This is a genomic window from Christiangramia marina, assembly GCF_048285865.1.
Classification (GTDB): domain Bacteria; phylum Bacteroidota; class Bacteroidia; order Flavobacteriales; family Flavobacteriaceae; genus Christiangramia; species Christiangramia marina.
The window spans coordinates 103-57,773 of sequence record NZ_JBLVTK010000003.1 but is presented as its reverse complement, the minus strand read 5'-3'; the positions used below and the strand labels follow the sequence as shown (position 1 = coordinate 57,773).

Here is a 57,671-nt window from a genome sequence, read left to right as displayed (position 1 = left end):
TTCTATAATCCTGATTTTCGAAGAGGAAATGCAGTAAGAATTTCTACACCTAACGTAAATATTAGCTATAATTCTGGTTACAACTACGAACCATTTATTCAATATGATGATTATGGCGCTGTAATCCAGATCGAAGATGTTCCGGTCTACTACGATTATTATGGTAGAATCATCCAGGCTGGAAATATTGTAATGGATTACAATCGTTATGGAATGCTTGCTAATGTTGGTTCCTTAAGATTACATTATAACAATTTTGGTAGAGTGATTCAACGAACAGGTTATATAAACAGTTATAACCGGCATTATGTTCGCAGACCATGGCATTCTTATTATCGTCGTCCATCCGTTAATGTTAGTATCGTATTTAATCAGCCATACCGGGCTTATTATCAGCCACATCGTGTAAGCTACAACCAGTATACAACGGTTTATAATAACTATTATAGTACACATAAGCACAAAAGAAATTTCTACAGACCTTCTCAGCGTGTTGCTCAATATCACTACGGAAAGCAAGTAAAACAAAAGCGTGATCTTGCACAATATCGTGCTCGTACCAGTAAAAGCGATCAATTAGTTCGTAACAGGCAACAAGCGGCAAGATCTAAAACCTATGCGAATCGATCTAATAGCTCAAAAAGCAGTAGAATAAGCACTGCTGAACGTTCTCCTATTATGAATAACAAATCTAAGAATTACGGAGCGAGATCTGAAAGAAGTACAAATTCTAAAGGGCGTGTATCGCCAGATAGTAGAAAAACCAGTTCCAGAACGATAGATAGAAATTCTCGATTGGACACCAGGTCTACTGAAAACAGAGTTCAAAAAGCCAGTCGTTCTACATCAGTGAGAAATACTGAAAGGACTCCAAAAGTTCAAAATAAAACTCGTTCTGTTGAAAGGAATACAAGAGCTCAACGTCCAACCAGACAGAAGGCTGAGTCGACCAGAACAAGATCTTCGAACAGGTCTAAGTCTTCAGTGAACGAAAGAAAAAATAATTCTTCAAGAACTAGAAGTTCGGCACGAAATATGAATAATATATAGTAGATGACAAGTTCATAATTTAATTTTTTGGTTGGTTAGTTAGAAAACCCCTGATGCTGCCTTGCGGATGGGGTTTTCTCGTTTATGACAAGTTCAGAACCTTGTCGATCATCGTATTTATTTCCGAAGAAACCTTAGAAAAATAGATGATTAGTCCGTAGATAATCCCGGAAATTAAAACCTTCAAAAGTATATTTAGAACTGGTAGCGCCGAGATGTCGATATAATAAAAGCCAGCCGTTAGGACGAACGTTAATACTAACATCAACCACGTAGACTTCGAAAATGGCTGAATCCTGAACTTGAGGTAGACCAGATATATTTTGGAAGTATTGTAAACAAAGAAGGCCAGAAAACTAGCGGTCGCAGCACCCTCGAGTCCGAATTTTGGAATAAGTAAATAATTCAGGATAAATGCAAGCAATACGAGGATGACACCAATACCGAGGACAATTCTATAATAATCTGAATTGAATAGAATACTATTGTTATTCCCCAGTAGGTTATCGTAAAGTTTAACGATTGAAATCAGGAATACTACAAATACCGAAATTTGATATTGCTGCGGAATAAGTTCATATAAAGATTCTACATTCGTGATTATCCAGATGAAGATCAAGGCGCTAATAATAAGAAGGTTAAGCGAACTTTTCTGATATAGGTTCTTCAATCCTGCCTTATCTTTGGTATTCAGCATTTCAGCGGTCATTGGATGCGTGATCTGATGCATTGCTTTTTGTGGGACAGAGATCACGGTCGCGATATAGACTGCAATACCGTAGATCGCAACATTTTCGATAGGCATGTAATATTCAATCATCACTTTATCAAGATCCAGCAACACCGTAGCTACTGAGGCCGCGATTAGTATTAATGCTGAATATTTAAGCAATCTGGATAGGTTTTCAGGAGCTTGCAGGCTAATTCTTGGTGGATGTAAGGAAAAAGCATACAATGCCATTACAATCATCCTAAATACGAAAACACCAGAGATAGCATAGATGAAAGCAGAAACGCTGATCCAGTCCTTATAGACCATAAGCAGAAGAACGCTTATGCAAAATCTATGAAAGACCTCTTTCATAAAATTACCAAAGGAACTTTTATAGTATATCTTGGACCAGGCAAAAAATACTTCAAAATAAGCGGTAGCAAAAGCGATTAGGAAAATCAACCAGATATAGGGCTGGACGAGCTCATTTTCACCCTGAAAATATTCCAGCAATTCCGAGTAAAATAATAAACCGATTAAACCCAAAAGTAAAGCCGCCAGTGCCGGTAGAATTAACATCAGTGTAAGTAAGCGATCCTGTTCTTTTCGTGTTTTGTAAGAAGTAAAGAATTTAATTAGCGTGCTGTGTACCCCAAAAACCAGAAACGGCCAGATAAGATTTGCGGCAGAAAGGAGAAAACTTACCAATCCGTAATATTCTTTAGTAAGAAAATAGGTGAATAGAAACAATGTATTTACAGCTCCAATGGCAAAACCCAGATAGGTAGTTACCATATTTTTGATGGACTGATTAATAATTATTCCCATTAGATCTTTTTGATTAAATCTGCCAGCTCAGCTGTAAGCTCTCTACGATGATATTTTGAAATATCACTATTTATTTGCTTAACTCCCTGTGTCTTTTTTCGATAAAACTGATCCATAATCCAGGATTTGACCTTTTCCTTATCACTAAATAACAAGTAAGTTCCGCTTTGCGTATCCAGAACCATTTTACCTGCTTCCCAGTTTTCGGGACCTATCGCCAGAATTGGTTTTTTCGCAGCAAAATATTCAAAGATCTTTCCTGGTACGATTCCCCTGGTTTCTTCGCTGTCAATTTCCAAAAGTAATAGAATCGAAGCTCGATTTTGCATTTCCAGAGCTTCTTTATGGCTAACATATCCATCCATTTGAAGATATTCCTGAAGTCCCAGTTCTTCAATACTTTCCTTTACTTCGGAACTTATTTTTCCCGCCAATCTAATTTTTAGTTTATTTCTGAAGTCAGAAACATTTTCTACGATCTCTGCGATAGCCTTCCACAAAATTTCAGGACTTCTACCTGAAAGTAAAGAACCAATATGAGAAATCTCAAAATGATCTGAAGTGATCGGCTCCTTCTGGAGATTATCGAAGCCATTCGTAATTACTCGAATAGGTCTTGTAGTTTTAGATTCAAATTCAGCTTTGGTAGTATAGCTGGTAGTGACAATTTGATCAGCTTTTTTGAGGACTTTATACTCAAGGTCCAGGTGCTTTTGTTTACTAGACTGAGTGAGTTTAAGTTTTTTGTGATATCCAATTTCTGTCCAGGGATCTCTAAAATCGGCTATCCACTTTATGCCTAAACTTTTCTGAAGCTCCAGACCAATCAAATGAAGACTATGCGGAGGTCCGGTGGTAATAAGAACATCAAAATCCTCCTTTTCCAGCACAGACTTTAAATACTTAACCGATGGTTTAACCCAGAATTTTCTGGCATCCGGGATAAAAAAGTTTCCGCGAACAAATAACATCAACTTCTGAATGGTACCCTGCTCCTGCTCCTTGGCGATGATTCCTGAACTTATAGTCCTGGAATCACCCTTAGAAAAAATTTCTGCAAATCGGTATGGTTCAAATATTGGTTGTTTTATAATTCGAATTCCTGTTGGTATTTCAGCAACTAAACTTTCATCTAGAAGTGGGTAACCTGGATTTTCCGGAATATAAACAACAGGTTCAATATTAAATTCTCTTAAGTAAGTTACGAATTTCAACCAGCGTTGAACTCCCGGTCCTCCGGCAGGTGGCCAATAATAAGTAACGATAAGAGCTTTCTTCATTCAGAGATTTAAATTTGGTCACGATTTTTCAGCTCGTACCCCAGTCCTCCCAATAATATCAAGCCAAATAAAATAGAACTTATTAGAACTATCGTGCTTCCGGTCTCAACAACCTGAGGTTCAAATTTGAAAGTAATTTCATGATTCCCTGCAGGCACATTCATAGCTCTTAGTGTATAATTCGCCTGAATATGATCTACTTCCTTTCCATCGATATAAGCCTGCCAACCGGGTTGATAATAATTTTCAGAAAAAACAATGAACTGAGCGGTATCTGCTTCATATTTGTATTTGAGTTCATTCGGTTTCTGTGACACCAGATCTATTTTAGTGCTGGAACTATATACAAATTCATTGCTTACCACGTCCTTAAATTCAGAATTTACAACTGCGGTGTTCATCAGGTTGACGTCCTTCAGAATTTGAATTTCCTCGTTCTGGGTATCCACCCATTTGATCGTTTCAACCGCCCAGGCATTTCCAAATGCTTGCGGATTCTGTTGCGCCTGTACTCCATTTTCCGTAGGAACAATAAAGTACTTCACATTGAGCATGCTCAGAATTTCCATATCATTCTTAGCGATATAGAAATCAAACAGATCCTGTATCCTGCCCGGTTTGGCCGCGTGATAACCACCTAAGGCATTGTGATAATAAGAAGTTCTTCCAGTATTAAACGGACTTCCGGAAACATCGAAAACGCGATAGTGCGTTTTATCTTCCAAGATTTGATCATCTGCAGTATATCGGTCAAATGGCTGGTTGATCTTTCTGGATTGCACAAAGTCATCACTATTTACGTAACGCCTGTCCACTCCAATTAAATCGACAAGTATAAGCACTGTAAAACCTGCGATTAGTAGATTGATCTGTAGCTTATTCTTAAGAAATGCCCAGATCAAACCAACTCCAATACCGGTAAAAAGTAAAGATCTCATCACATCACTGAAGAAGATATCCTTTCTATCTTGCTTCAAAGCATTGATAAAATCCATACCGAACTGCTCCCTGTATAACGAGTCGTTAGCTCCGGCAAAATCGAATACTGAACTCAGCAGCAAAAAGAAGATAAGCAGACCTCCCGAGATAAAACCTGAATATTTCAAGGCATTCAATTTATCTTCTGAGGATATTTTATTTGATAGTAATCTATGTAGACCTACAATCGCTAATAGGGGCAAACATAATTCCAGCAGCACCTGTATCGATGACACGGCACGAAATTTATCATATAATGGTACGAATTCTATAAAAAGATTCGTGACAGGATTGGAACCGGCAAACCAGTTCTTTCCCCAACTCAGGATTAATGCAAGTATACTGCCACCAACTACCCACCATTTTAACCTTCCTTTTATAAGAAATAAAGCGAAAATGAATAAGAAGATGACACTTGCTCCTATATATGCTGGGGCGCCAACAAATGGTTGATCTCCCCAATAGGTTGGAGCCGATTCTGCAAAATCTTTGGCCTGAGCCGGTGCAGCTCCAAGTTTTAATATAGCATCATATAAATTGGAATCGCTACCAATATTTTCTGAACTACCTCCACCAAGTAATCGAGGAACCATTAAATTGAAACTCTCTAGAATTCCATAACTGTACTCCGTGATATAATCGTAGCTAAGACCTGATTCAGTTTTAGGAGCGCCGTCTGGACCTATGCTTAGGTCTGACTCTCCCCTCGTACTGTAATTGGCATATTCGCTAGTAGCAAGCAAGCTGGTTGCATTCATAGCCAAAGCCAGAATTACCGCAAGTACCATAACTCCAAGTGATTTAAAATAATTACCTATCCATGCTTTTTTAAACGCATCTATAAAATAAACGATGCCAAGAACTACGACCAGAAGCAACAGGTAATAGGTCATCTGGAAATGGTTTGCCTGGATCTCTAGAGCCATCCCAACACTTAAGAGCAGGAAACCCCAAACATTTCGGTTTCTGAATATTGTTATGATACCGGCAAGCACAACGGGCATATACGCAATGGCATGAGCCTTGGCATTATGACCAATTCCAAGAATAATAATGAGATAAGTGGAAAAACCAAAAGCAAGAGAACCCACAAAGGCAACCCGGTAATCTATCTTTAAACAAAGGAGTAAAATATAAAAGCCTATAAAATAAAGAAACAGGTAGTCTGCAGGCCTGGGTAAAAACCTCAAGGCAGAATCGAGCTTCTTGATATAATTATGTGGATAGTATGCTCCTAACTGGAAAGTTGGCATTCCTCCAAAAGCAGAGTCGGTCCAGTAAGGCTCTTCTCCCGTTTGTTCCCTGAAGTCATTCTGTTCCTTGGCCATCCCGATATACTGAATGATATCGCTTTGATAAATTTCCTTGCCCTGTAGGATAGGATGAAAGTAGAATAGGGATAAAACAACAAATCCTGCCAGGACTAGCAGGTGTGGTATGAATTTCTTAATATCAGGCATTCACGAGTCTTTTGAAACTGAAAATTTTAAAGCAGGATCTAAAACCTGCTAAGTTTCGAAATTAATCAATTTCTTCGTAATCGATATATTCCCCTACTTTTTTATCCCTATTGGTTTTGGCTTTAGGTTCCTTACCAATATTTGTAGGATTCGACTTTGACTTTTTGGAAGCCGCACCTCCAAACTGGTTACCAAATTGCTGACCGAACTGCTGTTCGAACTTTTTACCCATTTTTCGCATGAAATACTTGAGAATAAGAGGGCCAAAAAATCGAATTATAATTTTGAATCCGAAATATACAAGTAATACTACAAGTACAAATTTTAATACTCCAGATAAGGATGCTTCTAACATTCTAATGCTTTTGGCAAAAATAAAAATAAGCGTTCAGATTGGAAGTAGCTTCAGCAATAAAATTATAATAAAACTTATATCTTTGATTGAATTAACTCCGCAAGTTATGCGCAATACATGCATCTACAGCCTGATTCTGCTAATGGCAGGCTTCACCGTTCAGGCACAATATACTGAAACCATAAATTCCAACCGGCCAGGACAATCACAAGGCGCTTTCGCTGTAGGAACCAATGTGATTCAGATGGAATCGGGATTCTACCTTGGAAACGATATGCATGAAGGTCTGGGCGCCGATATCGACATTTGGGGAGTGGACTACCAACTGCGATACGGACTGTTGATGGAAAACCTTGAGATCAATCTTACTGGTGCTTTTGAAAATCAGGATATCGTTCGGAATTTTCTTGGGAATACAGTGGAAACTTCGGGAAGAAATTTCAAATCCAATACACTTGGTCTTAAATATCTATTCTATGATCCATATAAGAATATGGAAGAGGAAAAACCAAACATTCGAAGCTGGTATGCGAACAGAAAGTTTAAGTGGAAAACCCTGATTCCTGCAGTTTCGATCTACGCGGGGGCAAACTTCGCCTTTGGTGATAATCCCTACCTGGTCGAAGGAGAGAATAAATTTAGTCCGAAGGTAGCTCTTATCACACAAAACAATTGGGGTCGATGGGTGTTGGTAATGAATATTGTTGCCGATAAACTAACTGAAGAATATAGAACCTACACAGGGATTGCAACGGTAACTCATACAGTCACCCCTAACCTTGCGATCTTTGGAGAATATCAGGGGATCAAAAGTAACCTGTATGCTGATGATCTGCTTCGTGGAGGTGCTGCTTATCTGGTGGGTGAAAACCTTCAGTTTGATATCAGCGGACTTGTAAACTTCAAAGACACCCCTTCCCGCTGGCAGGTTGCCCTCGGTGTTTCATATCGATTGGATCTGCATAAAGTGGATGAATTCCTGGAAGAGTCCAATGAAGGAAACAAGAGACGTGCAAGAAGCAGAAGACTCAGCCGTGAAGCTGAAGAAGATTCTGAAGATAATGATCAATAAAAAAGGCCGGAATTTCCGGCCTTTTTTATTCTTATAATTGATAATCTTTATTTATTAGACATTGCAGCTTCTACTGAAGCTGAAAGTCTTTTGTAAGTACCATTTTCCAGTCTTTCTCTAATTGCTGAAAAGGCAGTTAAGGTCTCTTCAACGTCCTGTAAAGTATGTGTTGCTGTAGGAATCATTCTGAGCAAAATAAGCCCCTTAGGAATCACGGGGTAAACTACAATCGAACAGAAAACACCGTGATTTTCACGAAGATCTTTTACCAGAGCCATCGCTTCCGGAATACTTCCTTTCAGGTATACTGGAGTTACACAACTTTGTGTAGTTCCAATATCGAAACCATTATCTTTTAATCCGTTTTGCAAGGCATTTACGTTCTCCCAAAGTTTTTCTTTAAGTTCTGGCATAGTTCTTAGCATGTCCAGACGCTTTAAAGCTCCAACTACCAATTGCATTTGTAGCGATTTAGCGAACATTTGAGATCTTAGGTTATACTTTAAATAATCCATGATCTCTTTATCTCCAGCGATGAATGCACCGGTACTTGCCAGGGATTTCGCAAAAGTTGCAAAGTATACATCAATATCATCCTGAACGCCTTGCTCTTCACCTGCTCCGGCTCCTGTCTTTCCAAGAGTTCCAAAACCATGGGCATCATCAACGAAAAGTCTGAAATTATATTTTTTCTTTAATTCAACGATCTCCTTCAGTCTTCCCTGCTCTCCTCGCATACCGAAAACTCCTTCAGAAATAAGCAAAATACCGCCACCTGTTTGTTCTGCGATTTTGGTTGCACGCTGCAGGTTTTTCTCGATACTTTCCAAGTCGTTGTGCTTGTAAGTGAATCGCTGTCCAAGGTGAAGACGAACTCCATCAATGATACATGCGTGAGCATCTACATCATAAACGATAACGTCTTGTTTCGAAACTAAAGCATCAATAGTAGATACCATTCCCTGGTATCCAAAATTCAACAGGTATGCTGCCTGTTTATTTACGAATGAAGCCAGTTCATCCTGTAACTTTTCATGAAGATCTGTATGACCACTCATCATTCTAGCTCCCATTGGGTAAGCCGATCCATAATCTGCAGCTGCCTGAGCATCTACCTTACGAACTTCAGGATGATTGGCAAGACCAAGGTAATCGTTTATACTCCAGGTAATTACATTCTTACCTCGAAACTTCATTCTATTGGAAATAGGTCCTTCAAGTTTAGGAAATACAAAATATCCTTCTGCCTGTTCCGCCCACTTTCCTAACGGTCCTTTGTCTTTGTAAATCTTATCAAATAAATCCTTCATCGGTCATTTTTTAGACGAGCCGCAAAAATACTGAAAATTGGCCCAATTTTACAAGGTAAATTATAAACATCGAAATCTAACAAAAACAAAAGCATCCTGCAAAGAACAGGATGCTTTTGTTAATAATTGTTAATATTTTATTTGATGATCTCTATAGATTGAGATTTTGAATCTTTTTGAGTATCGAGAAAACACTGTTCGTTCATCCAGTCATCACTATATATTTTGCTCATATACCTGGAACCATGATCTGGAAAGATTAATACCACATTAGAATTTTCATCAAATTCACCGTCTTCCTGGTATTGTTTCAATCCCTGCATTGCTGCTCCACTGGTATAACCTAAGAATAGACCTTCGGTACGTGCAAGTTCCCTCGCAGTATGTGCAGCATCCTCATCACTAACTTTCATGAACTTATCGATCATTTCAAAATCTGTAGCTGACGGGATCAGGTTCTTACCAAGCCCCTCGATCCTGTAAGGATAGATCTCATCCTTATCGAACTCTTTGGTTTCGTGATATTTTTTTAAAACTGAACCAAATGCATCGATCCCAAGGATCTTTACTTCAGGATTTTTAGACTTCAAAAATCTTGCAGTTCCAGAAATTGTTCCACCAGTACCACTGCAGGCGACAAGGTGTGTAATAGATCCTTCAGTTTGCTTCCAGATTTCTGGTCCTGTGGAATTAAAGTGAGCATCGATATTAAGCTCATTGAAATACTGATTAATGTATACCGATCCTTTGATTTCAGAATGAAGTCTTTTTGCAACTTCGTAATAAGACCTTGGATCATCTGCTGGAACGTTCGCAGGGCACACATGTACCTTCGCTCCCATTGTCTTCAGCATATCGATCTTATCCTTGGACGACTTTGAACTTACGGCAAGAATACAATTGTAACCCTTGATGCAACTTACCATCGCTATACTAAAACCTGTATTACCTGAAGTTGTTTCAATTATAGTATCTCCGGGCTTCAGAATTCCTTTTCTTTCAGCTTCTTCAATAATATACAATGCGATCCTGTCCTTCGAGGAATGACCTGGATTGAAAGCTTCGATCTTTGCGGAGTACTTTCCGGGGAAATCTTTAATGATTTTATTTAAGTTGATCAACGGGGTGTTTCCAACTAATTGCAATACGTTATCGTAAACATGCAAATCTTCTCTCATAAAATGATCTTTAAATAAAATGCATTTTCACACATTTTACTAATCGACAAATTTAAGTCAAATTTTTTAATTACTCCTTAATACCCTCCAGATCCAGCAAAAACGCGTATTCTTCAGCCACTTCCTTAAGCGCTTCAAACCTTCCTGAAGCACCACCATGGCCAGCATCCATATTGGTATGTAATAATAAAACGTTTTGATCTGTCTTATATTCTCTAAGTTTCGCAATCCATTTAGCAGGTTCCCAGTATTGCACCTGGCTATCGTGTAGACCAGTAGTGACCAGCATGTTTGGATAATCCTGTTTTACAACATTATCATAAGGAGAATAGGATTTCATATAATCATAATATGACTTTTCATTAGGATTACCCCATTCGTCATATTCACCAGTGGTAAGAGGAATACTATCATCCAACATTGTAGTGATGACATCTACAAACGGTACGGCCGCAATTACCCCATTATATAAATTGGGAGCCATATTTACAACTGCACCCATCAATAAACCTCCTGCTGAACCTCCCATGGCATATAAATGATTGGAAGACGTATAATTCTCCTGAATTAGAAATTCAGATACATCTATAAAATCTGTGAATGTGTTTTTCTTCTGAAAAAGTTTACCATTCTCATACCATTCCCTGCCCAGATATTCACCACCTCGAATATGTGCAATAGCATAAATGAATCCGCGATCCAGCAAACTCAGTCTCACAGTTGAAAAGTAAGGATCTATTGTAGAACCATAAGAACCGTAGGCATATTGCAGAAGGGGATTTCTTTGATCTTTCTGAAGTCCTTTTTTATAAACTAAAGAAACAGGAATGCTAGTACCATCTTTCGCGGTGGCCCAGATACGTTCTGATGTATAATTATTTTTATCAAAATTTCCACCCAGGACTTCCTGCTCTTTCAAAATTGTCTTGTCTCCGGTCTTCATGTTATACTCCACGACTGAAGTTGGAGTAGTAAGACTGTTGTAAGTATACCTCAACAAGTTTGTGTCAAAATCAGGATTTATGGAAGTATAAGCAGTATAGGTTTCGTTATCGAACGGAATGTAGTATTCCTTATTACCTTCCCATTCGATGATCCTTATTTTGTTAAGTCCGTTTGTTCTTTCACTTACCACCAGATATTTCTGGAAGATATCGATATCCTCCAATAAAAAATCCTTTCGATGAGGAATTACGTCTTCCCAGTGCTCCTTTTCAGTTTGTGAAAGAGGAGTCTTCATCAATTTAAAATTAGTGGCATCATCCTTATTGGTGACTATATAAAAATCGTCCTTATAATGTGCGATGCTATATTCTAGTCCGCGCTCACGAGGCTGGAAAATTTTAAATTCTTTGTCTGGCGTATTAGCGTCCAGAATACGGTACTCGGTAGTTAACGTACTATGAGAACCTATTATGATGTATTCCCTGGATTTAGATTTGTAAACATAAGAGTTGAATGTTTCATCCTCCTCTTCATATACAAGTTCATCGGTTTCGGGATCTGTTCCCAGAATGTGCTTATAGATTCTGAAGGATCTTAAAGTTTGAGGATCCTTTTTAGTATAATAAAGCGTTTTATTGTCATTCGCCCAGGTGGAACCACCTGTAGTATTTTCAATATTTTCATCATAGATCTCACCTGTTTCCAGGTTTTTGATCCTAATGGTATACTGTCTTCGGCTTACCGTATCTGTTCCAAAAGCCACCATCGTGTTATCTGGGGATACATTGAGACCTCCAAGACTATAATAATCAAAGTCTTTCGCCATCTCGTTCACATTGAACATGATCTCTTCATCTGCCTCAAGAGTTTCCTTCTTACGACTATATATCGGGTAATCAAATCCTTTCTCGAACCGGGTAATATACCAGTAACCATTTAACTTATAAGGAACAGACTCGTCATCTTCTTTGATACGGCCCTTCATCTCCAGGAATAATTTCTCCTGAAAATCCTTTGTATGGGAAGTCATTTTATCGTTGTATGCATTTTCAGCAATCAAGTAATCCAGTACTTCCTGATCTTCCCGCTGATTCATCCAGAAATAATTATCGATACGCACATCACCGTGCTTCTCTAATTTTTTCTCGATCTTTTTGGCGACCGGAGCCTGCAAATTCTTTTCCAAATCATTGTTATTTTGAGCGCTTGCAAATGTAATGCATCCTAACAGAATAACGAATAGTCTTTTCATAATGGCATATTTCAAACCTGAATTTAGTAAATTTGAGCTTACCAATTTTTAAAACGAAATAGATATGTTTGGAGATATGATGGGCATGATGAATAAGCTGAAAGAAGCCCAGGAAAAAGTAGAGCAAACCAAAAAGAGACTTGATACTGTATTAATAGACGAACAATCTGCAGATGGATTGCTAAAAGTTACCATCACCGCAAATCGCGAAGTCAAAAATATTAGTGTAGACGAGCAATTACTGGATGATAAAGAACAATTGGAAGATTACCTGGTTTTTACCATGAACAAAGCGATCAAAAAAGCGACAGATATCAACGAAGCTGAAATTGGATCTGCAGCTAAGGATGGAATGCCAGACATTCCCGGAATGGATATGTTCAAATAAAAAAAAGCGGGCATTGCCCGCTTTTTTTTTGTTTGTTCTAAAATTCCTATGCCTCTCCTCTGGCAGGGTAATCTTCTTTATTCACAAAAGAGATGGACTTAATGAGATCTACAAACTGTGGTCTTGCGAAAGGCATCGACTGTATGCTCGCTGAATATAAAGTGCTGTCAGGTCTTATCAGAAACAAAGCTGGCTCTACGAATTCAGCAGGTTCAGAATCTTTAATCCCTTCAGAAACATACAAATCCCATTTTCTTCCATCTTCCACATCAAAACTATGACCTATAGTTAAGTTATCGACATCCCATTCTTCCACCGTTTTCTCAGCCAAATCCTTCGTATTGGAACTTACACAGATAATATTGACTCCTTTATCTTTGAAATCACCCACCATGGTGTTCAATTCTTCCAGGTAGCTTTTACAAACCGGGCAGTGTATCCCTCGGTAAAAAATAAGCATGGTAAAATTCTCAGGTTGATTATCTCTCAGGTTCCAGTCCATACCATTAGTAGTTTTCACTATAAGTTCTGGAACTGCCTGTCTTGGTCTTAAATTTTTCATTGCTTTAAGTTTTTTCGAAAATTACAGGAAAGTCTATTTCTTCTGTGATAAGGCCCTGCTAATATTTAGTTAAGAAACTCTAGAAACGTATTTCCTGCAAGGTTTCCATAAAGAATTGGTGCATCTCCTCAGTATAATCATGATGTGTTACAATTCTAAGTTTTCCCTGTCCCATATTACTAATTCGTATGTTCTTCTCATCGAGCTTTTGCATAAACTCCAATTCTTTTACATCATCCTTCAGATAGAAAATAATAATGTTAGTTTCGGTTGGTTCAAGACTTTTGACATAAGGTTGTTGCGCTAATAATTCTGAAAGTTCTGCTGCGCGATCATTATCTTTCTTCAGCTGCTCAAGATGATTATCCAGAGCATAGATTCCCGCAGCAGCCATAAAACCTACCTGTCGCATTCCTCCTCCAAGAACTTTTCGCACTCTAATGGCATTTTTCATCAGAGATTTTTTACCTATAAGAACTGAACCCATCGGAGTTCCCAAACCTTTGGAAAGACAAACTGAAATGGTATCGAATACTTTTCCGAAGTCTTTAGGAGTATAATCTTTTTCAGCAAAAGCATTGAAAAGTCTCGCTCCATCAAGATGCAAACCAAGTTCATGGCGATCGCACACTTTGCGAATCTCCTGAATGGTTTCAAGCTCATAACATGCTCCTCCACCTTTGTTCGTAGTGTTTTCAAGACAAACAAGAGTGGTCAACGGACTATGATAAAAATCTGGTGCGTTTATATTTTCTTCTACCTGAGAAGCAGTGATCATCCCACGATCTCCATCTACAAGTTTACAGGAAACACCACTATTAAAAGACACACCACCACCCTCATAATTGAAAACATGCGCCCATTTATCGCAAATGAGCTGTTCCCCGGGTTGTGTATGTAATTTAATCGCTGCCTGGTTCGCCATACTTCCGGTAGGAAAAAATAAGGCTTCATCCATCCCAAACATATCAGCTAGCTTTTTCTCGAGAGCATTGATAGTTGGATCTTCTTTATATACATCATCACCAACTTCCGCAGTCATCATCGCCTGCATCATTCCTTTCGTTGGCCTGGTTACCGTATCACTTCTTAAATCTATTTCATTCATTGCATCATTTTTACTGCTCGCTAAGTTAAAAACTTAAAATCTCCTGCCAATCCTAATTCAGCCTGGATAAAACATTTAGTTACCAATCGGCGATCCATCAGGTATCTTCGGAATATTCAGCTTCAACTGAAATTGCTCTGGATGTTCCCTGAATTCTTTAATATTTCTCAGCATTTCTCTGTTTACTGCGGAATTGTTCTTCCGAAGCCATTGTTGCAGCTCATCAATTTCAGCGTTCACAATTAATTTAACCATGCTCGTAGAGTTATCACCGGCTGCAAGATTTAGAAGGTGTTTAAAAACCACGAAATTGATCGTTTGCTGGACTTTATTAAGATACTCATCATTATAATCTGACTTAATAGTATTACGAACAGTTTCCTGCAGCAAAAACTCCAGACCTGGATTACTATTATCTACTGCTTTCTGCTGAATTAACCTTTCAGCTCTTGCAGGGTGAAAAAGGAATTGCATAGTCATTCCTGCTGCAGTAGCTGGAGCTCCGAAAATATCGAAGGCAACATCGGTATTACTTTTAAAACTTTCGCGGTCACGACTATATCCAAAAGCACGAGGCGGAAACAGCTCCAGCTTCTCCTTAGGAATTGCAATTTCTTCAGCTTTGAGAGTTTTCAATATCTCTTTAGTCGCCTTCTTCTGAATATTGCCATCCAGAATTTTTACATTTAAATTATCCGCTCCTTTGACGGCATATTCATATTCGAGTCCGCCCACAAGTTTTACTGCGGCTTCAGTTTGGTACCTATGGAAAAAATATAACGGTACAAACACATCTTCCAGGACTGAAAATGGCTCACCATTTCTAATATTATCAGCTGAAAAGTTTTGTATTGCCTGTTTACGGATATCCAGAACATCTCGAAGTTCGTCAACCGCGTTATTACCATTATCCCATAAGTGAGCGAATGCATTTGCTCCTCCTGCAGCCCGCGCATCAGCATCAGAGATAAAAATGAGCCCTTTTTTTTGGGCGTCTTCAAGAGTCTCATTCAAATATTCAACATCTTTTTTACCCTTCGGTATATCCCCATAACTATATTGAACAGTAACCTTGTCCCATTCTCCTATTCCCGTAACATAGGCATCTTCCGCAGAAATTTCTCCATTTTCCAAACTAAATTGTGGATGAGGATAGTCCATTACAGATGCACGGTCATTCGTACTTGCCGCAAAATTATGTGCAAATCCTATAGTGTGCCCCACCTCATGGGCAGACAGCTGTCTAATTCTGGCCAGCGCAAGTTTCATCATAGGTTCAATATTCTCATCAGATTTTGCAAATGGTTTACTTAAAAGCGCCTGTGCTATCATAAAATCTTGGCGAATCCTCAAACTACCCAAACTTACGTGCCCCTTAATGATCTCACCAGTTCTTGGATCTACAACGCTCGCTCCGTAGCTCCAGCCCCTGGTAGATCTATGAACCCACTGGATCACATTATATCTAACATCCAAAGGATCAGCGTATTCAGGCAGCATTCTCACCTGAAAGGCATCTTTATACCCAATGGCTTCGTAAGCTTCGTTCCACCAGGCTGCACCTTCCAGTAACGCAGAGCGTACAGGTTCGGGAGTCCCGGGGTCCAGGTAATAAACAATAGGCTCAACAGCTTCGCTTACTAAGGAATCTGGATTCTTTTTTTCCAGCCTGTGCCGTATCGCATAACGTTTTGTGATTGGTTCATAAACCAGACTTGCATAATCCTGGTAAGAAATGAAAATTGTACCGCTTCTGGGATCGAATACACGTTTCTTATAATTATCGTCTGGTAACTTCACAAAAGAATGATGCTGCTTAACCGTAAGATTACGGGCGTCTGGCACTACAGAATTTACTGTCCTTCCCGTGGGTTTTCCCGAAAATGTAAGAAGTGCTTCGAATTCCACGTTCTCTGGAAAGGCTTTAGTTCGATCCAGGCTCAGAGCACTCTTTGACTTGTCGAGGCTATAAGAACCAAATTTACCTTTCTTCAGCTTCTCACTAACGCCATGTGCATCTTGCATTAGAAACGGTGTAAGATCAATGATATAAGTTGATTCTTTAGTTTCTTTGATTTCGAAACCAAATATTACCGACTCTGCAAATGCTTCTTTAACACTATTCTTTTCAGCCTGATTGGAAGTGATCGCGCGATAATTTTGGTTGGGCTCCACTAATAGCAATTTATTACCTGCCTTTCTAAATTCCAGAATCTTCGTATTGCCTAGTTGGCCCCTGTCCAGACCAATATCATTTGATCCTACTCCGGTGGTTAAGAACTGGGTATATAAAAAAGCAGTATTTAAGCGGTCAACTTCCAGGTAGATCTCGTCCTCATTTTCGTTATAGTGAAAATCAAAAAATCCGTCATAAGATTTCAGACCCTCTTTTTTCTCAAGGAACTGGGCGTTTATGGATATTGATATACTGAATGCCAGAAAGATAGATAAGACGTAGCGCATAGATGGATTTTTTAAAGCCGTCTAAAGCTAAAAATTATTCGTTAAATACTTTCCCGAAACACCCCTAAATTCTATTTTTACATCAAATCGAACATATGATTACTACCGAGAACATAAGAGATCTCAAAGAGCGCCTGGTTGCGTTAAGGAGGTATCTTTGACATTGATGCCAAGAAGATTGAAATAACCAATATGGAGGAAAAGACCTTTGCTCCAGACTTCTGGAATGACCCTAAAAAGGCTGAACAGATTATGAGAGAGGTCAATGCTGAGAAAAGTTGGGTGAATGAATATGCAAAAGCCGAAACTTTAGTAGAGGATCTTGAGGTTCTCTACGAGTTCTATAAGGAGGGTGAGGCTTCTGCGGAAGATGTTCAGAAAAGAAATGACGATGCTCTTGATCTTATAGAAGACCTCGAGTTTAAAAACATGCTTTCCGAAGAAGGAGACAGCATGAGTGCGGTTTTACAAATTACTGCAGGTGCTGGTGGTACTGAAAGTTGCGACTGGGCTGAAATGCTTATGCGTATGTACATGATGTGGGCTGAAAAGCGAAAGTATAAGATAAGGGAACTGAATTACCAGGGCGGTGATGTAGCTGGAATTAAAACGGTTACACTGGAAATCGAAGGTGAATTTGCCTTTGGTTGGCTAAAAGGTGAAAATGGAGTACACAGACTTGTAAGAATTTCACCTTTCGATAGTAATGCCAAACGGCACACCTCGTTTGCTTCTGTTTATGTGTACCCACTTGTAGATGATACGATAGAAATTGACATCAATCCTTCAGATCTTAGCTGGGAAACCATGAGATCTTCCGGAGCCGGTGGACAGAACGTAAATAAAGTAGAGACCGCTGTGCGTCTTCGTCATGAGCCGACTGGAATCGTTATTGAAAATTCTGAGACCAGGTCTCAGCTTGAAAATAAGAACAAGGCGATGCAGTTATTAAAGAGCCAGTTATTTGAAATTGAACTTCAGAAAAGACAGGCACAACGAAGAGAAATCGAAGATTCAAAAATGAAAATAGAATGGGGCTCGCAGATTCGTAACTACGTAATGCATCCTTATAAACTCGTGAAAGATGTTAGAACTGCGGAAGAAACTGGAAATGTTGATGCTGTAATGGACGGCGCTATCGATCCTTTTCTGAAAGCTTTTTTGATGATGATGGGCCAGAAAAATGAAGATTAGTTCATACTAAAGCTTTTATGATTTAATCTGAAATGTATATATTAAGACTTGATGAAATACACTATTTACCATAACGCAAGATGTAAGAAATCAAGAGAAGGACTCGAACTTCTGAAGAATTCTGGTAAAGAATTTGTGATCAGGGAGTACCTTAAAGAACCACTTTCAGCAAAAGAGCTTAAACTGCTACTTGCCAAATTAAATTATACCCCTATTCAATTAGTACGAACTGGGGAAAAAATCTGGAAAGATAATTATAAAGGGAAAGATCTAAGTAAAGATGAATTAATCCATATTATGGTCGAGCACCCCAAATTGATCGAAAGACCTATTATTGAAAATGATAAAAATGCAGTAGTTGGAAGACCTGCTACTGAAATTGATAAATTGCTATAATTACTACTCATATGAAACTACAATACAGGATTACAATTATTGGTCTGGCCGCTGCGGCAGTAGCTGGTTTCGTATACTCCCAGATCCATATTCATGAAAAAAATCGCAGGGAAATTAGGGAAATTGCCGCTGAGCTTGCTCTAACCTGGAAAAATCAGTTAAACCTCACCTTAGACCAGACGCAACTTCTGGAAGATTCGATCATAGAATACACTATTAAGAAGAACGAGATCATTAATTCCAGTTTAGGAACAGGGCAGCAAGTGAATAAATTGAAAACTATCCAGAAGAGCGAATATAAATCACTTCAAAGATTTCTGGATGAAGAGCAATTCGAAAATTATATTCATTTGAACAAACAGCTTACCAGAAAATCCTGATTTACAAATAGCTGCAATTGTTTATTCAAATAAATTTTGCGCTTAACAATATTTTAACCCTCGTTCATTAAACTAAGTGGGTTTCCCATGGTCATAGGGTAAAATTATATAATGACCAATCGGAAGATCTACACCTTAAGTTTACTATTCCTGTTTATCGGCTTGCTGAGTTTTAAATCTAATGCTCAGGGCCCTTCACCTCTTAAAAAATACACCATTTCCGGTAAGGTTCTGGACGACGAGCTAAATGTTCCTCTGGAATACGCTACTGTCGCAGTTCAGAATACCAACGATCCTTCAAAAGTGGATGGAACTGTTACCAATATAGATGGTGAATTTGAGATCACGGTGCAGGAAGGTACCTATACGATCACCGTAGAATTTATCTCTTACGAATCCAAAGTCTTCAAGAACCGAAATGTAAATTCAGATCTGGACCTGGGAACTATACTGCTTGGTTTAGGATCTGAAAATCTTGACGAAGTAGTTGTTCGGGCAGAAACTACACAAGTAGATGTAAGACTTGACAAGAAAATCTACAACATTGGAAAAGATCTTACCACTGCCGGAGGAACAGTAAGTGATGCATTAAACAACGTGCCATCTGTTACTGTAGATATTGATGGAGGAATAAGCCTTCGTGGTAATGAAAATGTTAAGATTCTTATCAATGGTAAGCCTTCAGCAATGGCTGGATTTGGTGACACTAATGTTCTGAATAATTTACCGGCAGACGCTATACAACGTGTAGAGGTTATCACCTCTCCTTCCGCAAGATATGATGCAGAAGGTACTGCTGGTATCCTGAACATTATTCTTACCCAAAAGGAGACACTTGGTTTTAATGGCTCTTTCACGGTGAATGTTGGTACTCCAACAAATGCAGGTGCAAATGCGAACCTTAACTACCGTACAGAAAAGTTCAATTTATTTACAACAACGGGAGTTCGATATAATGAATCCCCAGGTGGCGGATTTTTCGATACCAGATATTTTGAAAATAGTTCAACAGATTATTCCAGAATCTACGAAGACAGGGATATCGATCGACTCAGCCGAAATTTCAATACCAACTTTGGTATGGAATACTTTCTAAACGATCAATCATCTGTAACTGGAACAATTTTCTACAGAGGTGGTAATGATGTGGATATTACTACGAATAATTCTGATTACTTCACGAGTGATGCTGGTCTTGTTCTGCAGACCGAACGTCGCGAAAGACAGGAGGAAGATGATAATAGCTGGCAATTTGCTTTAAACTACATCAATAATTTTGATGATAAGGGTCACACCCTAACCGCAGATTTCCAGTATGAGATCGATGGTGAAACTCAGGCTACCAGAATTACGGAAGATATTTTTGACAATCCTGGTAATATAGATTTTGCCTTGATTGGTGAGAACGTTAACCAGATCGAAGATCAAACAGAAATTTTAATTCAAACTGATTACGTTCTTCCTCTAGGAGAAAATTCTCAATTCGAAGCCGGTTACCGTGGTAATTTCGAGAATGAAGTAACAGATTATGAATTATTTCAGGAAGATGTGAATTCAGGTAGTTTTATTCTGAATGAAACTCTAACAAACGAATTCGATTATACTGAAAATGTAAATGCACTTTATACTCAATATGGTAGTAAATTTGGGCAGATTTCCTTTTTACTTGGGTTGAGATTAGAAAATACGCAGCTGAAGGGTAAGATCGAAAGCGAACTTACAGATGCTCAACTAGAAGAAGCTTTTGGTATACCTATAGATACAGATTTTGATAATAATTACCTGGGACTATTTCCAACTGTAAACCTTATCTACGAGGTTGCTGAAGAAGAAAATATTACATTAGGTTACAATAGAAGGATTAACAGACCTAGAGGTTGGTTTATCAATCCTTTCCCTTCTCGTAGTAGTACCAATAATGTATTCCAGGGGAATCCTAATCTAAGTCCGGCATACTCAAATGCTTTCGATCTTGGATACTTGAAAAGATGGGAGAAGCTTACTTTGACCTCTTCTATCTATTATCAACATGAAACCGATTCATTCGAAAGAATTGAAGACAATGTTGCAGGAACGAATATCGTACGTACGATCCCGGTTAATCTTTCCAGTAATGACCGTACAGGTGCCGAATTAGGCTTATTATATAATCCAGCAGATTGGTTGAGACTGAATGGTAGTTTTAATTTCTTCAGATTTAAAACTGAAGGTGATTATAATGGTAGAAGTTATGATGCTGAAAACAATAGCTGGTTCGCTCGTTTTAGTTCTAAAGTGACGCTTCCTGCTAAGATTGACTGGCAAACGAATGCTTTTTACAGAGGTGCAGCTGAAGGTGTACAGGGAACTCAGGAAGGCATTCTTTCTCTGGATCTGGCTTTTAGCAAAGATATTTTCAAGGAAAGAGCGACTATTTCTTTAAACGTTCGTGACTTGTTAAACTCAAGAAAAAGAGATTCTTATACCTTAACCGATACATATGAAAGAGATAGTGAATTTCAGTGGAGACAGGGACAGAATGTGACAATATCCATGATCTATAGATTCAACCAGAAAAAACAAAGACAGAACCGTAGAGGTGGTGACGAAGATTTCGATGAAGGGGAATACTAATTCTGGTATAACAGGAAATAAAAAAAGGGACTTAAATAAGTCCCTTTTTTTTATGCTTTTTCCGCTTTAGCCTTTTTACGAGCTTCACGTTTTTCTTTGATCAATTCTCCAACAGACCCACCGATCCAATAAGGAACGAAAGCTACCAGGAAGATCATAAGCCAGAAACCCATCGTTAATATCGTAAGGAACGCTAAAAATCCAAGGTATTGATCGAATTCGAACATAATGGTAAAGTTTGATTTAAATCAGGTCAAAGATATAAATACCTGATCGCTTATCACAGGAATTTGAGCACTTTTTAAAGAATTAATAAACTTAGGGAATTGTTCGTCTTTTGATTGATGAGATTAAAGCCGAATATTCAACTTAAATTGCCCCTCTATTGGTGCGTAATTACATTGCTGTTCGTTCCACAATTTACTACAGGAGATCTTTCCTTCGATACGATCATCAAAATTGCTCGTGATCTCGATATAGTTGGTCCTGTCTTATAGAGAACCATTAGGCATAATTGCCCATAGCTCCTGACCGTGAGTACTAAAACTCAACCAGTTCTTGTTGAAAACCTGGCCACCAAGACTGTAAATTCCAATGCCGGCAAAATTATCGATCTGAAAATCGAGAATCTCAACATTATCAGAAATAGATCGTACATTCAAACTAACCGTTCCCATGGAATTATAATCTTTATGGAAGCTCAGAGCAGCAGAATTATTAGATGAGTTAAAAAGAACTCCGTTTACATCAGCATTCAGAAATTGATCTAAATCTGCAGGACCATCATCATTAGTACTACAACTTACGAGGGATATTGAAACTACTAATGAATGTAGTTAAACAATAGACTAAAAATAAGGCTAGTTGAGCTGCAATGAAAAGGGGTTTTCCCCCTATTTAATACTTAAAATAATGTATAACAATATTTTAAACCATCATGATAATCTATAATAGATAGAGTTTCAGGGTTTTTTGAAGTGATCAAAAGCCGATTTGCCATCAAATTAATTCAGAATATAAGAACCACCAATTTTAAAGTTTTTTTAGATTAATAAGATTAGCGAAATATTAACTTTGCGAAACAACCAATTTTTAAAATATGGACTATAGAATAGAGAAAGATACCATGGGGGAAGTTAAAGTTCCTTCAGATAAACTCTGGGGTGCTCAAACTGAACGTTCCCGTAATAATTTCAAAATTGGACCTGCGTCCTCCATGCCACTTGATATTATATATGGTTTCGCTTACTTAAAGAAAGCTGCTGCATATACAAACTGTGAACTTGGAGTTCTCCCTGTGGAAAAGAGAGACCTTATCTCTCAGGTTTGTGATGAGATCCTGGAGGGTAAACACGATGATCAGTTTCCATTGGTGATCTGGCAAACCGGAAGTGGTACACAGAGCAACATGAATGTGAACGAAGTGATCGCAAACCGAGCTCACCAGATCGCAGGTAAGAATATTGGTGAAGGGGAAAAAACACTTCAGCCAAATGATGATGTGAATAAATCTCAATCTTCAAACGATACATTCCCGACCGGAATGCATATTGCTGCGTATAAAAAAGTGACTACGAATACTCTTCCCGGGTTGAAGAAACTAAGAGATACTTTAAAGAAGAAATCTGAAGAATTCAAGCATACCGTAAAAATAGGGCGTACGCATTTTATGGATGCCACTCCCCTAACCCTAGGTCAGGAATTCAGCGGTTACGTAGCTCAGTTGGATTATGGCATAAAAGCACTGGAAAACACTTTACCACATTTATCTGAAGTTGCTTTAGGTGGAACTGCGGTAGGAACCGGGCTTAATACTCCGAAAGGATATTCAAAAAGGGTTGCTGAGTTTATCGCAAAATTCACGGAGATGCCTTTTATCTCTGCTGGAAATAAATTTGAAGCTTTGGCAGCCCATGATGCATTTGTAGAAACTCACGGAGCATTAAAACAGATTGCTGTTTCGCTGAACAAAATAGGAAATGACATCAGAATGCTTGCTTCCGGACCAAGAAGTGGTATTGGAGAGATCAATATCCCAGCTAACGAACCAGGTTCTTCCATCATGCCTGGTAAGGTTAATCCAACCCAGTGTGAAGCACTTACCATGGTTTGTGCCCAGGTCATGGGGAACGATGTAACCATGAGCGTAGGCGGAATGCAAGGACAGTTCGAACTAAACGTTTTTAAACCGGTAATGGCAAACGCTTTGCTACAAAGTGCACAGCTTATAGGTGATGCCTGTCTCTCTTTCGAAGAACATTGTGCACGTGGGATCGAAGCCAACGACAAACGCATCAAAGAGCATTTAAATAACTCATTAATGCTGGTTACTGCTTTGAATACCAAAATAGGATATTACAAAGCTGCTGAAATCGCTAATACAGCCCATAAGAATGGTACGACCTTAAAAGAAGAAGCTGCCAATCTAGGTTATGTCACAAACGAAGAATTTGATGAATGGGTAGATCCAAAAGACATGGTTGGAAATCTTAAATAATCAATTACCTTGAAATCAAAAAGCCTGCTTATAGAAGCAGGCTTTTTTTTTGATATCAAAATTTTTTAAAATTTATCTACTTCTTAGCAAAGTATTTCTTGTATTTAAAGTAGGATACAGTTCCTAAAATTGCTACAGCACCTAAAGTATAATAGATAAATGTTGGAGTGATCACCTTATCTCCACTCGCATAGGAATGCAAACCACTTAGGTAGAAATTCACTCCAAAATAGGTCATCATGATACTTGCAAAAGCAATAATCGCCATTAGGTTAAAAAACCATCTACTTCGTAAACCTGGAACCAGTCTCATATGGATCACAAAGGCATATACCATAATACTAATCAAAGCCCAGGTCTCTTTTGGATCCCAGCCCCAGTAACGTCCCCAGCTCTCATTAGCCCACTGGCCACCTAAGAAGTTTCCGATCGTCAGCATTACTAAACCAACCGTCAATGCCATTTCAGTAATGATCGTGATCTCTTTTATATTAATGTCCATTTTCTTCTTGTTCTTGTCATTGGTAAGGATCATTAATAGCAGCGAGACCACTCCAAGGATCATTCCCAGTGTAAACGGACCATAACTACCAACGATCACAGACACGTGGATCATTAACCAGTATGAATTTAGTACCGGCTGTAGATTGGCAATTGCCGGATCCATCCAGTTCCAGTGTGCGATCATAAGGATCATAGAAGCAACGAAAGCAGTAGATGCGATCGTAAGATTTGATTTTCTACCAAAGGCCAGCCCAAAGAACATAGTAGCCCAAGCCACGTAGATCATCGACTCATACGCATCACTCCAGGGAGCGTGTCCAGAAATATACCACCTGGCCGCAAGTCCTGCCGTATGCACTACAAAAAGAATGATGATCGCCGCCGCACCGGTATAAATAAGAGCTCGTATAATTTTATTGTCCTTAAAGATCTGGACAATCACAAACACCAGCATGGCCAGACCAGCAAGCATGTACATCCAGAACAGGTTTCTAAAGACATCATATTCATTGTATAAAATCTCAGCATTCACTTTATCTTCGGAAGGCATTACATCTCCCCCAAATTTCTCCTGAAAGCTTTGAATGCTTTCCAAATACTGATCTGCTTTTTCGTAATCGCTGGTCTCCCGTGCAGTTTTAAGAGCACTCATATATAGCGGAAGGATCTGCTTTGTATAAACCGAGTCCATTCCTGTGAAATTGGTTTCATCGAGTTCAGGATAGGAAACCCATTTATTATTCTCGTCTTCAGGAATAGGGAATATTTTAAGTACTTTTCCCTGTACTGCCTGGTATAAAAGATTTACTTTTTTATCTGTCTCTATAAAATCCTTCTGAAATTTATTCGGAACAGCTGCTTTATAAGCACCTTCCAGGTAAGGAGAAAGTTTATAACCTCCTTTTTCGTCGAAAAAGTCCATCAAAGCAAGGTATTTTCTACCTTCTTCTACATCAAGGATCTGGTGCAGACTATCGTTCTTCTTTTCTACATAAATAACCTGTGCCTGGTACCAGAATGCAGGATTTTCAGTAATAGAAACCAGCACCTGGTCTGAACTTAAACCAGCATAAGTATCACTTTTACTTAATTTTCGAAGTAATTCTGAAGAATATGTATTTGCAGGCTTCATTCTTCCTCCGGCATCCTGAATGATCAATCTTCCAAATTTATCAGCGTGCTCTTCTTTCACAGCATTAGATACAATGATACTATCGATCTGCTGTTTCGAATTCTGATTGTGAGCATGATCCTCATCTTGAGAAAAACCAACAGATGACATTAGCATTAATGCTACTATTGCCAGTGCCTTTTTCTTGTCTTTGATCTTTTCCAGCATCACTTTTAGATTACCAAAACGGGAACCTTTATCAAACAATATCCACATAAGTCCGAAATACAATAAGAAATAACCTATGTAAGTGATCCAGGTTCCCCAGAAATCACGGTTTATAGAAAGTACTGTACCCTTTTCATCCGGGTCAAAACTCGATTGGAAAAATCTATAACCTTTATGATCCAGTACGTGATTCATATAAATAGAATAAGGTTCAGGTTTTTCTCCATCTTCCACGATCTCCACTTCACTCCTGAAACTTGCGTAACCAGGTGTTGCTCTATCTGCAGTACCAGGGTATTTTTCTGCAATGAAATCGTTCAGTTTCAAAGCAAATGGCAGTTCTTTTTCAATACTGCCGTAATTAACAAAAACTTCCAATCCGTCAAAATTGATCGCCTGTGGATCTGCTACAGTTCCCTGTCCGCCCAACAATGTGATCGTTTCTGTCTTACCATTGGCTGTTATATCCAGCGTTACGGCATCAAGATCCTGCTTCGTTTTTGGGTTAGTAGGCATTACATCATATTCCCCGGTAACCACTGGTTCCGGAATTACGAATTGCATGCTTCCAACATTATAAAGCGACCTCAACATGAGAGTTTGTGTAGAATCACTAACTAAAGTTCCCTGCTTTTGATCTGCCATACGCATATAGGTCCCTTCAAATGGAGAATCTATCTGGTATTCCCCATTTTCAGTAAGCTGAATATTGATAGCGCCATCCTGAGGACTATTAAGCGTAAATAAGGTATTGTGGATATTGCTAACCTCACCTTCTTTAAGATAATGGTCGTGTCTTGAACCGTCCCCTGCTTCTACGATCTTAAGATAATTCTCACCATCTTCTGTAGGAACCAGAGCTTCTTCTGCACCATGAATAAAATTCGTAACTTCAAATTTTACAGGCGTGCCATTAAAATCGGTATTAAGAACATAGTCGTTCTCCACTTCAGGACCAAAAAGAACATCTTCCTGTAGCACTCGTCTTCTCGCCTCTCCATCGATCTCACCATCTATAAAGAAGGTCAGGTACGTCTCGTATGTCATGAACTTATTGGTAGTTTCACCTTCACGAATTGGCATCACCCCTTCATAGCTAATATACCTGGTTACAAAAGCTCCAATTAAGATGAGGATAAATGAAAGATGTAGTAATAAACTACTCCATTTTTCTTTTTCGTGAAGCTTATATCGCTTAATATTCCCAATGAAATTGATGAGAAGAAATAACATGATTCCTTCGAACCACCAGGTATTGTAAATTAGAATTCTTGCCGTTTCGATACTGTACCAGCTTTCTATAAAAGTTCCCATGGCCATGGCAATTGCAAAGATGATAAACAGGACGGCCATTATTCGGGTAGAAAAAAGGATAGAGGCTATTTTTTTCTGCATGAAAAAGTGTCTTTTTAACGGCTGCAAATTTAACGATATTTTATCGTTTCTATGCGGCGAATACGGCGAATCTCAAGTCAACACCTGTTAATTTCTAAACCTTGAAAATTTTGGTAATTTAGCCGCATGATAAAAGTAGTCATCCTGGGTGCCGGCAATGTTGGTATTCATTTATACCAAAACTTCAAGTTAACGCCTGAAGTTGATGTGATTCAATTGTTTAGCCGGAAACCTGAAAAATTAGACTTTATTGGAAATACTCCTGAAGTCATAAGTGATTATGCTAAGCTGGCTGAAGCAGATATTTACATTCTTGCAGTGCTAGATGAAGCAATTTCTGAGGTCGCTCAAAAATTAAGTATTAACACGGGACTTGTAGTTCATACTTCCGGCAGTGTAGCGATGGATAGTTTATCGATATTAGATAACTTCGGAATATTTTATCCATTGCAAACCTTCAGTAAAAATAAGGAAGTAAGTTTTTCAGACATTCCTCTTTGTATCGAGGCTAATTCAGAAGAAAATCTTGCGAAACTGAAGGAGTTAGGAGATATAATCTCTTCAAAGGTTTTCGAGGTAAATTCGGAACAACGACGAGCCTTGCACCTTTCCGCAGTGATCGTGAACAATTTTACTAATCACCTGTTCACCATAGCGGCAGATTATTGTCATGAAAACGAATTACCATTTGATATTTTAAGGCCGCTTATTCAGGAGACTTTCGATAAGATTCAGGATCTGCCCCCATATGACGCTCAAACTGGTCCAGCCCTGAGAAACGACAAAAATACAATCGAAACTCATTTAGAAATGCTGAATGAGGACCGAAAAATAATTTATAAAGCACTAACCGACTCTATTCAAAAAACACATGGAAAAAAGTTATAAAGAATACCTCAACCAGATCACTACATTCGTATTTGATGTTGATGGCGTATTAACCGATGGTTCATTACAGATTTCAACCAAAGGCGAGCTTTTAAGAACTATGAATACCAAGGACGGTTATGCTATGAAAATGGCTCTAAAAGCTGGATTTACCGTATGCATTATTAGCGGCGGTAAAAATGAAGGGGTTCGCGAGCGACTTCGTGGGCTTGGTATTACCGATATCTATCTTGGAGTGGACGATAAAGTGGAGCAAATGGATGAATTCTTTGACATTTACGACATTAAACCGGAGCAGGTATTATACATGGGTGATGATATTCCAGATTACTATCCTATGAAATTGGTAGGATTGCCTTGTTGCCCGCAGGATGCAGTTCCAGAATTAAAGGAAATTTCATTGTACGTATCTCATAAAAATGGAGGGGAAGGCTGTGTTCGGGACGTGATCGAGCAAGTGATGAAAGTTCAGGGAAAATGGATGGAAAAGAATTCATAAATGTTGGATTATTTTAAGCTGATAAGGCCAGGAAATTTGCTGTTTATTGCCCTTACCATGTATCTAATTAAATATGGTTTGTTCGAGCCGTTTGGTGTGGCGATCACCTTAAACCTATTTGGATTTTCCATGCTGGTACTGGCAGTAGTTTCGGTTGCTGCCTCTGGTTACGTGATCAATGATATTTTTGATGTAGAAGCCGATCAAAAAAATAAGCCATCCAAAACCTATATTCAAAGCGGTATTTCTGAAAAAAGTGCATACAGCATGTTCTTCGTGTTGAGCATTATTGGTGTTGGCTTAGGATTTTACGTTTCCAACATGATTGGTGTGCCGGGTTTTGCAGCATTTTTTATATTTGGCTCGGCAATTTTGTACCTCTACAATTCCCAGTTTCAGCAAAGCATTCTTATAGGGAACATTCTGGTAAGCCTTATCGTAGGTTTGATCCCAATAGGTGTTGGACTTTATGACCTGCTACCTGCGATCACTCCGCAGAATCAAACTACACAATCCACGATATTCTCTATTTTGATCGATTATTCCATCTTCGCATTCCTGGTGAATTTGCTTCGTGAAATCGTAAAGGATCAGGAGGATATTGATGGAGATTACAATGCCGGTTACAAAACATTGCCTATCGCACTTGGTAAAAAACGCACAAATCAGATATTGTTCTTATTAGGTCTTGCACCTATAGGTTTCCTGATCTATTATGTTTATGAATATCTCTTCGGAAACACGGCTGCTGTGGTCTACGCCTTATTTCTTTTGCTCGCTCCACTATTATTCTTCCAGGTAAATATCTGGACAGCATCAAAAAAATCTGAATACTCAAGGTTAAGTAAACTTTTAAAAGCTGTATTATTTTTCGGTTTACTATCTACAGGCCTATTACAATTTATAATCCTTTAACTATGATTCAGAATTTAATAAAAGACCACGAGATCATTCTTGCATCAGGCTCGCCCAGAAGACAGAAGTTTTTCGAAGATCTTCTAATTCCTGTGACCATAGATGTGCGCTCTGTAGACGAGATCTACCCCGAAATTCTAGAAGGCAGAGAGATCACAGATTTTCTTTCAAAATTAAAGGCAGAAGCATTCAAAAATCTACAAGCAAACCAGATATTGATTACGAGTGATACCATTGTGTATTGTGTTGCTAAGGCACTTGGAAAACCAAGAGATCATGATCACGCCGTGGAAATGATCAACATGCTATCAGGTAAAGAACACGAAGTCATTACTTCGGTATGTTTTACCTATAGAGAGAAGCAGGAAGTTCTAAATTACACCACCAAAGTAACATTTGCAGATCTTACGCAAGAAGAGATTGAGTTCTACGTAGCTAATTATAAACCTTTCGATAAAGCTGGTGGTTATGCCATACAGGAATGGATAGGTTTAATTGGGATCGAATCTATTAGCGGAAGCTACTTTAATGTGGTTGGTTTACCTACGAATCTGGTCTATAAAACCCTTAAACGCATACTTAAAGAGTAAAATTCGTAAATTGTCATCATAACGATGAAACGATACCTTACACTTTTCGCGATTTCAATGCTTATCATTTCCTGTGCAGACAGGGAATCCTACGGAAACGAATTCAGATTAACTGAAGAATTTAAGGACTACTGGTATTCCGGAAAAGCAGAAATTACTACTTACGATCTCGAACAATCCCGTTATGGTGAACTACGAAAAGGCACTGCTACGCTTATTTATGTAACTGAAGACTTTTCGGTAACAGAGTTAGTTAAATCAAGTGATGAAACTTTCAACAAAGTTTCTATCCTCAAACTGAACAGTACCAAGAATTTCAATACTGGTATCTATCCTTATAGCATCATGCAGAGTAGCTTCTTTCCTCTCAACGGAAATGAACATGCGCTAAAAATTTCAGCATCAGTTCAGGAATGGTGTGGCCAGGTTTTTATGCAATTAAATAACCGGGACGATTTTGATATTACCAGTCACTCTTATTTTGCCGGAGAAGCAGATCAATATTTAAAATTAAATCCAATTCATCTTGAAAATGAGATATGGAATTTACTAAGAATCGATCTTGATCGTGTTCCGGTAGGAACCTTTAAGATGCTTCCATCACTTGAATTTATAAGATTAAACCATATACCGGTAAATGCCTTAAATGCTGAAGGACAATTTCTTACCAATGAGCAGTTTCATGTCTACCAGTTGTACTATCCGCAATTAAATCGAACCATAAAGATTTATCTTAATAAAATACATCCTTTTACTATTGAAAAATGGGAAGAATCAGCTCCAGTAGACAATAGTCCTAACGCAGAAATTTTAACGACCACTGCCACGAAAAAAGCACGATTAAGAACCGATTACTGGAATAAAAATTCGAATAAAGATTTACATTTGCGCGAGAAATTAGAACTAGATTAATGAAGGAATTACTTCTCACCTACCGCTATGAATTACTGTATTCACTTGCAGTACTATTTATTTTACTTCTAATACAATTTTTACTGAGAACGGCCGCGAACAAGGTAGGTCGTAGAGGCGAGATTAACATCACCCGCACCAGGTTGATGTTTAAATACATTAATATTCTTATCATTCTTATCGCTGCATTCCTACTGGCGCTCGCCTGGGGTGTTGGATTAACAGATCTATCATTGATCTTCTCATCTGTATTCGCGGTAATTGGAGTTGCATTGTTCGCCATCTGGTCTATTTTGAGCAATGTAACCAGCGGAATCATTCTATTCTTTTCCTTTCCATATAAGATCGGTGATACTATCAAGATCCACGATAAGGATCTGGATATTGAGGCAGAGATCGAGGATATTAAGGCTTTCCATCTTCACCTTAGAACACGGGAAGGAGAACTTGTCACTTATCCTAACAACCTTATTCTACAAAAAGCGGTTACTCTTAAGCATCGCGTAGATGGCAAAGACGAAGGAAAAGATGCTCTCTAGCCTAAAAGATCTGAAATAGGGTTCAGGACGATGTGAAATCTTTTATATTTGATGAAACCTATTATTCAATGCGGAAAATACTTTTTACCCTATTCTTACTAGGCTTTACTTTCTCCAATGCACAGGCTCCTGAAAAATGGAGTTCTTCAGATATATATTCAGAAATTCAGAAACTAAACTTTTTAGGTTCTGTTCTCTATGTGGCAGCACATCCAGATGATGAAAACACCAGGTTGATCTCTCATTTCTCAAATGAAGTGAATGCCAGAACTGCTTATCTTTCCTTAACAAGAGGTGATGGCGGTCAAAACCTTGTTGGACCAGAATTAAGAGAGCAACTCGGGATGATAAGAACTCAGGAATTACTGGCTGCCAGAAAAATCGATGGCGGAGAGCAATTCTTTACCCGTGCTAATGATTTTGGCTATTCCAAAACTCCATCAGAAACCCTGGAAATCTGGAACAAAAATGAGGTTCTTAGTGATGTTGTATGGATCATTCGAAGATTTAGACCAGACGTGATTATTAATAGGTTTGATCATCGTACACCAGGAAGCACTCACGGGCACCATACTTCTTCTGCTATGTTAAGCCTGGAAGCTTTTGAAATGGCTGGTGATGCAAACAAGTTTCAGGATCAGCTGGAATTGGTCGGGACCTACGATCCAAAGAGACTTTTCTTTAACACCTCTCCATGGTTCTATGGTGGCACCGAAGCATTTGAGGAAGCTGATAAATCGAGATTCCTCACGTTCGATACCGGAACGTACTTTCCCATGAAAGGACTCTCTAATCCAGAGATCGCAAGTCTTAGTAGAAGTCAGCATAAATCACAGGGTTTTGGAAGTACCGGAAGTCGCGGCAAGCAAATGGAGTATATCGAGCTTATCAAAGGTGAAATGCCGACTGATGAAGCTAATATTTTCGACGGAATTGATACCAGCTGGAATAGAATTCAGGGAGGGAAAGAAATTGGTTCTATTTTAACCAAGGTTCAGGAGAATTTTGATTTTGAAGATCCTTCTAAAAGTCTCCCAGAGCTTCTGAAAGCTTACCATCTCATTCAGGATCTTCAGGATAAACACTGGCGGGAGATTAAAACGCGGCAGATCAAGGATATCATTTATGCCAGTTCCGGACTTTATCTTGAAGCCATTGCAGATCGAGCTTCCGTAACACCTTCAGAAGAAGTTAATATTAAACTGGAAGCGATCAATAGAAGTGCTGCTCAGGTGAAATTAATTTCCGTAGAGCTTGTTCCGAATAATACGAAAACTGAACTAGCAGAAAATTTAGATAATAATTCATCCTGGAATGAGAACCTGGAATTCCAACTTCCGGAGAATGCAGATTTCACCAATCCTTACTGGTTGAAATCTGAAGGTTCGATAGGAATGTATAAAGTGGATGATCAAAATCTTCGAGGTTTACCTCAAACACCACTTCAGAATAAAGCAATATTCAAGCTTGAAATTAATGGAGAGCCAATAACTTTTGAAAAACCGATCCTGTACAAATTCAACGACCCGGTTTCTGGAGAAACTTATGAGGGTTTTAAGGTAATTCCAAAGGCTGAACTCAATTTACATGAAGATATTCTCGTCTTTAATTCTTCGGAATCAAAAACTTCAGAGATCACGATTCAAGCCAACCAGGCTGATCTCTCGGGAACTTTAAAATTAAATTCCGAAAAAGACTGGAGCATTAAACCAAATGAATTTAAAGTAAACATTGCCCAAAAAGGTGGTGCTCAAACCTTTAAATTTTCGATTTTTCCTCCTGAAGGTCAAAGTGAAATAACATTAAATCCAGTCCTCGAGACCGAAAATAACCGATTTGATCAAAATGTTGTTAGCATCGACTACGATTATATTCCCGGGCAGAACCTCATTCAAAAGGCAAAGCTGGAACTGGTTAAATTAGATATTAAGAAAAAAGGTGAAATTGTAGGCTACATTGCCGGAGCCGGTGACGTCGTACCGGAAGCGATACGCCAGATGGGTTACAAGGTCGACATGCTCAATCCATCAACAATTAATGTGAATTCATTAAAAAAATATGACGCCATCGTTCTTGGAATTCGAGCCTTCAATATTATTGAGGATCTTAAATTTCAGAAAAAACAACTTTTCAAATACGTAGAGGATGGCGGGAATCTTATTGTACAATACAATACCAATCGCGGATTGGTTACAGGCCAGATTGCTCCTTTTAACCTGCAGCTTTCTCGGGATAGAGTGACCAATGAAAATGCGGAAGTCGGTTTCAACCTGCCTGAGCACGAGCTCTTAAATTCCCCGAATAAACTGGGAAGTTCAGATTTCGAGAATTGGGTGCAGGAAAGAGGTTTATACTTCGCCAATTCCTGGTCAGCAGAATTTGAAGCTCCTTTGTATATGAATGATCCTAATGAAGTGCCATCTTCAGGAAGTTTACTGGTCGCCAGATATGGAAAAGGATATTATATCTATACCGGACTTAGTTTTTTCAGACAATTTCCTGAGGCAGTTCCGGGAGCATACCGACTTTTTGCTAATATGATCTCTCTAGGAAAATAATGGAAAAGCCAGAAAAATACCAGTGGAAGAAAAGTTATACGATCGTACTTGTCGCTAACGTTCTTTATATCGTTATTTTCTATTTAATCATGAACTTATTCGCCTAATATGGAATTAATAGACTGGATCATTCTAATTGGTACGATCGCGTTTATCGTATGGTATGGAGTTTACCAGTCTCGAGGAAGTTCGAATGTTGAAGATTATGTAGGGGGTGGTAAAGACGCCAGGTGGTGGACCATCGGGCTATCTGTAATGGCAACCCAGGCCAGTGCGATTACCTTTCTATCAACTCCGGGACAGGCGTACCATGATGGAATGGGGTTTGTCCAGTTTTATTTTGGCCTGCCCATTGCGATCGTTATTATATGTATCGTATTCATACCAATTTACCATAGGCTCAAAGTTTATACAGCTTATGAGTATCTGGAGTCACGTTTTGATCAGAAAACAAGAACTTTAACAGCTATACTATTCTTAATTCAGCGTGGACTGGCGGCAGGGATCACCATTTTTGCACCGGCAATCGTTCTTTCAGCGGTTCTGGGCTGGAACCTTACCTATCTTACCATCGCTATTGGAGTACTGGTAATTATCTACACTGTTTCAGGAGGAACTAAAGCGGTAAGTGTCACTCATAAACAGCAAATGGCGGTTATCCTCACAGGGATGTTCGTTGCCTTTTTCATAATTCTTAGTTACCTGCCAGCGGAAGTCACCTTTACGAAAGCGCTGGAAATTGCTGGCACCAGTGGTAAAATGGATGTTCTCGATTTCAGCTTCGATTTTAATAACAGGTACACGATATGGAGTGGAATCATTGGCGGTACTTTCCTTATGCTCTCCTACTTCGGAACAGATCAAAGCCAGGTACAACGCTATTTATCTGGTGGTTCGGTCAGGGAAAGTCAGTTAGGAATGATCTTTAACGGACTCCTGAAAGTACCGTTACAATTTTTTATACTACTGGTAGGAGTCATGGTATTTGTTTTTTATCAATTCAATCCTGCTCCCTTAAATTTTAATCCCGCGGCGACCGAAACTGTTTTAAATTCAAATTATGCCGAGCAGTACAGGGATTTGATGCTGGATCATAATGATGTTCAGAAGAAGAAAAAGGAACTGGGACTCGAATACGCCTCGAGAACTTCACTGGATGAAACTGAAACTGCAAATTTTAGAGAACAATACTCGAATCTTGAAAAAGAACAGTTCGAAATTCGGGAGGAAGCAAAAACTTTTATAGATGCTTCAGATGTCAAAGCAGAAAGCAATGATAAAGATTACGTATTTATTCATTTTATTCTGAACAATCTTCCGAGGGGATTTATTGGATTACTCCTTGCCGTGATTTTATCGGCTGCAATGTCATCCACTGCTTCAGAATTGAATGCGCTGGCGTCCACCACCGTGATCGATCTATACCGTAGAAATCATAAAGAGAATAAAAGTGATGAGCATTACCTGGCAGCTTCCAAATGGTTTACATTAATGTGGGGAGCTATCGCGATCCTGTTTGCAAGTCTTGCTGATCTATTTGATAATTTAATTCAGTTAGTAAACATCATTGGAAGTATCTTTTATGGAAATGTACTGGGTATCTTCCTACTGGCATTTTTTATAAAATATGTACGAAGCAATGCCGTTTTTATAGCAGCGATCATTACACAGATCATCGTGATCATTGTTTTTAAAATGAATATAATGCCCTACTTATGGCTGAATGTTCTGGGTTGCGTATTGGTAATGTCGATAGCGCTACTTATTCAACTTTTTCGAAATGATAAACCTCAAGTAAGCACAAGATGAGTCAAAAAATAAAATGGGGAATTCTAGGTCTTGGAAAGATCGCTGGAAAATACTGTGATGGATTACGACATGCTTCTAATGCTGAACTTTATGCAGTAGCAAGTCGTGATCTAAACAAAGCTGAAGAATTCGCATCAGAGTTTGAAGCAGAGAAATCTTATGGCAGCTATGTAGAACTGTTAAAAGATGAACAGGTACAGGTAGTTTATATCGCGACACCCCATGCCTTCCATCATGAACTCGCTATCAAATGTATCGAGCATGGTAAGGCTGTACTTTGTGAAAAACCATTTGCTTTAAATTATAAGCAGGCGAACGAGATGATAAGCCTGGCCAAGGAAAAGAATATTTTTATAATGGAGGCACTCTGGACCGCGTTTCTACCTCACTTTCGTGACCTGGAAACCAAGTTTAAAAATAAGGAGTATGGAAAACTAAAATCTTTAAAAGCAGACTTTGGGTTTCCTGCAGAATTTGACGAAACTAAAAGGCTGTTTAATAAAACCCTTGGAGGCGGTAGTCTTCTTGATATTGGAATCTATCCCGTATTTCTTGCCTATCGTTTACTCGGTATGCCCAATAGAATTACTGCGGAAGCGCAATTAGCAGAAACAGGAGTTGACGAATCCTGTGATATCAAATTTCATTATGACCAGGATATTGATGTAGAGCTTACTTCAACATTTAAGGAAAAAACTCCTACTGAAGCTATCCTCGAATTTGAAGAATCTAAAGTGATCATGAATTCAAGGTTCCATGAGCCAACTTCGATCACTACTCATAAAGATGGTAAGCATGAAGTGCGTGATTACGGAGTAGAAAATAATGGCTACACATACGAAGCGGAGCATGTAGGAGAAATGCTTCTTAATAATAAAACCGAAAGTGATATCTGGTCTATAGAAAACACCCTGGAATTAATGCAATTGCTGGATTCCATCAGGAAAGAGATTAAATTGGAATATTAAAAAAAAGGCTTCAGTTCGAACTGAAGCCTTTTTCAATACATAGTGTCTTCAGCTTATTTTGCTTCCCACTTAGCGATTGATTCTTTATTCATTTTTACATAATCTGCATTGTTTGCAGCTTCTGCAGCAGAAAGAGATTTTTTTGCAGTGGCAATAGCTTCCTTAGTTTTACCCATTTCAGCTTCTATTAATGATTGTCTTCTAAGCATCCAGTATGCTTTACCTTCACTCATCTCGTTCGCCTTTTTAACCCAGGTGTATGCTTTCTCCATATCTTTTCCCGCTTCGTGATAATAAGATGCAGCAGAGAAATAATCCTGAGCCGTTGGTCCATTCATAACCTTATCTATGCTAGCCATGGTACGATTATCTGTAGGAACTTCAATTTCCAGTATAGCTACGGTATTCTCCCATAGAAAGTTAAGATTTGCCGAATCATTTTTTAGTTCGTCGATCACGATCGTAAAAGTCTCCATTTTGAAAGGCATCTCCTCCACGGCTGCAGTAGCTGTTAGGGCAACTTTGGATTCATCCCATTCCTGAGGCACTCCCCAGTTATTGGTTGTTTCGTAGAACATCACTGTCCATTGGTCTTTTTGAGGTTTGGTGTAGATAGCATACGAACCTTTTGCCAGTTCCTTACCTCCTATTTTTACATCATCAGAAAATGTAATGATAGTGTTCAGGTTTGCGCCAGTTCTCCAAACCTTGTCAAAAGGTACCAGATCCCCAAAAATCGTACGCCCTCTCATTGCAGGCCTGGAATATTCAAGCGTGATATCGGTTAACCCAACTTTCTGTTCCATTTTTCCAAGCGGACTTGGTTGTGGTGCTTCAACTTGTGCGAAGCATGAAATGCCAGTGCAAAGCACTAAAGCAAATGCTAATAATTTTTTCATATGTAGTAGTTTAAATTTTAATAAAGATAGGTTTATTCAGCTAACTAAATCAAAAGTTAATCAAGACCGAATGATCTATAATGCTCAGATTTACATTTTGTTTAACTGTTTATATTTTAATTTAAACAACTTTGCGTGTAATTTTATAAAAAATATATCTGATGAAAATTTACACCCTGAAAAGCAAACAAAACCTACCTATTTCTGTCGAAGAAGCCTGGCAGTTTTTATCAGATCCAAGAAACCTTAAGACCATTACTCCAGATTATATGGGCTTCAAGATACTTTCAGGAGCAGATAGACCCATGTATCCAGGTCAGTTAATTCAATATATAGTAACACCCGTAGCTGGTATTAAGACAAAATGGGTTACAGAGATCACACAGGTTCGTGATCATGAATTCTTTATAGACGAACAAAGATTTGGACCATACGCTCTATGGCACCATAAACATTTTATCAAGGAAATACCAGGTGGTGTGGAAATGGAAGATATAGTGGATTACAAACTTCCTATGGGTTTTCTTGGACGTCTGGCTCATCCAATACTAGTAGAACCTAAGCTTAAAGAGATCTTTGATTACAGAAGACAAAAACTTATTGAGTTATATGGAGAGTATTCTGAACCAGATACGCAAAACCAGACTCAGAAACACGATATTTTAAACTAATTAGTATGAAAAAGAATATAGTTATTATAGGAGGAAGCAGTGGAATAGGAAATGAAATTTCAGAAATGCTTAAGGTAGATCATGAGATTTATGCTCTTTCGAGATCCAAAGGAGATCTGGACACAGATCAAGTTAAGCATTTTGAATTTGATGTATTGGAAAATGATATTTCAGAAATAGATCTTCCGGAGCAAATCGACGGATTGGTTTATTGCCCAGGTTCTATAGATCTAAAACCTTTCAAAATGATGAAACCTGAGAGTTTCGAAAAAGAGATGAATCTTAATTTCTTCGGACTTGTACGCGCAGTTCACGGATTATTACCTAAATTAAAAAAATCTGATCAGGCGAGTCTTGTTTTCTTTAGCACTGTAGCGGTAAAAGTTGGAATGCCATTTCATACCAGCGTTGCAGCAGCAAAAGGTGCTATTGAAGGTTTTGCTAAGTCCTTAGCGGCAGAATATGCCCCAAATTTCAGAGTAAATGTTATAGCTCCATCGCTTACAGATACACCGCTGGCAGAAAGATTACTTTCCAGTGACGATAAGAAAAAGAAAATGGATCAACGTCATCCATTAAAAAGAGTTGGACAGGCAAAAGATATTGCGAACCTTGCCGGATTCTTACTTACTGAAAAAAGTTCATGGATCACCGGGCAGGTATTAGGAGTAGATGGAGGTCTCTCTACATTAAACATTAATTAATGAAAACAGTGAATATTTTCTGGTTCCGAAGGGACCTTAGATTAGATGACAATGCGGGATTGAAGGCAGCATTGCGGGATGACCATCCTGTGCTGCCTATTTTTATTTTTGATTCTGAAATTCTTGACAAGCTTCCCGAAGATGATGCCCGGGTGACTTTTATTTTCGAGAACCTTCAGAAAATGCGTGATGAGCTTCAGGATAAATACGGAAGCTCTATTGCAATGTATCACGGTAAGCCTAAAGAAATATTTAAGGAGCTACTGGAATCTTATGACATAAAAAAGGTTTTTACCAATCGCGACTATGAACCTTATGCCAAGGAACGTGATAAGGAGATTTCAGAATTACTGGAAAAGAAAGAGATCGAATTCTGTGATTTCAAGGATCAGGTGATTTTTGAAAAAGATGAAGTGGTTAAAGGTGACGGCGATCCCTACAAAGTTTACACTCCTTATAAGAATCTATGGATGGAAGAGTTTACAAAGAAGGACCTAGACTTTCACTATACGACCAGATTCATGGATAATCTTTACGAAAATAGCAGACTGCCTAATTTAAGCTTAAGTGACATTGGTTTTAAGGAATCAGATTTGAAAGTTCCAGATTACCAGGTTACTCCGGGTTTGATCAAAGATTACGAAGGCAAACGTAATTTTCCAGCTGTAGAAGGAACTTCAAGACTAGGTCCACATTTGCGTTTTGGTACTGTAAGCGTGCGTCAAATGGTTAGAGATGCAAATAAAGAACACAACAAAACCTTTCTCGAGGAATTGGTTTGGAGAGAATTTTTCATGCAAATCCTGTATCACTATCCAGATACCGTGACCGATGCTTTTAAATCTAAGTACGACCGGATAAAGTGGCGTAATAATAAGGGTGAATTTGAAAAATGGAAAAAAGGAGAAACCGGATATCCATTGGTGGACGCTGGGATGCGCCAGTTGAATAAATCTGGTTTTATGCACAACCGGGTTAGAATGTTAGTAGGCTCCTTTCTTTGTAAACATTTGCTTATCGACTGGCGTTGGGGTGAAGCTTACTTTGCTGAAAAGCTTTTAGACTACGAAATGTCATCAAATGTTGGTAACTGGCAATGGATCGCTGGAAGTGGTGTGGATGCAACACCATACTTCAGGATTTTTAATCCTACCACTCAAATTGATAAATATGATGAGGACCACGAATATATCAAAGAGTGGGTTCCTGAATTTGGAACCGATGAATATCCTCAGAAAATGGTAGATCATAAAGAAGCTCGTGAAAGAGCTCTGGACACTTATAAGAAGGCTGTTAGCAATTAGCTAGCAGTTTTCTGGCTTTCTCCAGGTCTTCCGGAGTATCGATCCCAATACTTTTTACACTGGTTTCAACCATTTTGATCTTTTTGCCATACTCAAGATAACGAATGCACTCTATTTTTTCTGAAGCTTCTAATGGCAACATTGGTAAACGATAGAAATCCATCAAAGCAGATTTTCTGAACGCGTAGATCCCAACATGTTTATAATAAACGGTTTCCACCGAAGTGTCTCTTGGATAAGGAATAGGGAACCTCGAGAAGTATAACGCAGACTGGTCTTTCCCGGTGATCACTTTCACATTATTTGGATTATTGATCTCTTCCAGATCTTTAAGTTCAGTTTTTAAACTTGCCAGATCTATTTCTTCGGAACCTGGTTGCTGGAAAACTTCCAGTAATTTCGTTAGACTATTGGTGTCAATAAATGGTTCATCGCCCTGTACATTCACAACAATATCTACATCCATATTCTCTACAGCTTCAGCGATTCTATCACTCCCGCATTCATGTTCTTTCTGGCTGCGCACAACTTTACCTCCAGTTTTGATCACTTCATCATAAATGCGATCATCATCTGTCACCACATAAACTTGGTCGAAAAGCCCGGTGCTCTTAGCCGCTTTGTAGGTTGTGGCAATTACCGTTTGTCCATTTAGATCCTGCATCAATTTACCCGGAAACCTGGAAGCTTCATATCTCGCTGGGATCATAGCAATAACACGTAATTTAGAAGAATCTTGCATGTAAGAAATTTTATGTAAAAATAGGAATTACTTGCCAGCGAAAAAATCGTCCCCAAATCCAATGAGATATAATTTTTCCTGGGCTCTGGTAATTGCAGTATACAACCATCTTAGGTACTCCTTCCCTACTCCGTTTGGCAAATAAGGTTGCTCGATAAAAACATTTTTCCACTGGCCACCCTGAGACTTATGACAGGTGATCGCATAGGAGAATTTGATCTGGAGAGCGTTGAAGTATTTATTATTCTTTACATTCATGAACTGTTTGTACTTGGATCTTTCATGCGCGTAATCCTTTTTTACTTCTTCGTAAAGTCGGTTTGATTCTTCGTAAGTAAGCGAAGGTGTATTTGTGGTGAGTGTATCCAGCATAATCACTGTTTCGAAAGGACTCATTTTAGGATAATCCACCATTTGCACCTGCACTTCAGCAAATCTGAATCCGTACAATTCTTTAAATCCGAAGATCTCCAGCACTTTTACAATATCACCATTTGCAATAAACCCGGCCTCACTGGTTGGTTTGATCCAGAAATAATTATTCTTGACTACCATTAAATAATCACCGGGAGAAAGTTCATCTTCCTGAAACAGGATTCTAGATCTTATTTGTTGATTGTACATATTCGCCCGTTTATTGGACCGCACAATAATGCTGGTATCTTCATGTCCATTCTCGCCATAGGAATCCTGAATAGCATCCATGATCTCGTATCCATCTGTTAATCGAATCACATCAGCATTTGTAGAAAGCTCGAATTGAAAGTTTTCATAGAATTCCTCTTGCAGGCTTTCCCGGATAAGGGTTGCGTTGTGTAAAATATCACTGCCTTCACTTTGCCTTACTACTTCATCAAGTTCAATAAAAGAAACCTCCTTATTATAGTTTAGACCAAGTTTCTCTTCTTCAAGCGCCGGACTAAGATCCATTTTCACCGGTGGCAACTGCGCGGTATCTCCTATTAGGATCAGCTGGCAATTCTGCCCTGCATAGACATACTCAATTAAATCATCTAGTAGAGATCCATTTTCGAAAAGTTTGGAGTTTCCCCCATCATCTGAGATCATGGATGCTTCATCCACTATAAAAAGGCTGTTTTTGTGTTTGTTAGGTTGTAAAGTAAATTGAACACCCCCATTTCCCGATTTCTTCGGAAAATAGATCTTCTTATGAATAGTAAATGCCTCTTTTTTAGAGTAATTGGAGATCACTTTGGCAGCTCTTCCCGTTGGTGCCAGAAGAATTCCAGACTTTCGTATCTTCCATAAGTTTTTAGTAAGCGTACTTATGATGGTAGTTTTACCTGTACCAGCGAAACCCTTCAGTAAGAATAACTTATCTCTCCCTCCTTCCACCACAAATTTAGAAAGCATCTGTAATGCTATATCCTGTTTTGTGGTTGGTTGAAATTCAAGGTCCTGAATAAGTAATTTGAAGAAGGAATCCGGCGTGGGTATATCCATAGAAAGTGCGTAAAAACTCAAAGATACTAATGGATTTTTATGACAGAAACTTTTACGAATAAAAAAAAGTTGTAGATTTGCGTGTAACCCATTAACCTTTAAACTAAACTAAATTTTAAAAGCATGAGATTTGTAATTCAGATACTTCTTTGGTTGGTTATTATCTTCCTGGCATATCTTACTTTCAACGCGGTTTACGAACCACTACAATTTAATAAGATTAAGGAAAAAAGATATACCAAAGTAATTAAAAATCTTAAGGATATCAGAGCTGCTGAGCTTGCACATCAGGAAGTAACTGGAAAGTTCACTGGTGACTGGGATAGCCTGGTTCGTTTCCTTGACACTGCTGAATTTGCGATCACGCAAAGACGTGATACTGTAATGCTAGACGAAGAGTACGCTAAAACATATGGTGTAGATAAGAACATTGAGAAAGTGATCATCGATACTTTAGGTTTCGTACCAGTAAGTGATTCATTGTTTAAAGGTAACAAAGAGAGGTATCAAACTATGATGAATGTTCCTGTTGAAGGGGTAAACGAAAAGTTCGAACTTAGAGCAGGTACCATTCAAAAAGGTGATAATAAAATTCCAGTATTCGAGGCTAGAATTCCTAAAGCGGTAGTACTATCAGATCAGGATAGAACTCTAATCCTTCAGGAAAATGAAGTACAGTCTGTAGATGATGTAAATGGGAGATACATTAGCGTTGGTAGTATGACAGAAGTTAGTACCAGTGGTAATGGGTTTGACAGATATGGTGGAGATAGCGACAACGACTAGTAATATCAAAGCAAATAAAAAGATGTCCATTCAGGTTAGCCTGGATGGACTTTCTTTTTGTATCCTGGATAAAGAGCGCCAGGAAATCGAATATTTGAAAAGTTTCGACTTCGAGAAACAACTTGATCCAATAAAAGTACTTTCCAGGATAGAACTTATTATTGAAGAAGAGTCCATTCTACAGCAACCGGTTCAGGAAGCAAGTTTATTTTTTACCAATACACTTTTCACGCTGGTTCCTTCAGATTTATTTGATGAAGAACAGGCAGTAAGTTTCCTGAAATTTAATACTAAAATCCTCAAAACCGATTTTATTGCTCATGACCAGGTCAATAATGAACTGGTTAATGTATATATCCCCTACGCCAATATCATTAATTATTTTTTTGATATGTTCGGTGAATTTGAATACCGGCATAGTCTGAGTATTCTTATTGATAGCTTACTGAAAATAAAATCTTCGGAAAAGCCTATCGCTTATTTACATACTCATTTGCATCATTACGAATTGGTAGTGATTCAAAATTCAAGGTTGATCTTCGCTAATAGCTTTGAATTTGATACTAAAGAAGATTTTATTTATTACCTACTATTTACTCTGGAACAACTTGAACTAGAACCTCAAGAGGTTGAATTGATCTTGCTGGGTGATATCAAAAAGAATTCAGAAGAATATAATATAGCGTACAGGTACATCACAAATATTTCCTTTTTAGACGTATTCCATACTTTCAGTTTTTCCGAAGAAGCGAAGCCGAAGTATCCACTGGCCGATTATTTAACTATTAAAAGTCTATCATGAGAATTATATCAGGAAAGCATAAAGGGCGACGTATAACCGCTCCTTCCAAATTGCCAGTGAGACCAACAACAGATATGGCTAAAGAAGCGCTGTTTAATATACTGAATAATCAGTATCACCTTTCAGAGCTTAAAGTACTTGATCTATTTTCAGGAACAGGGAATTTAGCATTTGAATTCGGTTCCCGTGACGCTAAAGATATAACTGCTGTAGATGCTAATTTTGACTGCGTTAAATTTATAAAGAAAACTTCTGAAGAATTGGAGCTTCCAATAATGGCCGTTAAAAGTGATGTTTATAAATATCTTGAAAAAGGAGCCATGAAATCTGATCTTATTTTCGCAGACCCTCCCTACGATTTTACTGCAGATCAATTTGGAAAGATCGCCAAAATCATATTTGATCGTGACCTACTAAACGAGGATGGTGCCTTGATCATTGAACACTCCAAACACACCGATCTAAGTCAGTTTTCTCATTATAGTCATCAAAGAAAATACGGAAGCAGCGTTTTTAGTTTCTTCGAATAATTATTACCTTCATACTATGACACACCAGGTAAGAAGACTTAGCCTCACATATGCCGACCTTGAACTACATGAGCAATATGTGATTTCGACGATCAAAGAAGATCAGGTTCTGGATAAGGAACAGATCGAAGAAATGAGGGAGATCTTCTACGATCATTTTGGAGATAGAAAATGGGTATATGTTAGCAATAGAAAGAACAAGTATAACGTTAACCCAGTTATATATATAGATCTAATACAGAGAAAATCTCTAATTGGGATCGCAATTGTTCTACGTGAAAGTGATGGTGCTCTTACTGCAAATTTTGAAAAACAATTTGCAACAATTCCTTTCGAAATGTTTGACAACAAATCTGAAGCTCTTGCCTGGGCCAACGGAATGCTATCCCAAAATTAGAAGTATTAGAGGGTTACATTTAACCGCTACGTTTACTATTCTACTTTTTACAAGTTCTATGATGAATGCTCAGAAAATGCAACTGGTATGGCAGGACGAATTCGATCATTCAGGAAAACCAGATCCTACAAAATGGAGTTATGAAACTGGATTCATTAGGAATCTGGAAGCACAGTATTATACTTCAAGAAAGAAAAATGTACGCGTTAGAAATGGCAAATTAATTATAACCGCCAGAAACGAGTATTATGAAAACCCAGATTACGATCCTGCAATAAAAGATTATCGCCTTAACACACCGGAAACCAACTACACTTCTGGTAGTATTCACACCTCGGGAAAGTTTGATTTCAAATATGGACGAATAGATGTTCGTGCGAATTTACCAAAGGCTGCCGGATCCTGGCCTGCTATATGGATGTTAGGTTCAAACTTCGAAGACGTAGTGTACCCGGAAGCTGGTGAGATCGATATTATGGAACACGTTGGGAAAAACCAGGGAGAAATTCATGGAAGTGTTCATTATGCGAATGAGGAAAATGAGATCGTTTCAAAAACTGACACCACTTTTGTTCCTAACGCTTCAGAAGAATTCCATGTGTATTCAGTAGACTGGAATAGAGATCGCATACAATTTCTGGTAGATAATATGGTCTACCATACTTTTGAAATTTCAGATGCCGGAAGCAGGAACAATCCGTTTAGGAAACCATTCTTTATATTGATCAATTTAGCACTTGGAGGAAAATGGGCTGGTGAGATCGATGATTCGAAGTTTCCGCAGAAATTCAAGATCGATTATGTACGGGTGTACCAGCAAATTGAGAATAAAAAAGCAGGCCTGTAAGCCGGATTCTGTCATCCGATAAAAAGATCGGATTCCTTATCATTTATCTAAAATTAGTGTTGCCACTAATCTTGAGCTGCCTACCCTCCGGCAACGGACGGGCGATCCTTAAATGCCGGTTTACATGGCATTGCACCGCATAGAGTTTACCTGGTTTCACTACAGCATAACCTGTACATTCTTTCTGTTGCACTGGTCCTGATCTCACGATCGGTGGGCGTTACCCACTATACTGCCCTGTGGTGTCCGGACTTTCCTCTCCGAGGTATATGTCGAAGCGATAAGGCGGCCTGCTTCCGGCAAATGTAAGTCAAATTATGTTCATTTCTTAAGTCATTTGTTCATAAAAAACACCACGGTCCACTACGATTAGAAATGGGATTTTTATATTTGTAGTTCAATAGATTTTGATGGAACATTTTGTAGTATCAGCACGTAAATACAGGCCTCAAACATTTAAAGATGTTGTTGGACAGCAAGCGATCACCAATACCCTCGCCAACGCAATCCATAACAATCATCTCGCCCAGGCTCTGTTATTTACAGGACCACGAGGTGTAGGTAAAACTACCTGTGCGCGTATCCTTGCAAAAATGATCAATCATGATGGCACCCAGGCTCCTGACGAAGATTTTGCTTTTAATATTTTTGAACTGGATGCCGCTTCGAACAACTCGGTAGATGATATTCGAAATCTAATTGACCAGGTTCGTATCCCGCCGCAGGTTGGAAAATATAAGGTATATATTATAGATGAGGTGCATATGCTATCGGCCTCTGCATTCAACGCATTTTTAAAGACTTTAGAAGAACCGCCAAAACACGCTATTTTTATACTGGCTACGACTGAAAAGCACAAGATCATTCCAACGATCCTGTCTCGTTGCCAGATTTTTGATTTTAAGAGAATTACTGTTACAGATGCGAAGAACTATCTTGGTTATATCGCTGAACAGGAAGGTGTAAAAGCAGAAGATGATGCTTTGCATATTATCGCTCAAAAAGCTGATGGTGCCATGCGTGATGCATTGTCCATCTATGATCGTGTGGTTAGTTTTAGCGGAAATGAGCTTACCAGACAGGCAGTTACAGAAAACCTGAATGTATTGGATTATGACACCTATATGCAGGTCACCGATATGATTCTCGCCAATGATATTCCTCAATTGCTCCTGAAATTCAATGAAATCCTATCTACAGGGTTTGATGGACATCATTTTATTGCAGGATTGGCATCTCACTTTAGAGATCTACTGGTTTGCAAGGATCAGAAAACCATCCAATTGTTAGAGGTGGGGGAACAAACGAAAGCTCGTTATTTTGAACAGTCTCAACAAACTTCGCATCAATTTTTGATGGAAGCAATTGAACTGGCAAATTCCTGCGATTTAAAATATAAAACGAGTCAGAATCAAAGATTGCTGGTTGAACTTTGCTTAATGCAACTGGCATCGATCACTTTCGATACTCAAAAAAAAAAGTCTGATCGCAAGATAGTTCCCCCGGAACATTTCACTCAACATTCGGTTCAAATATCGAGCGAGAACAAGGAATTGCTCAGGGAAAATGAGCATGACAGCTCTACTCCTGCTGAAGAAATTAGCCTTCCAGATCCTAAAAAAAGGCCAGAATCATGTGCTAAACCAGAAGAGGCATTCTATTATTCGAACGAGAGTCCTTCAGATTCTACGGAAACTTCAGCTGATACTAATGAAACCAGATCTGAAACAGTTTCAATACCGAATTCTTTAAACCTTCCGAAGCAAACATCGAACGCTACTGAAAAAACTGAAGTACAGGAGGTTAGGGAAGTTATTGAAGAGGTACCTGTTAGAACGAAAAAGATTCTTCCGGAGATCAACCGGGAAAAAGTATCTGGCCTATCTCTAAAAAGTATTGGTAAAAAAAAGGAACTGGCGGAAAAACAAAAAGCGATGTTACCTGTTGAAGAGGTAATGGATGATGAGTTTTCCGAAGAAGATATGGTACGGGAATGGAAAAATTATTCAGAAAAACTGAAGAATAAAGGTGAAAAGATTCTCGCATCTATTTTCGAATCACAAACACCCAGCCTTGAAAATAGAGAAATTCATCTCACCTTTCCTAATGAAACGATGAAGATCGATCTGGAAAGGGAAGAAAACAGACTGATGAATTTTCTTAAAGCCAGACTTAGAAATACACATATCCGGCTGATCATTCATGTAGACGAAGCTGTTTCCAAAAAATACGCCTTTACTCCGCAGGAAAAATACGAAAAGCTGAAAGAGGCCAATCCTTTACTCGACAAATTGCGAGCAACTTTTGATTTAGATGTATAAATATGTTAGGATTAAAATTACCAACTGACCCGAGATGGGTTGATATTGCTGAGAAAAATATTGAAGAAATTCTTGTTGATCATGCTTATTGTGAACAAAAAGCAGCTTCTACAGCGATCTCCCTAATTGTTAGTTTCCCGGAATATTCTGACCTTGTTAACGCCATGACTGCGCTTGCAAGAGAAGAAATGGGGCATTTCAAAATGGTACACGAACGGCTGCTGAATATGGGTTTCAAGATGGGTTGGGACCGTAAAGATGAATATGTCGTGCAACTTTTGAAGTTTTTCCCTAAAGGTGGTAGCAGATCCACTCAACTGGTGCATCGTCTTCTTATCGCTGGTTTGATCGAGGCCCGTAGCTGCGAACGTTTCAGACTACTTTCTGAAGAACTGAAAGATAAAGATCTGGCCAAATTCTACCGGGATTTGATGATTAGCGAAGCGAACCACTATACGATGTTCCTGAAATTCGCCCGGCAATATGGTGAAGACCGGCAAGTAGTAGATCAAAAATGGGAGGATCTACTGGAATTTGAAGCCAAAATCATGAAGGATCTGGGAACAAAGGAAAGCATTCACGGTTAAACTTTTTTCCTCTTAGAATCATTATAAAGAGATTTTATTATACCATCTGCGAGTCCGATTTTAGGTACATGGATCCAGTTGGCTCGAGCCCATTTCATGGAATTTACGTAGATCTTTGTAGCTGGAATGATCACATCTGCACGGTCATTCTTTAGATCTAGTTCGGTAATTCGCTCCTCGTAAGTATAAGAATTTAGCTTTTCATCGTAGTCTTTCATATACTTCAAACTAAGAGCCTTTCCTTCCTTTTTTCCACTGGTTTTAAAAATATTGTTGATGTTTCCTCCAGAACCTATAAGATCGATATCATTGTAATCCCTGGTAGTTTCTTTAACCCATTCCCGCATTTCTTCCCAGGTATGATGCTCAACGAGATCTTCCATCATTCTAACAGTTCCAACTTTGAAAGATCTGGAAGCAACCGTTTTCCCATGACTATACATGGTGTACTCTGTACTTCCACCACCAACGTCTACATATAAATAATTACAATCGTTCTGGATAAGTGCGTGAAGATCTGTAGCGGCAATAATCGCAGCTTCATGCGATCCATCAATGATCTCTATATTAATTCCAGATTTCTCCTTAATTATAGCAGCAATGTCGTTACCATTAGTTGCTTCACGCATTGCCGAAGTTGCATAAGCTTTATACTTTTCTACGCCATGAGATTTCATCAATAAATTGAAGGCATGCATGGTATCGATCATTCGCATGGTATTCTTTTCTGAAACTTTCTTCTTCAGGAATACATCTGCACCTAATCTTATAGGAACACGCACCAGGGATGTCTTCCGAAACATTGGTTCTTTACCCTCTTTTTCGGTAATAGTTGACACCAATAATCTTACGGCATTGGATCCAATATCTATAGCGGCGAAATTCTTTTGTTTGATCATTCGTAAATTTCAGTTTTTCTTAAATAATAATCATAAAGTGCGAACTGGGATCTTACCTTTTCACCGTCGGTACGCCGATAAGGATTGTCCATGCCTCTACAATGTGTTCTGGCTTTCACATTATCACTCCAGCTAATTTCGAAGGTTTCTATAAGTTCCTGCTTGATATCCTCATCGTAGATTGGACAGGAAATTTCGACCCGTTGATCCAGATTTCTAGTCATAAGGTCTGCAGATGAAATGTAAACCTTACGATTTCCACCATTCTCGAAAATATAAACTCTTGGATGTTCCAGAAATTTATCTACAATACTAATAGCTTCGATATTATCGCTAATTCCTTCAATGCCTGGATTTAAACAACAGATTCCGCGAACGATCAATTTAATTTTCACCCCGGCTTTACTGGCCATGTATAATTTATCAATCACTCCATTATCTGATAGACTATTCAACTTTAGCCTGATACCTGAAGGTTTTCCGTTTTTCGCATTATCAATTTCAGTTTGAATAAGGTTATAGATCACATGTCTTGTATAATGTGGCGAAACAATCAAGTGCTTGTACTTGTTTACCTTGTAATTTGTCTCGAAAAATTCAAAGAGCATATCTACTTCCTTTAGAATAGCAGCATCTGCGGTGAACAGCGTATAATCTGTATACAATTTAGAGGTATTTTCATTAAAGTTTCCGGTACTTATAAAACCGTATCTCTTGAGTTTACCTTCTTCTTCACGCTCTATCACACAGGTTTTACAGTGTACTTTAAGTCCCGGAACCCCAAAAATCAAATTCACCCCTTCTTCCTGCATTTGTTCGGCATAGCGAATATTCGCCACTTCATCGAACCGTGCTCTCAATTCGATTTGTACGGTTACTTTCTTACCGTTCTTGACAGCGTTGATCAGGGAGCTCGCAATATGGGAAATCTTTGCCAGCCTGTAAATTGTGATCTTTATCGTTTTAACTTTAGGATCCAGGGCTGCTTCTCTCAGGAATTTAACGACATAAGCAAAACTCTGGTAAGGAGTATATAATAAGTAATCCTTTTCAGCAATACCTTTTAGAACGCTAGTTTGGAGAATCAAGCCGGGAATTGGCAAGGGCTCCCGTTTTTCGAATTGTAGCTCTGGCCTCCCCAGACTTGGAAAATCCATATAATCCCTCCTGTTATGATACCTTCCACCGGGAATGATACTATCGGTAGAATCGATACCCATTTTATTCATCAAATAAGTAAGAGTCTCGCTATCAATATTTTTATCATAAACAAAGCGAACAGGATCTCCTTTTATTCGATCCTTTACACTGTCTGAAATCTTTTCAATAAAGCTTTTACTCAGGTCACTATCCAGATCCAGTCCAGCGTCCCGCGTAATTTTAATCATATGAGCTGAAAGACTTTCGTAGTCAAAAATATTGAAAATCGTATGCAGGTTATACCGAATGAGATCATCAAGAAGAATGATGTATTGCTTACCATTTTCCTCTGGAAGTACCACAAAACGTTCGATATTGCGCGGGATCTCAATTAAAACATATCGCTTTTCCTTAGTTTTTCTCTTTAAGATCCTGTCTATTCCATCTTTCTGCTCAACTTCCTCGGTCATCACCATCTTCACCGCCAGATATGCTGCGGAATCCTTTAATGATGGCATTTCCGGAAGTTCATTCAGAATAATGGTAACCAAAGCCGGACTTACTTTACTCAGAAAGAAATTTTTGATGAAGTCCTGCTGTTGGTAGGTTACTTCATTCTCATTAATGACATGGATATTATGCTCCTTCAGCTTTTCCTGGATATCTTCGAGGATCTTAAGACTTTCAGACTGCTGATCTATTACAATTTTAGTTATGGCCTCCAGAAGTTTACTCGCCTTGATTCCGCCAAGAACACTTTTAGCAGCTTTCCCGGCAAGATCAATTCTTTTAACGGTTGCGTAACGTACCTTAAAAAATTCGTCAAGGTTATTGGAGAAAATTCCCAGAAATCTCAATCTTTCTATCAAAGGCACTGTTTCGTCTGCCGCTTCCTGTAAAACTCTTGCGTTAAAGCTTAACCAGCTTAGCTCGCGGTTAGTATATTTCTTATTAGCCATAAATTCTAGCGGAGGTTTTTAGGGAATAGATGTAAGATGGTTTTACCAGCGCCAATGTGTTGCCAGGATTCAGCTTCAAAATCGATCACCGTGAGGCCAGTTGTTGGAACATTGTCAAACTTCTTATCTCCTAGAAAATTTACAAGGATGGTCATAGCCGGATTGTGGCCAAAAACAATAAGTTGGTCTCGATCATCAGGGCATAGCTGTATCTCTCTAAGTAACTCATTTTGATTGAAGGTATAAAGTTCTTCTTTTACCTCAAAATCTGGATCTTTTATATTCAGATTTTTCTTAAATAGCTTCGCAGTTTCATGTGCACGAACAGCGTAACTGGTCCAGAACAAACCACCTTGTTGATAGAAATTCTGGAAGTTTTTAAGAACCAGCTCAGCATCTTTATAAGCTCTTTTCTTTAGTGGTCTTTTGTGATCCGGAAGTTCATTCGCCCAGGAAGATTTTCCATGTCTTACTAAAATTAATCGCTTCATAAATTAAGGTGCTAAACGTTCGTATTTCCACGAGTTGGTAGTTTTTTTGTAGCGTATGCGGTCATGCAGACGGCTTTCCCTTCCCTGCCAGAATTCGTAAGTTTCTGGTTGGAAAACATATCCTCCCCAGTCTTTTGGCTTCGGAATTTTTTCTGAATCATATTTGTCCTTAAGACTGGATAATTTTTCTTCAAGATACGCCCTCGAAGGAATCACAGAACTTTGATCTGAAGCCATTGCCCCTAACTGACTGCCTTTAGGTCTCGAATGAAAATATTCTTCCGACTCTTCTTCGGAAATTTTTACTGCGGTTCCCTGGATGATGATCTGTTTTTCCAGCTCTGGCCAGAAAAATGACAGGCAACATTTAGGATTTTCAGCCAGTGCTTTACCTTTATCTGAAGAGTAGTTTGTATAGAAATGAAATCCCTGCAGTCCGAAAGCTTTTAATAAAATAATCCGTGATTTCGGGATCATGTCTTTTCCAACCGTAGCGATGTTCATTGCATTGGCTTCAAGGATATCTTTTGAATTATCAGCCTGGTTGAACCACTCCTGAAAAAATTGTAAAGGATCTTCAGGAATAGCATTATCCTCTATGCGATCCTTTTTGTAGGATTTACGATAATGGTTGAGATTTTTGCTCATGTATAGGCCGCTTTTCCTGCAATTTACGAGTTTCGAAAGTAAGATTGAAATGTTTCTGACGGATTCTGGAACATTTAATGTCGGAAATAAGAAACATGCATTTTGTCGGATATTGTACACAAATCTTCTTTTTTGCCCACAATTCTAAAATTTAACGGACTACAAAATTTTTATTTGCTTTGTAACTGTTAATCAATTGTTTGAAGCTTATTTAGTCATTGAATTTAGGTTGTTTATTCTGCGACAAATCTTAAATTCCTACAAAATTCTGACAGATGACTTTTTAGATTGCATTTTATCACCCAATCTAGGGATTGTATACAGTCTTTGAACGAGATTATAACGCGTTATATCTAAAAAGCTGATTATTACACACTTCAGCCCTTTATTCTCTCTAATTTTACTTCAGAATTGCACCATAATAGAGTCACCCCCACACTTCTCTAAAGTAGTTCCTCAAAACTACAGGCTGTCTTTCAAAAATTATTGTATTCCCCAATCAAAGGACTTTGCTCTTTTGAATTAATGCTATTGTAAAGATTATAAACCATATCGAGTAAGTCGGTATAACAACTAAGATTGATAATTCTAAACATTATTGATATGATTTGGAAAACTACTATTTCATTTTTCTCGTTACTTTTAGTAATCTGCCTTGGCAGTAATAGTGTCTTAGCTCAAAGCCAGGATTTTACTACTAGTTGTACTTCGAATGACTTAAGCGTCGTTGGAGCGGAATTAACTAATTTACAGCCATGTTTTACTTGCACTGGAGACTCGCAATTGAATCCAACTCTTGCTGTATCTATTAATAATAAAACAAAATCAACCAGAACCTCTTTCGCTTTTTGGGGAACTTTGAAAGCATACGACGTGGATGGTATTCTAGTTTCTTCTGAGGAAATTAGTGGTTGTGAAGGTCCCATTCCAGGAAACGGTATCACAACTATCAATTTTGATAACATCAATTATACATGTGGAACAACCCTTGAAATTACTAACCTTTTAATCGCTTGGACTTCTGCCTCACCCAATGAGGTTTGCCCATTAGATCGTAATGATATAAAGCCAAAGTGTGGAACTGCAAAATCTATAGAAGTAGTTCCTCCTTTATTTACTGTTGTTAATAGTCAGACCGATGAGACTTGCGAAAGTAGCAATGACGGAAGTATTGATATCACCACTGAAGGTGGTTCAGGAAGTTATACATATAACTGGACAGATTTATCTGGCACCAAAAATATGGAGGACCGCCAGAATTTAGCACCTGGAACTTATTCAGTAATTGTAACAGATTCAGATGGATGTAGTACAGCTTTAAATGGAATCATCGTTGCACCGGGTCAGAATCCGGATGCACCAGTAGTTTCTGCTACAGTGCAGCCAACTTGTGAAACTGCAACTGGATCCATCACTGTTACTACAGTAAATGGTCTTCAATATAGTATTGGTGGTGATTATCAATCAAGCGGATCTTTTACAGGTCTTGCCGCTGGAACATATAATGTAACTGCTAAAAATGCCGATGGTTGTATCTCACCAGCTACTTCAGCATCTATTAATCAGCAACCAAACACTCCGAATGCACCAGTAGTTTCTACAACCGTGCAACCAACTTGTGAAACTGCAACTGGTTCTTTTACCTTAACTACGGTTAATGGTCTTCAATATAGTATTGGTGGTGATTACCAAACAAGCGGTTCTTTTACAGGTCTTGCCGCTGGCACATATAATGTAACTGCTAAAAATGCTGATGGATGTATTTCACCAGCTACTTCAGTAGTAATTCAGGAGCAACCAAATACTCCGGATGCTCCCGTAGTTTCTACAGCCGTGCAACCAACTTGTGAAACTGCAACTGGATCTTTTACCTTAACTACAGTAAATGGTCTTCAATATAGTATTGGTGGTGATTACCAAACAAGCGGTTCTTTTACAGGTCTTGCCGCTGGCACATATAATGTAACTGCTAAAAATACTGACGGTTGTATTTCACCAGCTACTTCAGTAGTAATTCAGGAGCAACCAAACACTCCGGATGCTCCCGTAGTTTCTACAGCCGTGCAACCAACTTGTGATACTGCAACTGGTTCTTTTACTGTAACTACAGTAAATGGTCTTCAATATAGTATAGGTGGTGATTACCAAACAAGCGGATCTTTTACAGGTCTTTCCGCTGGTACATATAATATAACTGCTAAAAATGCTGATGGTTGTATCTCACCAGCTACTTCAGTAGTAATTCAGGAGCAACCAAACACTCCGGATGCACCAGTAGTTTCTGCAACCGTGCAACCAACTTGTGATACTGCAACTGGTTCTATCACTATAACGACTGCTCAGGGATTTACCTATAGCATCAATGGAACTGATTATCAATCAAGTGGATCTTTTACGGGTCTTGCCGCTGGAACATATAATGTAACTGCTAAAAATGCTGATGGATGTATTTCGCCAGCTACTTCAGTAGTAATTCAGGAGCAACCAAACACTCCGGATGCACCAGTAGTTTCTACAACCGTGCAACCAACTTGTGATACTGCAACTGGTTCTTTTACTGTAATGACTGCTCCAGGATTTACCTATAGCATTAATGGAACTGATTATCAATCAAGCGGATCTTTTACAGGTCTTGCCGCTGGTACATATAATGTAACTGCTAAAAATGCTGATGGATGTATTTCACCAGCTACTTCAGTAGTAATACAGGAGCAACCAAACACTCCGGATGCACCAGTAGTTTCTACAACCGTGCAACCAACTTGTGAAACTGAAACTGGTTCTTTTACTGTAACTGCGGTAAATGGTCTTCAATATAGTATTGGTGGTGATTACCAATCAAGCGGATCTTTTACAGGTCTTTCCGCTGGTACATATAATGTAACTGCTAAAAATGCTGATGGTTGTATCTCACCAGCTACTTCAGTAGTAATTCAGGAGCAACCAAACACTCCGAATGCACCAGTAGTTTCTGCTACAATTCAACCAACTTGTGAAACTGCAACTGGTTCTATCACTTTAACTACGGTTATTGGTCTTCAATATAGTATTGGTGGTGATTATCAATCAAGCGGATCTTTTACAGGTCTTGCCGCTGGCACATATAATGTAACTGCTAAAAATGCTGATGGATGTATTTCACCAGCTACTTCAGTAGTAATTCAGGAGCAACCAAACACTCCGGATGCACCAGTAGTTTCTGCTACAGTTCAACCAACTTGTGAAACTGCAACTGGTTCTTTTACCTTAACTACGGTTAATGGTCTTCAATATAGTATTGGTGGTGATTACCAATCAAGCGGATCTTTTACAGGTCTTGCCGCTGGTACATATAATGTAACTGCTAAAAATGCTGACGGTTGTATTTCGCCAGCTACTTCAGTAGTAATTCAGGAGCAACCAAACACTCCGGATGCACCAGTAGTTTCTGCTACAGTTCAACCAACTTGTGAAACTGCAACTGGTTCTTTTAATGTAACTACTACTCAAGGATTCACCTATAGCATCAATGGAACTGATTACCAATCAAGCGGATCTTTTACAGGTCTTTCCGCTGGAACATATAATGTAACTGCGAAAAATACTGATGGTTGTATCTCACCAGCTACTTCAGTAGTAATTCAGGAGCAACCATTCGGAGCTACCGCAAATGATGATTTAGCTTCTGCTGATGAAGACAATGCAGTAGATATTAATGTGCTTTCTAACGACTTCAATCCAGAAGATGGAGAATTAGGCATCGTTTCATTCACTCAGCCGTCAAATGGTACTGTAAACCAAAATCAGGATAATACGCTTTCTTATTCTCCAATTGAAAACTTCAATGGAACAGATACTTTTGAATATACAGTAACTAATGGAAATTGTGGAACCGATACCGCTACTGTAACAGTAACTGTAGGTGCGGAAAATGATGCTCCTATTGCTGTAGATGATTCAGCTTCAACAATTGAAGACACTCCAGTCGATATCACTGTGCTTGATAATGATTCTGATCCTGATGGTGATGAGCTTACGGTAACAATTTCTGAAGCTCAGGAACCTGCCAATGGAACGGTAACTATCGACGAGAATGGCGTGGTAACCTATACTCCAGACGAAAACTTCAACGGAACTGATTCTTTCGATTACACTATTTCTGATGGGAACGGTGGAACCGATACCGCTACGGTAACAGTAACTGTAGGTGCTGAAAATGATGCTCCTATTGCTGTAGATGATTCAGCTTCAACAATTGAAGACACTCCAGTCGATATCACTGTGCTTGATAATGATTCTGATCCTGATGGTGATGAGCTTACGGTAACAATTTCTGAAGCTCAGGAACCTGCCAATGGAACGGTAACTATCGACGAGAATGGCGTGGTAACCTATACTCCAGACGAAAACTTCAACGGAACTGATTCTTTCGATTACACTATTTCTGATGGGAACGGTGGAACCGATACCGCTACGGTAACAGTAACTGTAGGTGCTGAAAATGATGCTCCTATTGCTGTAGATGATTCAGCTTCAACAATTGAAGACACTCCAGTCGAGATCA

At 38.7% G+C, this 57,671-nt stretch carries 47 protein-coding genes, 1 other RNA gene and 1 pseudogene (1 of these 49 running past the window's edge); 28 read left to right on the top strand and 21 right to left on the bottom strand.

What is annotated here, in order from left to right:
• Positions 1-1,050, top strand: the 3' portion of a protein-coding gene (locus ACNKXS_RS11020; RefSeq protein ID WP_417920891.1) for a hypothetical protein. The gene continues 177 nt to the left of window position 1, outside the view; the window shows 1,050 of its 1,227 coding nt (coding positions 178-1,227); its start codon lies beyond the left edge, outside the window; the stop codon is at positions 1,048-1,050.
• Positions 1,051-1,132: 82 nt separating this feature from the next.
• Here the strand turns inward: ACNKXS_RS11020 and ACNKXS_RS11015 are convergent, their stop codons facing one another.
• The 4 genes from ACNKXS_RS11015 to ACNKXS_RS11000 form a co-directional block, all read right to left on the bottom strand.
• A complete protein-coding gene (locus tag ACNKXS_RS11015; RefSeq protein ID WP_417920890.1) occupies positions 1,133-2,590 on the bottom strand; it encodes an oligosaccharide flippase family protein in 1,458 nt (485 codons plus the stop codon).
• Complete coding sequence (locus tag ACNKXS_RS11010) at positions 2,590-3,870, bottom strand: glycosyltransferase (RefSeq protein ID WP_417920889.1); 1,281 nt, start codon at positions 3,868-3,870, stop codon at positions 2,590-2,592. The genes ACNKXS_RS11015 and ACNKXS_RS11010 overlap by 1 nt, the downstream gene beginning before the upstream one ends.
• Positions 3,871-3,878: 8 nt before the next feature.
• Positions 3,879-6,308, bottom strand: a complete 2,430-nt coding sequence (locus ACNKXS_RS11005) for a YfhO family protein (RefSeq protein ID WP_417920888.1) — start codon at positions 6,306-6,308, stop codon at positions 3,879-3,881.
• A 61-nt stretch (positions 6,309-6,369) separates the two neighbouring features.
• A complete protein-coding gene (locus ACNKXS_RS11000) occupies positions 6,370-6,663 on the bottom strand; it encodes a DUF4834 family protein (protein WP_417920887.1) in 294 nt (97 codons plus the stop codon).
• 106 nt (positions 6,664-6,769) lie between these two features.
• Here ACNKXS_RS11000 and ACNKXS_RS10995 point away from each other — a divergent pair, with 106 nt between their 5' ends.
• A complete protein-coding gene (locus tag ACNKXS_RS10995) occupies positions 6,770-7,735 on the top strand; it encodes a transporter (protein WP_417920886.1) in 966 nt (321 codons plus the stop codon).
• 47 nt (positions 7,736-7,782) lie between these two features.
• On the opposite strand, the gene ACNKXS_RS10990 is transcribed toward ACNKXS_RS10995, so the two are convergent.
• The 3 genes from ACNKXS_RS10990 to ACNKXS_RS10980 all read right to left on the bottom strand — a co-directional run bounded on the left by ACNKXS_RS10990 (position 7,783) and on the right by ACNKXS_RS10980 (position 12,420).
• Entirely contained in the window at positions 7,783-9,045 is a 1,263-nt protein-coding gene (locus ACNKXS_RS10990; RefSeq protein ID WP_322302710.1) for a cysteate-C-fatty acyltransferase, read from the bottom strand.
• Positions 9,046-9,182: 137 nt separating this feature from the next.
• The gene (locus ACNKXS_RS10985) at positions 9,183-10,223 is read right to left on the bottom strand and encodes a cysteate synthase (RefSeq protein WP_417920885.1); all 1,041 of its coding nucleotides are present in this window, start codon (positions 10,221-10,223) and stop codon (positions 9,183-9,185) included.
• A gap of 70 nt (positions 10,224-10,293) precedes the next feature.
• Complete coding sequence (locus tag ACNKXS_RS10980) at positions 10,294-12,420, bottom strand: S9 family peptidase (protein ID WP_417920884.1); 2,127 nt, start codon at positions 12,418-12,420, stop codon at positions 10,294-10,296.
• A 64-nt stretch (positions 12,421-12,484) separates the two neighbouring features.
• Between ACNKXS_RS10980 and ACNKXS_RS10975 the strand changes: the two genes are divergently transcribed.
• Positions 12,485-12,808: a YbaB/EbfC family nucleoid-associated protein gene (locus ACNKXS_RS10975; protein ID WP_417920883.1), complete on the top strand. Its 324-nt coding sequence runs from the start codon at positions 12,485-12,487 to the stop codon at positions 12,806-12,808.
• Between the two features lie 46 nt (positions 12,809-12,854).
• Here the strand turns inward: ACNKXS_RS10975 and ACNKXS_RS10970 are convergent, their stop codons facing one another.
• The 3 genes from ACNKXS_RS10970 to ACNKXS_RS10960 all read right to left on the bottom strand — a co-directional run bounded on the left by ACNKXS_RS10970 (position 12,855) and on the right by ACNKXS_RS10960 (position 16,941).
• The gene (locus tag ACNKXS_RS10970; RefSeq protein WP_417920882.1) at positions 12,855-13,370 is read right to left on the bottom strand and encodes a redoxin domain-containing protein; all 516 of its coding nucleotides are present in this window, start codon (positions 13,368-13,370) and stop codon (positions 12,855-12,857) included.
• A gap of 79 nt (positions 13,371-13,449) precedes the next feature.
• Positions 13,450-14,478, bottom strand: a complete 1,029-nt coding sequence (locus ACNKXS_RS10965; RefSeq protein WP_417920881.1) for a threonine aldolase family protein — start codon at positions 14,476-14,478, stop codon at positions 13,450-13,452.
• Between the two features lie 75 nt (positions 14,479-14,553).
• Complete coding sequence (locus ACNKXS_RS10960; RefSeq protein ID WP_417920880.1) at positions 14,554-16,941, bottom strand: zinc-dependent metalloprotease; 2,388 nt, start codon at positions 16,939-16,941, stop codon at positions 14,554-14,556.
• A gap of 95 nt (positions 16,942-17,036) precedes the next feature.
• Between ACNKXS_RS10960 and prfB the strand changes: the two genes are divergently transcribed.
• The 4 genes from prfB to ACNKXS_RS10940 all read left to right on the top strand — a co-directional run bounded on the left by prfB (position 17,037) and on the right by ACNKXS_RS10940 (position 21,524).
• A protein-coding gene (gene prfB / locus ACNKXS_RS10955; RefSeq protein ID WP_417920879.1) for a peptide chain release factor 2 occupies positions 17,037-18,135 on the top strand; the annotation gives its coding sequence in 2 pieces (ribosomal slippage) (positions 17,037-17,099 and positions 17,101-18,135; 1,098 coding nt in all).
• A gap of 51 nt (positions 18,136-18,186) precedes the next feature.
• Positions 18,187-18,531: an arsenate reductase (glutaredoxin) gene (gene arsC / locus ACNKXS_RS10950; RefSeq protein ID WP_417920878.1), complete on the top strand. Its 345-nt coding sequence runs from the start codon at positions 18,187-18,189 to the stop codon at positions 18,529-18,531.
• A gap of 11 nt (positions 18,532-18,542) precedes the next feature.
• A complete protein-coding gene (locus ACNKXS_RS10945) occupies positions 18,543-18,911 on the top strand; it encodes a hypothetical protein (RefSeq protein ID WP_298525766.1) in 369 nt (122 codons plus the stop codon).
• A 111-nt stretch (positions 18,912-19,022) separates the two neighbouring features.
• Positions 19,023-21,524, top strand: coding sequence for a TonB-dependent receptor (locus tag ACNKXS_RS10940; protein ID WP_417920877.1), 2,502 nt, complete (start codon positions 19,023-19,025; stop codon positions 21,522-21,524).
• 50 nt (positions 21,525-21,574) lie between these two features.
• On the opposite strand, the gene ACNKXS_RS10935 is transcribed toward ACNKXS_RS10940, so the two are convergent.
• Both ACNKXS_RS10935 and ACNKXS_RS10930 read right to left on the bottom strand, forming a co-directional pair.
• Positions 21,575-21,751 (bottom strand): hypothetical protein, encoded by a 177-nt coding sequence (locus ACNKXS_RS10935; protein ID WP_026916335.1) that lies wholly within the window; start codon positions 21,749-21,751, stop codon positions 21,575-21,577.
• A 264-nt stretch (positions 21,752-22,015) separates the two neighbouring features.
• On the bottom strand, positions 22,016-22,201 hold the full coding sequence (locus tag ACNKXS_RS10930; RefSeq protein ID WP_417920876.1) for a hypothetical protein: 186 nt from the start codon (positions 22,199-22,201) through the stop codon (positions 22,016-22,018).
• Between the two features lie 422 nt (positions 22,202-22,623).
• On the opposite strand from ACNKXS_RS10930, the gene fumC reads away from it, so the two are divergent.
• Positions 22,624-24,021, top strand: coding sequence for a class II fumarate hydratase (gene fumC / locus ACNKXS_RS10925; RefSeq protein ID WP_417920875.1), 1,398 nt, complete (start codon positions 22,624-22,626; stop codon positions 24,019-24,021).
• Positions 24,022-24,097: 76 nt separating this feature from the next.
• Here the strand turns inward: fumC and ACNKXS_RS10920 are convergent, their stop codons facing one another.
• The gene (locus tag ACNKXS_RS10920; RefSeq protein ID WP_417920874.1) at positions 24,098-27,259 is read right to left on the bottom strand and encodes a cytochrome c biogenesis protein CcsA; all 3,162 of its coding nucleotides are present in this window, start codon (positions 27,257-27,259) and stop codon (positions 24,098-24,100) included.
• A gap of 126 nt (positions 27,260-27,385) precedes the next feature.
• On the opposite strand from ACNKXS_RS10920, the gene ACNKXS_RS10915 reads away from it, so the two are divergent.
• From ACNKXS_RS10915 to ACNKXS_RS10875, 9 genes are all read left to right on the top strand, one after another.
• Positions 27,386-28,147, top strand: a complete 762-nt coding sequence (locus ACNKXS_RS10915) for a Rossmann-like and DUF2520 domain-containing protein (protein ID WP_417920873.1) — start codon at positions 27,386-27,388, stop codon at positions 28,145-28,147.
• Entirely contained in the window at positions 28,131-28,646 is a 516-nt protein-coding gene (locus ACNKXS_RS10910) for a KdsC family phosphatase (RefSeq protein ID WP_417920872.1), read from the top strand. Before ACNKXS_RS10915 ends, ACNKXS_RS10910 begins: the two co-directional genes overlap by 17 nt.
• Positions 28,647-29,561 (top strand): geranylgeranylglycerol-phosphate geranylgeranyltransferase, encoded by a 915-nt coding sequence (locus ACNKXS_RS10905; protein ID WP_417920871.1) that lies wholly within the window; start codon positions 28,647-28,649, stop codon positions 29,559-29,561.
• Between the two features lie 2 nt (positions 29,562-29,563).
• On the top strand, positions 29,564-30,151 hold the full coding sequence (locus ACNKXS_RS10900) for a Maf family nucleotide pyrophosphatase (RefSeq protein WP_417920870.1): 588 nt from the start codon (positions 29,564-29,566) through the stop codon (positions 30,149-30,151).
• A 24-nt stretch (positions 30,152-30,175) separates the two neighbouring features.
• On the top strand, positions 30,176-31,063 hold the full coding sequence (locus ACNKXS_RS10895) for a septum formation inhibitor Maf (protein WP_417920869.1): 888 nt from the start codon (positions 30,176-30,178) through the stop codon (positions 31,061-31,063).
• Positions 31,063-31,602, top strand: a complete 540-nt coding sequence (locus tag ACNKXS_RS10890) for a mechanosensitive ion channel domain-containing protein (RefSeq protein ID WP_295180240.1) — start codon at positions 31,063-31,065, stop codon at positions 31,600-31,602. Before ACNKXS_RS10895 ends, ACNKXS_RS10890 begins: the two co-directional genes overlap by 1 nt.
• 68 nt (positions 31,603-31,670) lie before the next feature.
• The gene (locus ACNKXS_RS10885) at positions 31,671-34,160 is read left to right on the top strand and encodes a PIG-L family deacetylase (RefSeq protein ID WP_417920868.1); all 2,490 of its coding nucleotides are present in this window, start codon (positions 31,671-31,673) and stop codon (positions 34,158-34,160) included.
• Positions 34,161-34,268: 108 nt separating this feature from the next.
• Positions 34,269-35,969 carry a sodium:solute symporter family protein gene (locus ACNKXS_RS10880; protein WP_417920867.1) on the top strand — a complete coding sequence of 567 codons (1,701 nt, stop codon included), beginning with the start codon at positions 34,269-34,271 and terminating at the stop codon, positions 35,967-35,969.
• On the top strand, positions 35,966-36,937 hold the full coding sequence (locus tag ACNKXS_RS10875; protein ID WP_417920866.1) for a Gfo/Idh/MocA family protein: 972 nt from the start codon (positions 35,966-35,968) through the stop codon (positions 36,935-36,937). The genes ACNKXS_RS10880 and ACNKXS_RS10875 overlap by 4 nt, the downstream gene beginning before the upstream one ends.
• A 53-nt stretch (positions 36,938-36,990) precedes the next feature.
• Here the strand turns inward: ACNKXS_RS10875 and ACNKXS_RS10870 are convergent, their stop codons facing one another.
• Positions 36,991-37,836 (bottom strand): DUF2911 domain-containing protein, encoded by an 846-nt coding sequence (locus ACNKXS_RS10870; RefSeq protein ID WP_417920865.1) that lies wholly within the window; start codon positions 37,834-37,836, stop codon positions 36,991-36,993.
• Between the two features lie 161 nt (positions 37,837-37,997).
• On the opposite strand from ACNKXS_RS10870, the gene ACNKXS_RS10865 reads away from it, so the two are divergent.
• Genes ACNKXS_RS10865 through ACNKXS_RS10855 form a run of 3 tightly spaced genes read left to right on the top strand, consistent with a single transcriptional unit; the run spans position 37,998 to position 40,515 of the window.
• Positions 37,998-38,507 (top strand): SRPBCC family protein, encoded by a 510-nt coding sequence (locus tag ACNKXS_RS10865; protein WP_417920864.1) that lies wholly within the window; start codon positions 37,998-38,000, stop codon positions 38,505-38,507.
• Positions 38,508-38,512: 5 nt separating this feature from the next.
• A complete protein-coding gene (locus ACNKXS_RS10860) occupies positions 38,513-39,211 on the top strand; it encodes an SDR family NAD(P)-dependent oxidoreductase (protein WP_417920863.1) in 699 nt (232 codons plus the stop codon).
• Positions 39,211-40,515 (top strand): cryptochrome/photolyase family protein, encoded by a 1,305-nt coding sequence (locus ACNKXS_RS10855; protein WP_417920862.1) that lies wholly within the window; start codon positions 39,211-39,213, stop codon positions 40,513-40,515. Before ACNKXS_RS10860 ends, ACNKXS_RS10855 begins: the two co-directional genes overlap by 1 nt.
• Here ACNKXS_RS10855 and kdsB read toward each other — a convergent pair.
• Together kdsB and ACNKXS_RS10845 are read right to left on the bottom strand one after the other, a co-directional pair.
• Positions 40,505-41,257, bottom strand: a complete 753-nt coding sequence (gene kdsB, locus ACNKXS_RS10850) for a 3-deoxy-manno-octulosonate cytidylyltransferase (protein WP_417920861.1) — start codon at positions 41,255-41,257, stop codon at positions 40,505-40,507. The two genes, ACNKXS_RS10855 and kdsB, sit on opposite strands and share 11 nt — an antisense overlap.
• Before the next feature lie 27 nt (positions 41,258-41,284).
• Positions 41,285-42,721: an ATP-dependent DNA helicase gene (locus ACNKXS_RS10845; protein ID WP_417920860.1), complete on the bottom strand. Its 1,437-nt coding sequence runs from the start codon at positions 42,719-42,721 to the stop codon at positions 41,285-41,287.
• Between the two features lie 123 nt (positions 42,722-42,844).
• Here ACNKXS_RS10845 and ACNKXS_RS10840 point away from each other — a divergent pair, with 123 nt between their 5' ends.
• The 5 genes and pseudogenes from ACNKXS_RS10840 to ACNKXS_RS10820 all read left to right on the top strand — a co-directional run.
• The gene (locus tag ACNKXS_RS10840; RefSeq protein WP_298525722.1) at positions 42,845-43,507 is read left to right on the top strand and encodes a hypothetical protein; all 663 of its coding nucleotides are present in this window, start codon (positions 42,845-42,847) and stop codon (positions 43,505-43,507) included.
• Positions 43,467-44,309: a DUF3822 family protein gene (locus tag ACNKXS_RS10835; protein ID WP_417920859.1), complete on the top strand. Its 843-nt coding sequence runs from the start codon at positions 43,467-43,469 to the stop codon at positions 44,307-44,309. The genes ACNKXS_RS10840 and ACNKXS_RS10835 overlap by 41 nt, the downstream gene beginning before the upstream one ends.
• Complete coding sequence (locus ACNKXS_RS10830) at positions 44,306-44,839, top strand: RsmD family RNA methyltransferase (protein WP_417920858.1); 534 nt, start codon at positions 44,306-44,308, stop codon at positions 44,837-44,839. Before ACNKXS_RS10835 ends, ACNKXS_RS10830 begins: the two co-directional genes overlap by 4 nt.
• 16 nt (positions 44,840-44,855) lie before the next feature.
• Complete coding sequence (locus tag ACNKXS_RS10825; protein ID WP_417920857.1) at positions 44,856-45,236, top strand: hypothetical protein; 381 nt, start codon at positions 44,856-44,858, stop codon at positions 45,234-45,236.
• Positions 45,124-46,029, top strand: a pseudogene (locus tag ACNKXS_RS10820) (glycoside hydrolase family 16 protein); the annotation flags it as partial. The gene ACNKXS_RS10825 and the pseudogene ACNKXS_RS10820, both read left to right, overlap by 113 nt.
• A gap of 35 nt (positions 46,030-46,064) precedes the next feature.
• Here the strand turns inward: ACNKXS_RS10820 and rnpB are convergent.
• An RNA gene (gene rnpB / locus ACNKXS_RS10815) (RNase P RNA component class A) lies at positions 46,065-46,380 on the bottom strand.
• A gap of 113 nt (positions 46,381-46,493) precedes the next feature.
• On the opposite strand from rnpB, the gene ACNKXS_RS10810 reads away from it, so the two are divergent.
• Together ACNKXS_RS10810 and ACNKXS_RS10805 are read left to right on the top strand one after the other, a co-directional pair.
• Positions 46,494-48,404: a DNA polymerase III subunit gamma/tau gene (locus tag ACNKXS_RS10810; RefSeq protein ID WP_417920856.1), complete on the top strand. Its 1,911-nt coding sequence runs from the start codon at positions 46,494-46,496 to the stop codon at positions 48,402-48,404.
• Between the two features lie 2 nt (positions 48,405-48,406).
• Positions 48,407-48,991: a MiaE family protein gene (locus ACNKXS_RS10805; RefSeq protein WP_417920855.1), complete on the top strand. Its 585-nt coding sequence runs from the start codon at positions 48,407-48,409 to the stop codon at positions 48,989-48,991.
• Here ACNKXS_RS10805 and ACNKXS_RS10800 read toward each other — a convergent pair.
• Genes ACNKXS_RS10800 through pdxH form a run of 4 tightly spaced genes read right to left on the bottom strand, consistent with a single transcriptional unit; the run spans position 48,988 to position 53,128 of the window.
• Entirely contained in the window at positions 48,988-49,890 is a 903-nt protein-coding gene (locus ACNKXS_RS10800) for a Ppx/GppA phosphatase family protein (RefSeq protein ID WP_417920854.1), read from the bottom strand. The genes ACNKXS_RS10805 and ACNKXS_RS10800 overlap by 4 nt on opposite strands.
• Positions 49,887-51,989 (bottom strand): polyphosphate kinase 1, encoded by a 2,103-nt coding sequence (ppk1, locus tag ACNKXS_RS10795; protein ID WP_417920853.1) that lies wholly within the window; start codon positions 51,987-51,989, stop codon positions 49,887-49,889. The genes ACNKXS_RS10800 and ppk1 overlap by 4 nt, the downstream gene beginning before the upstream one ends.
• 5 nt (positions 51,990-51,994) lie before the next feature.
• On the bottom strand, positions 51,995-52,480 hold the full coding sequence (locus ACNKXS_RS10790; protein ID WP_417920852.1) for a SixA phosphatase family protein: 486 nt from the start codon (positions 52,478-52,480) through the stop codon (positions 51,995-51,997).
• A 3-nt stretch (positions 52,481-52,483) separates the two neighbouring features.
• Positions 52,484-53,128 (bottom strand): pyridoxamine 5'-phosphate oxidase, encoded by a 645-nt coding sequence (pdxH, locus tag ACNKXS_RS10785; protein ID WP_417920851.1) that lies wholly within the window; start codon positions 53,126-53,128, stop codon positions 52,484-52,486.
• A gap of 858 nt (positions 53,129-53,986) precedes the next feature.
• Between pdxH and ACNKXS_RS10780 the strand changes: the two genes are divergently transcribed.
• The coding region (locus tag ACNKXS_RS10780) for an Ig-like domain-containing protein (RefSeq protein ID WP_417920850.1) at positions 53,987-57,671 on the top strand (3,685 nt) is incomplete at its 3' end.

Bases quoted from the DNA above. Each gene is read 5' to 3' on its own strand.
- ACNKXS_RS11015 (WP_417920890.1), bottom strand. From the start codon at position 2,590: ATGGGAATAATTATTAATCAGTCCATCAAAAATATGGTAACTACCTAT.
- ACNKXS_RS11010 (WP_417920889.1), bottom strand. From the start codon at position 3,870: ATGAAGAAAGCTCTTATCGTTACTTATTATTGGCCACCTGCCGGAGGA.
- ACNKXS_RS11005 (WP_417920888.1), bottom strand. From the start codon at position 6,308: ATGCCTGATATTAAGAAATTCATACCACACCTGCTAGTCCTGGCAGGA.
- ACNKXS_RS11000 (WP_417920887.1), bottom strand. From the start codon at position 6,663: ATGTTAGAAGCATCCTTATCTGGAGTATTAAAATTTGTACTTGTAGTA.
- ACNKXS_RS10995 (WP_417920886.1), top strand. From the start codon at position 6,770: ATGCGCAATACATGCATCTACAGCCTGATTCTGCTAATGGCAGGCTTC.
- ACNKXS_RS10990 (WP_322302710.1), bottom strand. From the start codon at position 9,045: ATGAAGGATTTATTTGATAAGATTTACAAAGACAAAGGACCGTTAGGA.
- ACNKXS_RS10985 (WP_417920885.1), bottom strand. From the start codon at position 10,223: ATGAGAGAAGATTTGCATGTTTACGATAACGTATTGCAATTAGTTGGA.
- ACNKXS_RS10980 (WP_417920884.1), bottom strand. From the start codon at position 12,420: ATGAAAAGACTATTCGTTATTCTGTTAGGATGCATTACATTTGCAAGC.
- ACNKXS_RS10975 (WP_417920883.1), top strand. From the start codon at position 12,485: ATGTTTGGAGATATGATGGGCATGATGAATAAGCTGAAAGAAGCCCAG.
- ACNKXS_RS10970 (WP_417920882.1), bottom strand. From the start codon at position 13,370: ATGAAAAATTTAAGACCAAGACAGGCAGTTCCAGAACTTATAGTGAAA.
- ACNKXS_RS10965 (WP_417920881.1), bottom strand. From the start codon at position 14,478: ATGAATGAAATAGATTTAAGAAGTGATACGGTAACCAGGCCAACGAAA.
- ACNKXS_RS10960 (WP_417920880.1), bottom strand. From the start codon at position 16,941: ATGCGCTACGTCTTATCTATCTTTCTGGCATTCAGTATATCAATATCC.
- arsC (WP_417920878.1), top strand. From the start codon at position 18,187: ATGAAATACACTATTTACCATAACGCAAGATGTAAGAAATCAAGAGAA.
- ACNKXS_RS10945 (WP_298525766.1), top strand. From the start codon at position 18,543: ATGAAACTACAATACAGGATTACAATTATTGGTCTGGCCGCTGCGGCA.
- ACNKXS_RS10940 (WP_417920877.1), top strand. From the start codon at position 19,023: ATGACCAATCGGAAGATCTACACCTTAAGTTTACTATTCCTGTTTATC.
- ACNKXS_RS10935 (WP_026916335.1), bottom strand. From the start codon at position 21,751: ATGTTCGAATTCGATCAATACCTTGGATTTTTAGCGTTCCTTACGATA.
- ACNKXS_RS10930 (WP_417920876.1), bottom strand. From the start codon at position 22,201: ATGGGAACGGTTAGTTTGAATGTACGATCTATTTCTGATAATGTTGAG.
- fumC (WP_417920875.1), top strand. From the start codon at position 22,624: ATGGACTATAGAATAGAGAAAGATACCATGGGGGAAGTTAAAGTTCCT.
- ACNKXS_RS10920 (WP_417920874.1), bottom strand. From the start codon at position 27,259: ATGCAGAAAAAAATAGCCTCTATCCTTTTTTCTACCCGAATAATGGCC.
- ACNKXS_RS10915 (WP_417920873.1), top strand. From the start codon at position 27,386: ATGATAAAAGTAGTCATCCTGGGTGCCGGCAATGTTGGTATTCATTTA.
- ACNKXS_RS10910 (WP_417920872.1), top strand. From the start codon at position 28,131: ATGGAAAAAAGTTATAAAGAATACCTCAACCAGATCACTACATTCGTA.
- ACNKXS_RS10905 (WP_417920871.1), top strand. From the start codon at position 28,647: ATGTTGGATTATTTTAAGCTGATAAGGCCAGGAAATTTGCTGTTTATT.
- ACNKXS_RS10900 (WP_417920870.1), top strand. From the start codon at position 29,564: ATGATTCAGAATTTAATAAAAGACCACGAGATCATTCTTGCATCAGGC.
- ACNKXS_RS10895 (WP_417920869.1), top strand. From the start codon at position 30,176: ATGAAACGATACCTTACACTTTTCGCGATTTCAATGCTTATCATTTCC.
- ACNKXS_RS10890 (WP_295180240.1), top strand. From the start codon at position 31,063: ATGAAGGAATTACTTCTCACCTACCGCTATGAATTACTGTATTCACTT.
- ACNKXS_RS10885 (WP_417920868.1), top strand. From the start codon at position 31,671: ATGCGGAAAATACTTTTTACCCTATTCTTACTAGGCTTTACTTTCTCC.
- ACNKXS_RS10880 (WP_417920867.1), top strand. From the start codon at position 34,269: ATGGAATTAATAGACTGGATCATTCTAATTGGTACGATCGCGTTTATC.
- ACNKXS_RS10875 (WP_417920866.1), top strand. From the start codon at position 35,966: ATGAGTCAAAAAATAAAATGGGGAATTCTAGGTCTTGGAAAGATCGCT.
- ACNKXS_RS10870 (WP_417920865.1), bottom strand. From the start codon at position 37,836: ATGAAAAAATTATTAGCATTTGCTTTAGTGCTTTGCACTGGCATTTCA.
- ACNKXS_RS10865 (WP_417920864.1), top strand. From the start codon at position 37,998: ATGAAAATTTACACCCTGAAAAGCAAACAAAACCTACCTATTTCTGTC.
- ACNKXS_RS10860 (WP_417920863.1), top strand. From the start codon at position 38,513: ATGAAAAAGAATATAGTTATTATAGGAGGAAGCAGTGGAATAGGAAAT.
- ACNKXS_RS10855 (WP_417920862.1), top strand. From the start codon at position 39,211: ATGAAAACAGTGAATATTTTCTGGTTCCGAAGGGACCTTAGATTAGAT.
- kdsB (WP_417920861.1), bottom strand. From the start codon at position 41,257: ATGCAAGATTCTTCTAAATTACGTGTTATTGCTATGATCCCAGCGAGA.
- ACNKXS_RS10845 (WP_417920860.1), bottom strand. From the start codon at position 42,721: ATGGATATACCCACGCCGGATTCCTTCTTCAAATTACTTATTCAGGAC.
- ACNKXS_RS10840 (WP_298525722.1), top strand. From the start codon at position 42,845: ATGAGATTTGTAATTCAGATACTTCTTTGGTTGGTTATTATCTTCCTG.
- ACNKXS_RS10835 (WP_417920859.1), top strand. From the start codon at position 43,467: ATGGGTTTGACAGATATGGTGGAGATAGCGACAACGACTAGTAATATC.
- ACNKXS_RS10830 (WP_417920858.1), top strand. From the start codon at position 44,306: ATGAGAATTATATCAGGAAAGCATAAAGGGCGACGTATAACCGCTCCT.
- ACNKXS_RS10825 (WP_417920857.1), top strand. From the start codon at position 44,856: ATGACACACCAGGTAAGAAGACTTAGCCTCACATATGCCGACCTTGAA.
- ACNKXS_RS10810 (WP_417920856.1), top strand. From the start codon at position 46,494: ATGGAACATTTTGTAGTATCAGCACGTAAATACAGGCCTCAAACATTT.
- ACNKXS_RS10805 (WP_417920855.1), top strand. From the start codon at position 48,407: ATGTTAGGATTAAAATTACCAACTGACCCGAGATGGGTTGATATTGCT.
- ACNKXS_RS10800 (WP_417920854.1), bottom strand. From the start codon at position 49,890: ATGATCAAACAAAAGAATTTCGCCGCTATAGATATTGGATCCAATGCC.
- ppk1 (WP_417920853.1), bottom strand. From the start codon at position 51,989: ATGGCTAATAAGAAATATACTAACCGCGAGCTAAGCTGGTTAAGCTTT.
- ACNKXS_RS10790 (WP_417920852.1), bottom strand. From the start codon at position 52,480: ATGAAGCGATTAATTTTAGTAAGACATGGAAAATCTTCCTGGGCGAAT.
- pdxH (WP_417920851.1), bottom strand. From the start codon at position 53,128: ATGAGCAAAAATCTCAACCATTATCGTAAATCCTACAAAAAGGATCGC.